The sequence below is a fragment of the Candidatus Thorarchaeota archaeon genome (assembly GCA_013388835.1).
GTDB lineage: Archaea > Asgardarchaeota > Thorarchaeia > Thorarchaeales > Thorarchaeaceae > JACAEL01.
Genome location: JACAEL010000067.1, coordinates 1 through 41,334, shown reverse-complemented (window position 1 = coordinate 41,334; position 41,334 = coordinate 1). Strand labels below are relative to the sequence as shown.

General features: G+C 53.2%; 34 protein-coding genes. 14 read left to right on the top strand and 20 right to left on the bottom strand.

Features of this window, described 5'->3' with window-relative positions; translation table 11 throughout:
• Positions 1 to 291: 291 nt before the first annotated feature.
• From HXY34_10745 to HXY34_10730, 4 genes are all read right to left on the bottom strand, one after another.
• On the bottom strand, positions 292 to 4,077 hold the full coding sequence (locus HXY34_10745; GenBank protein NWF96606.1) for a right-handed parallel beta-helix repeat-containing protein: 3,786 nt from the start codon (positions 4,075 to 4,077) through the stop codon (positions 292 to 294).
• Between the two features lie 624 nt (positions 4,078 to 4,701).
• Complete coding sequence (locus HXY34_10740) at positions 4,702 to 8,442, bottom strand: right-handed parallel beta-helix repeat-containing protein (protein ID NWF96605.1); 3,741 nt, start codon at positions 8,440 to 8,442, stop codon at positions 4,702 to 4,704.
• Positions 8,443 to 8,565: 123 nt separating this feature from the next.
• Positions 8,566 to 9,867, bottom strand: a complete 1,302-nt coding sequence (locus HXY34_10735) for a hypothetical protein (GenBank protein ID NWF96604.1) — start codon at positions 9,865 to 9,867, stop codon at positions 8,566 to 8,568.
• Between the two features lie 256 nt (positions 9,868 to 10,123).
• On the bottom strand, positions 10,124 to 10,522 hold the full coding sequence (locus HXY34_10730) for a hypothetical protein (protein NWF96603.1): 399 nt from the start codon (positions 10,520 to 10,522) through the stop codon (positions 10,124 to 10,126).
• 104 nt (positions 10,523 to 10,626) lie between these two features.
• Between HXY34_10730 and HXY34_10725 the strand changes: the two genes are divergently transcribed.
• Positions 10,627 to 11,151, top strand: a complete 525-nt coding sequence (locus tag HXY34_10725; GenBank protein ID NWF96602.1) for a gamma carbonic anhydrase family protein — start codon at positions 10,627 to 10,629, stop codon at positions 11,149 to 11,151.
• Between the two features lie 43 nt (positions 11,152 to 11,194).
• Here HXY34_10725 and HXY34_10720 read toward each other — a convergent pair whose 3' ends face one another.
• The 5 genes from HXY34_10720 to HXY34_10700 form a co-directional block, all read right to left on the bottom strand.
• On the bottom strand, positions 11,195 to 11,953 hold the full coding sequence (locus tag HXY34_10720; protein ID NWF96601.1) for an ABC transporter permease subunit: 759 nt from the start codon (positions 11,951 to 11,953) through the stop codon (positions 11,195 to 11,197).
• Entirely contained in the window at positions 11,953 to 12,894 is a 942-nt protein-coding gene (locus tag HXY34_10715) for an ABC transporter ATP-binding protein (GenBank protein ID NWF96600.1), read from the bottom strand. Before HXY34_10715 ends, HXY34_10720 begins: the two co-directional genes overlap by 1 nt.
• Before the next feature lie 411 nt (positions 12,895 to 13,305).
• Positions 13,306 to 13,551: an Lrp/AsnC ligand binding domain-containing protein gene (locus HXY34_10710; protein ID NWF96599.1), complete on the bottom strand. Its 246-nt coding sequence runs from the start codon at positions 13,549 to 13,551 to the stop codon at positions 13,306 to 13,308.
• A gap of 5 nt (positions 13,552 to 13,556) precedes the next feature.
• Positions 13,557 to 14,822 (bottom strand): Lrp/AsnC ligand binding domain-containing protein, encoded by a 1,266-nt coding sequence (locus HXY34_10705; GenBank protein NWF96598.1) that lies wholly within the window; start codon positions 14,820 to 14,822, stop codon positions 13,557 to 13,559.
• 73 nt (positions 14,823 to 14,895) lie between these two features.
• Entirely contained in the window at positions 14,896 to 16,008 is a 1,113-nt protein-coding gene (locus tag HXY34_10700) for a hypothetical protein (GenBank protein NWF96597.1), read from the bottom strand.
• A gap of 144 nt (positions 16,009 to 16,152) precedes the next feature.
• On the opposite strand from HXY34_10700, the gene HXY34_10695 reads away from it, so the two are divergent.
• Positions 16,153 to 17,802 carry a glycosyltransferase family 39 protein gene (locus HXY34_10695; protein NWF96596.1) on the top strand — a complete coding sequence of 550 codons (1,650 nt, stop codon included), beginning with the start codon at positions 16,153 to 16,155 and terminating at the stop codon, positions 17,800 to 17,802.
• A gap of 51 nt (positions 17,803 to 17,853) precedes the next feature.
• Positions 17,854 to 19,662, top strand: coding sequence for a glycosyltransferase (locus HXY34_10690; protein ID NWF96595.1), 1,809 nt, complete (start codon positions 17,854 to 17,856; stop codon positions 19,660 to 19,662).
• A gap of 11 nt (positions 19,663 to 19,673) precedes the next feature.
• Here the strand turns inward: HXY34_10690 and HXY34_10685 are convergent, their stop codons facing one another.
• Complete coding sequence (locus tag HXY34_10685) at positions 19,674 to 20,507, bottom strand: RimK family alpha-L-glutamate ligase (protein NWF96594.1); 834 nt, start codon at positions 20,505 to 20,507, stop codon at positions 19,674 to 19,676.
• A gap of 154 nt (positions 20,508 to 20,661) precedes the next feature.
• Here HXY34_10685 and HXY34_10680 point away from each other — a divergent pair, with 154 nt between their 5' ends.
• Positions 20,662 to 21,048: a hypothetical protein gene (locus HXY34_10680; GenBank protein ID NWF96593.1), complete on the top strand. Its 387-nt coding sequence runs from the start codon at positions 20,662 to 20,664 to the stop codon at positions 21,046 to 21,048.
• On the opposite strand, the gene glmS is transcribed toward HXY34_10680, so the two are convergent.
• Positions 21,045 to 22,877, bottom strand: a complete 1,833-nt coding sequence (gene glmS, locus HXY34_10675; protein ID NWF96592.1) for a glutamine--fructose-6-phosphate transaminase (isomerizing) — start codon at positions 22,875 to 22,877, stop codon at positions 21,045 to 21,047. The two genes, HXY34_10680 and glmS, sit on opposite strands and share 4 nt — an antisense overlap.
• A 159-nt stretch (positions 22,878 to 23,036) precedes the next feature.
• Between glmS and HXY34_10670 the strand changes: the two genes are divergently transcribed.
• A complete protein-coding gene (locus tag HXY34_10670) occupies positions 23,037 to 23,732 on the top strand; it encodes a helix-turn-helix domain-containing protein (GenBank protein NWF96591.1) in 696 nt (231 codons plus the stop codon).
• A 5-nt stretch (positions 23,733 to 23,737) separates the two neighbouring features.
• Here the strand turns inward: HXY34_10670 and HXY34_10665 are convergent, their stop codons facing one another.
• Positions 23,738 to 24,451 carry a hypothetical protein gene (locus tag HXY34_10665; GenBank protein ID NWF96590.1) on the bottom strand — a complete coding sequence of 238 codons (714 nt, stop codon included), beginning with the start codon at positions 24,449 to 24,451 and terminating at the stop codon, positions 23,738 to 23,740.
• 194 nt (positions 24,452 to 24,645) lie between these two features.
• On the opposite strand from HXY34_10665, the gene HXY34_10660 reads away from it, so the two are divergent.
• Both HXY34_10660 and HXY34_10655 read left to right on the top strand, forming a co-directional pair.
• On the top strand, positions 24,646 to 25,740 hold the full coding sequence (locus HXY34_10660; GenBank protein NWF96589.1) for a BMP family ABC transporter substrate-binding protein: 1,095 nt from the start codon (positions 24,646 to 24,648) through the stop codon (positions 25,738 to 25,740).
• Positions 25,741 to 26,009: 269 nt separating this feature from the next.
• The gene (locus HXY34_10655; GenBank protein ID NWF96588.1) at positions 26,010 to 26,609 is read left to right on the top strand and encodes an HD domain-containing protein; all 600 of its coding nucleotides are present in this window, start codon (positions 26,010 to 26,012) and stop codon (positions 26,607 to 26,609) included.
• Between the two features lie 3 nt (positions 26,610 to 26,612).
• On the opposite strand, the gene HXY34_10650 is transcribed toward HXY34_10655, so the two are convergent.
• Positions 26,613 to 27,233, bottom strand: coding sequence for a DUF99 family protein (locus HXY34_10650; protein ID NWF96587.1), 621 nt, complete (start codon positions 27,231 to 27,233; stop codon positions 26,613 to 26,615).
• A 360-nt stretch (positions 27,234 to 27,593) separates the two neighbouring features.
• On the opposite strand from HXY34_10650, the gene HXY34_10645 reads away from it, so the two are divergent.
• Both HXY34_10645 and HXY34_10640 read left to right on the top strand, forming a co-directional pair.
• Positions 27,594 to 27,977, top strand: a complete 384-nt coding sequence (locus HXY34_10645; GenBank protein ID NWF96586.1) for a roadblock/LC7 domain-containing protein — start codon at positions 27,594 to 27,596, stop codon at positions 27,975 to 27,977.
• Positions 27,978 to 28,230: 253 nt separating this feature from the next.
• Positions 28,231 to 29,037 (top strand): CPBP family intramembrane metalloprotease, encoded by an 807-nt coding sequence (locus tag HXY34_10640; GenBank protein NWF96585.1) that lies wholly within the window; start codon positions 28,231 to 28,233, stop codon positions 29,035 to 29,037.
• Between the two features lie 5 nt (positions 29,038 to 29,042).
• On the opposite strand, the gene HXY34_10635 is transcribed toward HXY34_10640, so the two are convergent.
• Both HXY34_10635 and HXY34_10630 read right to left on the bottom strand, forming a co-directional pair.
• Positions 29,043 to 30,209, bottom strand: a complete 1,167-nt coding sequence (locus HXY34_10635; GenBank protein NWF96584.1) for an ABC transporter permease — start codon at positions 30,207 to 30,209, stop codon at positions 29,043 to 29,045.
• A gap of 219 nt (positions 30,210 to 30,428) precedes the next feature.
• The gene (locus HXY34_10630; GenBank protein NWF96583.1) at positions 30,429 to 31,319 is read right to left on the bottom strand and encodes a DNA-3-methyladenine glycosylase 2 family protein; all 891 of its coding nucleotides are present in this window, start codon (positions 31,317 to 31,319) and stop codon (positions 30,429 to 30,431) included.
• Positions 31,320 to 32,029: 710 nt separating this feature from the next.
• On the opposite strand from HXY34_10630, the gene HXY34_10625 reads away from it, so the two are divergent.
• Positions 32,030 to 32,374 carry a hypothetical protein gene (locus HXY34_10625; protein NWF96582.1) on the top strand — a complete coding sequence of 115 codons (345 nt, stop codon included), beginning with the start codon at positions 32,030 to 32,032 and terminating at the stop codon, positions 32,372 to 32,374.
• Here the strand turns inward: HXY34_10625 and HXY34_10620 are convergent.
• The 3 genes from HXY34_10620 to HXY34_10610 all read right to left on the bottom strand — a co-directional run bounded on the left by HXY34_10620 (position 32,371) and on the right by HXY34_10610 (position 35,477).
• Positions 32,371 to 33,621: a hypothetical protein gene (locus HXY34_10620; GenBank protein NWF96581.1), complete on the bottom strand. Its 1,251-nt coding sequence runs from the start codon at positions 33,619 to 33,621 to the stop codon at positions 32,371 to 32,373. The genes HXY34_10625 and HXY34_10620 overlap by 4 nt on opposite strands.
• Before the next feature lie 114 nt (positions 33,622 to 33,735).
• Complete coding sequence (locus HXY34_10615) at positions 33,736 to 34,872, bottom strand: DegT/DnrJ/EryC1/StrS aminotransferase family protein (GenBank protein NWF96580.1); 1,137 nt, start codon at positions 34,870 to 34,872, stop codon at positions 33,736 to 33,738.
• Positions 34,873 to 34,943: 71 nt separating this feature from the next.
• A complete protein-coding gene (locus HXY34_10610; protein ID NWF96579.1) occupies positions 34,944 to 35,477 on the bottom strand; it encodes a DUF2085 domain-containing protein in 534 nt (177 codons plus the stop codon).
• 171 nt (positions 35,478 to 35,648) lie between these two features.
• On the opposite strand from HXY34_10610, the gene HXY34_10605 reads away from it, so the two are divergent.
• From HXY34_10605 to HXY34_10590, 4 genes are all read left to right on the top strand, one after another.
• Positions 35,649 to 35,975, top strand: a complete 327-nt coding sequence (locus HXY34_10605; protein ID NWF96578.1) for an SCP2 sterol-binding domain-containing protein — start codon at positions 35,649 to 35,651, stop codon at positions 35,973 to 35,975.
• A gap of 29 nt (positions 35,976 to 36,004) precedes the next feature.
• Positions 36,005 to 37,411, top strand: a complete 1,407-nt coding sequence (locus HXY34_10600) for an FAD-binding oxidoreductase (protein NWF96577.1) — start codon at positions 36,005 to 36,007, stop codon at positions 37,409 to 37,411.
• Position 37,412: 1 nt separating this feature from the next.
• Positions 37,413 to 38,573 carry a (Fe-S)-binding protein gene (locus tag HXY34_10595; GenBank protein NWF96576.1) on the top strand — a complete coding sequence of 387 codons (1,161 nt, stop codon included), beginning with the start codon at positions 37,413 to 37,415 and terminating at the stop codon, positions 38,571 to 38,573.
• A gap of 661 nt (positions 38,574 to 39,234) precedes the next feature.
• A complete protein-coding gene (locus HXY34_10590) occupies positions 39,235 to 40,302 on the top strand; it encodes an inositol-3-phosphate synthase (GenBank protein NWF96575.1) in 1,068 nt (355 codons plus the stop codon).
• 175 nt (positions 40,303 to 40,477) lie between these two features.
• Here HXY34_10590 and HXY34_10585 read toward each other — a convergent pair whose 3' ends face one another.
• Positions 40,478 to 40,873 carry a hypothetical protein gene (locus tag HXY34_10585; GenBank protein NWF96574.1) on the bottom strand — a complete coding sequence of 132 codons (396 nt, stop codon included), beginning with the start codon at positions 40,871 to 40,873 and terminating at the stop codon, positions 40,478 to 40,480.
• Positions 40,874 to 40,930: 57 nt separating this feature from the next.
• Positions 40,931 to 41,284, bottom strand: a complete 354-nt coding sequence (locus HXY34_10580; GenBank protein ID NWF96573.1) for a hypothetical protein — start codon at positions 41,282 to 41,284, stop codon at positions 40,931 to 40,933.
• Positions 41,285 to 41,334: the final 50 nt, after the last annotated feature.

Here is a 41,334-nt window from a genome sequence, read left to right as displayed (position 1 = left end):
GTATCGAGTTGACCTAGGTCCCAGCGTTCTTGCCGAGAAGCACTTGACTCACATGCGGTACGTCTCCTCGGATTGTCCTCTTCACGCATTAGTGCTCATGTCGGCTCCCGTGTCGTTTTGTACTGAGTGATACGTGGACGCGTACCTGTGTGGATGTACGGAAACGCCCAAGACACCTGTTCAGTATCTCAGTGTAACTTGTGGAGGCGACAGAGGTCAGGAAGGACCTCTGTCTGAGATTCCACCACCTTGCAGTGGCAGAATCAACACTGCATGGCTCACTGCAGATACCTATGTCCCCGCGGTCCGTTTCCGGAGCGTATACACAATCACCACAACGACAACTGCACCTGCCCCTATTCCAGCGATAATGAGAAGGAGACCCACGTCGAATGGGGGAGGCACTGTCTCAGGGCCCGCAGACCTGACAGACACTGTCACGGTATCGCTGACAGAATTGGCACCGCCATCAGTGACAGTCAGAGTGAAGGTGTGATTACCGACAGGCAGGCTGTCAAGGTTCAGCATGATTCTTCCTCCATGCCACGGGCCAGAGAGAACAGCGGTATCATTGGAGATGACACTGAAGCGAGATGGGTTATCATCGCTCGGGTTCCACACCACCTTGTTCCCAATTGTGCCACTGATCATGACTACATCATCAGGGTGGTCGATAGTTGGAGCGGTGGTGTCCGAGTCGACCAGCAGCAGAACATAGTCCTGAGCCGCGTTGCCATCTATGTCGTACACAGTCATGAGAACGTCATGCAGTCCCAATTCAACAGTGTCAACGTTTATGGACAGCACACCACTGGACCACGAACCGGAGGCCACAGTCAAATCATCCACTGTGACCATGTACGTGGCAGGATGAAGGTCACTGACAACCCACTCTAGTGTCTGACCCACACCGGTCTCAAAAACCGTTGTGTCTGGCGGCCCGCTAATCTCAGGAGGGGTGCCATCATAGACCTTGATGAGTACCGTGTCAGTTACACTGTGCTGGTCAACGTCCCAGATTGTGATCACTGCAGTGTGCGTTCCGTACTGCAGACCATCTACGTCAACGCTGATGACAAAGCGCTGCTTGAGGTCCCAGATACCTTCAGCCCAGAATGCGCCGTCGATAGTGACGCTCCAGTCGCGAAGGTAGTCGTCAGAGGCCAGCCAAGTCAGATAGTTGTCAGTGGAGCCCTCAGCATAGGATACGTCAAGTGGATGATTCACAATCGGTTCCGTAATTACCCACTGGATCGGGTATCTGTCAGTTGAACCACCTGCGCCGGACACCACGTAGGGAGGTGGTGGGACATAGTCAGACCATGTGTTGCCAATCGCAACTCCGTCGTCCCAGTACTTTGTGTTCGCGTCATACCCGTTTTGGATACCGCTAAGCGCGATTGTATTGTAGTATACATAGGTGCCAGTAGAGCCTGAGAGCCACACACCGTAGTTGGTGCTCCAGAGTATGTCGTTTGAGGTGACGTTCCAGTAGTCGCCGCTAAAAATGTACACAGCCGTGCCACAGCTCTCGAAGGTGTTGGACGCAACGTACCCGTAGTCGGAGGCGGCATTCGTGACCTCTATGCCATATTGACTCATGTGCACGAAACTGTTGAGATACAGATGGAGGTAAGCACCCAATATGCTGATGCCCTTGCTTGCGTTGAAGAATTCGCAGTCGGTAACATTCCAGTAGTTGTTGAGGGGAGCAACCTCCCCAGAGATGTGCGTGAACTCGGCATTGCTGAATCGGGAACTCTCCACCCTGAGATATGAGCTAGACTGGCCGTAGGCAAGAATACCATAGCCGTTCGAGTCGAAGTCGCAGTCACTGACAAGTCCATAGTCTGACCGGTCAATCCGGACTGCATCAGACAAGTGCATGAAATCAGAAGCGCTGATCACGAAGTAATCGGATTGGCTGAGTGTCACACCATCGTTCACAGCCATTGCCAGACCCTCTACAGAGATGTTCTGAAGGGAGACATTCTCAGAGGAGGATATGACCACACCATGCACACATGACGGCACGACAATGTCGGCAACGTGAACCAGAAGACTATGGAAGACCATCACTGCAGATGTGCAGGTGTCAAACACTCCACCAGTGATGTGAGTGCCGTTGTTGTCGAGGAGGATGACCTGGCCGTAGAGACTGCCATCCAAGTCAACGCCAGTCTGTCCCACAGAGAAGTAGACTGGAAGCGAGTTGACCCAGTTGTTGAACATCGAGTGGTTGTAGAAGTCGAAGGTGTCACCTGGGGACCAGTAGAAACCACAACGAGTCATGTGGTTGTCTGTAAAGGTAAGAAGCAACGAGCCATCTAAGCTGATGCCCACTTCGAAATCCACAATCGTGTTGTTGACCACACTCAGACCAACGGCGGTCAGCGCAATACCAATGGTGCCGCGTCCGTCAATGCTGTTATGTCCGTCAATGACGTTATGACTGAGAGTCCCGTTCTCAAGCGCCTCGACAACAATAGCGCGCCCATTGATCTCCTCCAGCCTGTTGTAGACCACGTCAATTCCCTGGTCGCTCCCAATGTATATTCCCAACTCGGCCTCCTTGATTACGTTCGAGCGGATCTCAGAGTCCGTCTGGCCAACCATGGCGATGGCCTGCTCGTACACCGAACTAATCTCATTGTGCGACACTGTCGCGTTAGGGGTCGAGTCCCCAACGACTCCGTAATTCACCTCCTCAATCAGGTTGTCCATGACTTGCGCGTTCACACAGTCCTGAAGGTACACCGCCGCAATCGCATATGAGTAGAGACCACTTCGGATGGTCACATTCGTGGAGCCGACTGCCACCACAGCTGCGTCCACATGACTAATGGTGTGGTCGAAGACACTCAACCGGTCGCATCCATTCGTATCGACACCTGCCCTGGCGTCGTGGATTGCATTGTCCTCGAGATGGGCATCTTCGCAGTGATCAAGGTAGATCCCATCGCCACCGACACCGTCAATCACGTTGTTAAGAATGACAAGACCCACGGAGGTGTAAGCTTCTATTCCATTGCTGTCACAGTTCTCTATCGTATTACCGACCAGCTCGGAGTGGTGAGAAGCGGTCAAGTAAACTCCCGAGGCACCAGCCGAAACAATCGTGCTGCCATGGATCAGAGTGCCGTTCGAATGACTCACATAGATGCCGTCTGCTCCCTCTGAGCTGATGGTGCAGCCGACGATGCTCGTTTCTGGAGAATATGACAAGTGGACTCCCTCATACTCCGTAGCGTGCAGGACACTCCCATCCACGGAAACGTCGGTGCAGTAAGACACATAGGCCCCGTAACCCACGCTGGTCGCTGCCATTCTCTCTATATGCATTCCATGGCAGTACTCGCCAGCGATACCTCCGAGCCCGGACAGTACCACGTCATCCGCGGAGGATGTCGTATTGCAGCCGTAGAAGTGTAATGCAAATGACCCCGCGGCGGCAGACAGGGTGTTGTGGGTTGACACTAGTCTGTGTGATTCCACTGCGTACACTGCCCTGTGGCCAACGGACACAACTGAGTTGCTCTCAAGCCTGCAGTCATTCGATTCATGCACATCCACTGCTATATAGTTGGATGCCATCACATCACAATGAGAGATGACAGTGTTGTTTCCATTTTCGACATAGATCCCTCTGTTGCCTGCGCGGACGGTGTTATACTCGACAGACCCGTGAGACACGTTCTCGAGCACAATCGCATCAAGCATGTAAGTCTGGTTGAGAAGGCAGTCTCGTATGACAAAGTGAGCGTCTGTGTTGATTATCCGGACAGCAGCAACGGGGATAACAGGGTTTATTCTCAGCGCTGATATGACGTAAGGAAACATCGCACTGCCTGCACCGGGCCATCCTTGAGATGCGAAGTCGGCCGTGCCATTGACGAAGATAGGCACATGGTCTTCCAGTTCTGTGGGACCAAGCCGCGTTCCATAGTCGTCCGACAGCAAGTGCCGCCCAGTGTTAGCATCATCACAAGCGCATGTGAGTGACGTTGGGCCATTGCTATACGTGACAACGACAGCCAGAAGCATGATTATAACAAGCAGTCCATGAGTTCTTCTCAAATCGAGGTTTTCCTCCAGTTCGTCTACACCTACTCTTGGAGCACTGGCTCGAGTTGCCAGTCCATAATACTAGTGCCATCAATGGGCTGCGCAAGGCTAAAAGAGTTTGGTACATGCTGGTTTCATCAAGTGTATCTGCAAGGAACAGCAGTTAGCTGCTGAGTGTGAAGGTTTGAGGACAGCACAGACGGAGAAGACCGTACAGCCACACGAGGACGCCACGAGGCAAGTCCATGTACTGTACACGACACATGCAGGTACGCCGCAGAGGCATTGGGTTAGCAGCAGCTGCCCAGAAGCTGGACGGCCTTGGACATCGCTGCGTGGTGCATGTATACCTCCGTGCGGGAACGGAGAGCTCGAGGTCGGCTCGACACATCATGAGACCTCAAGGAGTGACCCCAGTGCCGTATCCTGGGAGTGACAAGACTCCTGTGTCCAACTCTGTCCAACTAGAAATGAACGGTCTGAAAAGGAGTGGCACTCTCACTGACCTCAACGACTTGCCCTAGGAGCGCTGCAACGAGCAGCGAGTGTCATAGGACCGAATGGCCCCGGTGAAAACGAAGGGTGCGGACGTGCAGACCTCCGCCACAGTCTACGGAGCTGGTATTGTCATGCTATCTATTTCTTCTTGAGCTTGTAGACAACAGCCACCACAACAACGACACCGGCCGTGATTCCCGCCACTATCAGTAGGAGACCGAGATCGAACGGAGGTGGAGGCTGGTAACCCGGCGGCAAGACTGTCACCAAGACGTTGTCGCTTGCACTGTTTCCAGCCTTGTCCCACACAGTCAGTGTGAAGTTGTGGTTACCCACAGGAATGTCGTCAAGTGCGAGTAGGACCTTTCCGCCGCCCCAGGAGCCCGATTCCACGACCATGGACCCGGTGCGCACTTCGAAGAAAGAGGGATGAGCATCCGCGGGAGTCCAGACCACAAAGTTCCCCACCGTGCCGAAGATGATGGTCATATTGTTGGGGTTGTCAATCGTGGGAGGAGTGGTATCACTCAACACAAGCACCTGAACCGCGTCGAATGCCGAGTTGCCATCGACGTCGTAGATGGTCAGCAGGACCTCGTGCACACCCAGAGGTATGGAGTCTATGTTCATGCTCAGTAGGGGACTGCTCCACGTACCGCTGGCAAAGCTGTTGCCATCGAGGGTGGCGACGTAGTTCTGTGGGTTCTGATCGTACACTTCGAACATCAGGGTCTGACCCGTGCCGGTCTCGAAGGCCTCCGTATCGGGAGGACCATCTATGGTCGGAGGAGTATCATCGTAGACATGGATGATGACTGTATCAGAGACCGTGTTGAGGTTGATGTCACGTACGGTGATAGTGGCAGTGTGCATGCCGTACGGAAGACCGTCCACATTGACGGTGATGTAGTGAGCGGGGTCAAAGGTCCAGATGCCATTGGCCCACGGCAGACCATCGATAGTGACCCACCAGTCCTTCAGGTAGTCGTCGAACGCTCTCCATCCAATAGAGTGGCCTTCTGAGAACTCAGCGTAGGACCTGTCCAGAGGGTGGTTGATGATGGGTAGGGTGACCACGAACTGACTGGGATACCTGTCCTGCGATGCCCCACTACCACTCACAATGTACGGAGGCGGAGGAGTATAGTCATCCCAGACGTTGCCCTGCGACATACCATCGTCCCAATACTTGGTGCCAGAGTCGTAGCCGTTGTCAGACGCACTCAGGGCAATTGTGTTATAGTAGACGACTGTACCGGTTGACCCTGAAAGCCACACGCCGTAACTGTTGCTCCACATGATCGTGTTGTTTGTGATTGTCCAGTAGTCTCCAGACAAGATGTATATCGCAGTGTCACAACTCTCGAACTGACTGCGAGTAATCATGCCGTTATCGGATGCACTGCCCGTCACATACACCCCATATCCACAGTGGGTGAATGTGTTCGAGGAGAAATAGGGCCGATTGCCATACCACGTGATTGCTGCCGTTGCGTTGTGGAACACACATCCAGTCACATTCCAGTAGTCACCATTCGCGTTGGCTACAATGTGAGTATCGACGGCATGGTAGAATTCGCAGAACAGCACTGAAACATTGTGGCCCGGTGTGACCTCAACTACCGAGAAATGATTCTGCGAGAAAGTGGTTTGGGACACGGTCCCATAACCAGAACTGATAAGCCTGAGCCCTGAGTTGTATCTCAAGATCTCTGAGTTCGAGATGTGGAAATACGGAGACCCCAGTAGAAGGATGCCACAATTGTCCGGGACATGCTCACCGTCTAGGTGCACATCGCTCAGCGTGAGGTTTTGAGACAGGTAGGCGACGACTCCGCAGTAGTGACTGGATGCCGTCGTGACATGACTGGCATTGATTAGCACGCTGAAGTAGATCATAAACGGACCGGCCGCAGTGAATGTCCCGCCGGACACGCGTGTACCATTACAGTCGACGAGAATCACTTGGCCGTACGAGTTGCCGTCGACATCGCCACCAGTCTGACTCAGTCCGTAGTACACTGGCTTCGAATTGACGGTGTTGCCGCTCAGTGTGTGATTGTAGTACTCAATGGCATAACCCTCAACCCACCAGAAACCACAGCTGGTCATGCTGTTGCTAAGCAGGACCATCCCAGTGCATTCATCAACCTCAATCCCATAGCCGCAGTCTGTGACAGCATTGCCTTCCAGACTCGCGTTCGGGCTCATCTTCAACAGAATCCCCTCAACGCAATCATCAACGGTGTTATGGAATAGTGTGGCGCCTGTGCATCCGCCAACGTACACACCAGTCTGCGCAGACGACACATCGTTGTTTCTGATGTCGCATGAATCACACTGATGCAGACGAATTCCGTTCAGGCAGTCGGTGATTGTATTGAACTCCACCAGCGCATCTGCGCTGAGCTCTGTGTTTATGGCATAGTCGCTGACCTCTGTGAGGAGGTTGTTGCTAATGCGAACCGAGTCACAGGATTCGACATAGAAGCCGCCATCTCCTGTAACAACGTTGTCAGATATCGATGAGTTGTCGCAGCCATCGATGTGGACTGCGTCGCTGTCTGCACCCTCGATTGTGTTTGAGGATATAGTGAGATTGCCGGAGTTCGTGGCATAGATGGCCTCACTTGCAAATTCAGTCAGAGTATTGAATGACACCACAGACAGGAAGCAAGACTCGAGGAATATACCATCGTCATTGACGTTTGCAACGGTGTTGTGGCTGACCTCAGCTCTGGGACTGGAGACCAGGTAGATGCCAGTCGAGTCTCCGTCAAAGACGCTGTTGTAGATCACCGTGGAGTTCTCACAGGTACTCAGGCTGATTCCTTGCGTCGAATTACAACGGACAGTGTTCTGGGAGACGAGTAGCCTCGGACATGAGTCGGCGAAGATGCCTCCATAGGAGTCTGAGGGCACTGTATTGCCACTCAGCTCCACATCTGTGCAGTGCAAAGCGCTAATGGCTGCTCCAGTATCTGACCGCGGTACGCAGTGCTGAACAACACTGTCGTTACTGAAAAACAGATACACTGCTTGTTCCATGTGGGAGATGATTGTAGAGTCTCTGATGGCAACGTCATTGCAATACGCGAAGAACAGGCCTCCATCTGCATCGGTCACAAGATCGAGCACATCAGTATGGGGACAGTAGTATGCGTAGACTGGTCTGAATGTGTCATAGAGAACCAAGTTGGAAAGCAGTGTGTAGTTGCAGTACTGCATGTAGATGCCATTCCAATCGGGGTGACCATGTAACGTGTTGTTAATCAACTGGGCACCCACATTCTGATAGAAACCGATGAGCCGGTACTTGGAATTGAGTACAGAGTGCTGCATCAAGAAGTCGTTGGAGTACTGGACTTGCAGGCAGTAATCGGAAGTGGATGTTATTACAGAGCGGCTGATGCGGGCATTGCTGGCATTGTAGAAGGACACCGCCAGGTCCGCTGCTTCTATAGTTGCATACTCTATCAGACCATGCGACGCGTTCACAAAGGATACGGCATGGCTGGAGAAGACTTGGCGCACGAAGCAGTCCTCAATGAGGAAGTAGGCATCTGTATTGATGATCCTGATGTTCACCACATCAGCGACTGTCGTTATGTTCAGTCCCCGAATGCGATAAGGTGACATCTCGGTGCCCGCGCCCGGCCATCCCTGGGACACAAAGTCTGCTGTGCCATTGATGAAGATTGGCACATGCGGAGTGTGTTCATCAGGGTCCAGTCGCGTTCCCGGTTCTTCCGAGACGATAACGTGCATGGCTTCATGTGGTTCAGATGTCACAGGAAACAGAACTCCAAGACTGCCAACGACTGGTACGCTGACAGAGAGGAGCATGAAAACCAATAGTAGTCCTCTTAGAGACTTCAATCCGAGTGTGCCTCCATAGGCAATACCTACAGTGTTGCTGTGCCCTATGAATGAAACACAGCTTCAAACAGACATCAGACCAACAGACAACTGAGGCTAAAAGCGTTTGCAAGTCAAGACAGCTCATTCGGGCTGCGGACTTGTCACAGATGTCTTGACCAGCCGCCTCGAAATGTCATGTCGGAGTCTTGCTGCGGCCTGTCTGAAGTGCTTGATCCCTGTCACCATCAGTCTTGTCGGTAGCACCAATAACCCAAAGACCACTCTCGTCACCTTGCCCTTCATTGTCGCGCGCTCGGGATAGCCAATATACGCTAGGGTGTGCTCTTTCAAAATGTCGTCCAGAGCGGCTGCGAAGGCCTCCTTTGCCATGTCGCTGATCTCAAGTCCCCTGAATGCTTCACTGTTGCCGAAGCTCTTTCGGTCAATGACGCTCTTCCACTTGATATACTTGGCCTTCTCAATGACGTCCGTGAGGCTGCGTACAAGCTGATCAAGCGCGGCCAGCACCTCGTGTTTCATCTCGGTTGCTACCGATTCCGAGCTGAGCTGAGAATAGAGTCTCTTCGCGACATCGATCTGTCTGTAGGGCGGTCTAAACCAGAGGACATGCAGGAGACCCTCGATTCTGCGCAGAACATGTCTGTTGTAGGTCTCGATGTGGTCAGGGACTCGGTCCAAGACCGCTTCTCGTGCTGCTCCGAGTATGGTGCCCTGAAGTCGTTTCCACAGATGTTCAAGGTCGATCACCGCCTTGGCGTATCGATAGAATCTGAACTCAAGTTTCTCTTCTATGCCCTCAGCATCAAGCAGATTGAATCTTCTGGTTGAGAAAGAAGTCTCTCCTGTGACTATGGACCACAGTCTTTGACCGAGCGTCCAGTACTCATCACTGGACTTGGGAAGCTCGAGTCTGAGCGCATGGTCACCCGGCTGTGCCACCAAGATGCACGACTGCAGGCTGTTGTTGACGGACTCGAAACCTCTCAACTCAGTGGGAAAGAGGTCCATGGCACCGTGACCAGTGGTGGACCAGACACGCAGTGACCCCTGTCTCAGGTCCTGCTCAATGATTATCCGTTCCTTGTCACCAAGATGGTCGAACGCACTTGTGACGCCCTTGCTGTATGCCATGACGAGATAGATAACAAACCGTTCCTTGTTCTCATCGAGTCCGGGCATACGCAGCACAAGGCCCACCATCTCAATCTCAGATGTCTTTGACAACCAAGAGCCCGTCGCTTGGTCCCACTCCCAACGGTCACCCATCTCATAGAACAGCTCACGAAGTGACCGGAGGTCCTTTGCGTCCTTGGCTCGTTGCAGTGTCTCGGACTGCCACCGTTCGTACGCCTGGCGCATCTTGGCCATGCTTTTCTTCTCGAGTTCGAGCCACTGACTGTCGACCTTCAGACGTGCTTTCAACTTGGATTCACTGCAAGACTTGCACATCAGCTATTTCAAGTCATCCAAGTCCAGTACACGCAGGAAGGTGGTCATATGCCTTCGGATTCAACTGGCTCGTTGGCAAGACAGTCTGCTGAACTCGGGGCTCTTCGATGACAGTGAGCATGAGAGGATGGAGGACTGTCACTCTCGCCCATTCTTCTCGGAGCCTCCGACTTCACTCTTCAAGTCGCCTCACCTGATGGTCCTGCCGAAGCAGGGCAATAGCAGGTCCCTAATCTATGAAGAAGACCTCGCCGAGGTTCTCATGCGCCACGACACGGATGTGCATACCATCTTCAAGTACATGGCTTGCATCGGAGACCTTCACTATGTATATGCACTCATTGACATATGCCATTGCAGCACTGTCACCAATCGACTCTCCGAACTCGGACAGGACTGCCGACACTGCAGCGAAGAGACACTCCATTTCGTTTGGGTTCTCACTCAGATAGGTCTTGAGTGCAGAGTCCAGTACCGCAATGTGATCAGCGCGCCACTCCCTTCTGAGCTGCGTGGGGCTCTTGACAATCACAGCATAGCCCGTGAACTCACCGTGATGGCCCACGGACTCCCCTCTCAGTATCGGAAAGAGCGGTCCTGCTTCTCGATTGTCTCGTTTCGGTGACACTGCAGATTGCTCCCAGCTAAGGTTTCAACAGACTGGATTAGTATCTCACAGGGGCCATTTAATGTTTCGGAGACCTAATACCTGTGTGAGATTACACTGGACACATGGCAGTCTACGAATTCGAAGGCAGAGTACCAATAGTTGGAAACGACACCTATGTAAGCGACTCCGCGTCGGTGATTGGGAGAGTGACACTTGGCAGCCTCTGCTACGTCGCTCCAGGTGCAGTCATCAAGGGGGACTATGGAGAGATACAGATTGGGAACGGGTGCAGCGTCCAAGACAATGTTGTGGTGCATGCACGACCTGGTGAAAGGACTGTCATCGGCGACGATGTGACGCTTGGCCACGGTTGCATCATCCACAATGCCACTGTCAGAAGTCAAGCAGTCATCGGAATGGGGGCAGTAGTGTCAGACTACGCGGAGGTTGGAGAGTGGTCGGTCGTTGGAGAGGGCGCAGTAGTGACTGCACGAACCAAGATACCAGACGGCAAGATTGCAATCGGAGTGCCTGCCAAGGTGGTCGGCGATGTGCAGGAACACCACAAGAAGGAGCTCAGCGAGTTCAAGAGGATCTATCGTGACCTAGCCATGAGGTATCCAAAGGGATTGAGGAGAGTCAGATAGGCCATAAGAAAGAGAGTGGAGTGGCGTCGCCACTCCCAGGAGACTAGACAAGAGAGACCATCTTGTCACGGTTGAAGCGTTTCAGGGCAATCGCCCACGTTATGCTTGCAATTGCTGATGCGATGATGAACGTGACTATGTTGGTGAACCAGATAGTGCTGGGGTCTGCCATGCCAGTCTCCAACGAGGTCATTGGTGCGAATAGTGGAATCATCAATACCAACGCAGCTATGGTACCACTCTGATAGGCCTCATAGACCTTGCTGACCCTGCCGCTCACGAGGATCATGGTAGACACAATTGACAACACGACGACGGGTCCTGCAGCGAATATCAGGAATGCGCCAGCAGGGTCAGGAAACAGGAGGAGGGGCCGATTGAAGGCAACCATGAGTATGTTGATGCCGATGCTAGAAGCAAGCGTGCCAGCGAACAGAATTGTCAAGCATGGAATCAGTGAGCTGAGCGTCTTGCCCCAGATCAACTCACGATCCGTGAGGGGTGTGCATAGAAGAGGCTCAAGGGTGTTGGACTCTCTCTCACCCACAAGGGCATTTGCAGCAATCAGTCCTGCGGGAATCACCGCCATGAGGGTCAGCATACTTGCACCCAAGGGCAAGAATAGATTGACGACAATGTAGTCTGGGCTGGCGGGGTCAATCAGTGCCGCTGGCAAGCCTATAATCAGAATTAGCATGACTGGAGCCAGTGCTGCGAGGAAGACCAAGCTATACTTGATGTGCTTCGACTTCATGGCCATCTTGAGGTCCGCCTTGGCGACCAACATCGACTTGCTTGTCATCACTGGTCACCTCCCTTTATAGTCCGAAGATAGACGTCCTCAAGAGTGGCTTCCTCCTCTGCAAACTCAACTATCTTGATCCCCGCGTTGAGAAGTGTGCTCATGAGTCGAGAGTTGTTCTCAAGGGGGTCGCTTATCTTGACCACGACTGTGTCCACCTCCACTGTTGACTCAAGAACGTATTCCTGCGAGCGTACGATGGACTCTGCTCTTGCAACGTCCCCATAGACACGTATGCGGAAGACCTGCTCGGAACTCAGCTCCCTTCTCAACTCCTCGGTGGAGCCCATGAGCAGTATCTTGCCCTTGTCTATGATTGCAATCCTGTCACAGATTCTCTGAACCTCTGCCAAGTTGTGGCTGTTGATGAAGAACGTCTGACCGTACTTCTGTGACAGACTCAGAATCAATTCTCGTACGCGCTTGGCTGCCAAGGGATCCAGTGCGGAAGTGGGCTCATCTAGCAACAACACAGTGGGTTTGTGTAGTAGTGCTCTGCAGAGTGCAAGCCGCTGCCGGTTGCCGGTGCTGAGTGCACCTGCGAGGTCGTCGCGGCGTTCCCAGAGACCCATGAACTCAAGCAGTTCCTGAATGCGAGGTCGAATCTCCTCTTCTGGTACGCCATAGAGTCGAGCGAAGTACTCTAGGTTCTCCATTGCGGTCATCGTAGGGTAAAGCGTGTGGTTGCCCTCTTCGGGCAGAACACCCGTAGTCTGACGCACTGCGACAGGCTCTTTGATGATGTCATGGCCTGAGACTGTGGCGGTACCTGCGTCCGGTCTAAGCAGAGTACATAGCAGTCTCACGGTAGTGGACTTGCCAGCACCGTTGGGACCAAGCAAGCCGAAGATGGAGCCCTGTGGGACATCGAGAGTCATGTTGTCCACGGCGACAATGTCACCGAATCTTCTCGTCAATTCGTTGGCGGACACTTCATACAAAGCTCAACACACCTCACTCATGGAATGTGGCCCCTGATGCTGGAACCAGCAACTGGCGGCTAGAGCACAATCGAATAAAAGGTATGAGGTGACTAGGTCGGAGACGAAAGGCCGAGCGTCTGAAGAGACTGGTAGTATGCATAGTAGCGTACCAGCCCGTTCATGTCAATGTGAATGACTCACGGTCGGTCCATCTGTGTGCCCGCCTGACTATGCGCTGAGCTGTCATAGAAGGTCTGCCCAGTATGCTCTCTTGAAACCCCTGCACTGCGGCTTGCAGAGCGGCATTTGCATTCCCGAACCAGTACGTACATGGACAACGACGACTGAATCGGGGATGATCCTCGACTTCGCGGTCAGAGACCGAGAAGACCGGTGTAGTAAGGCCATTCCAGCATGAATGGTATGGGCTCATACTGACATGAACATCTTTTCTACCACGGCTGTCGAGGTCTCCTTAATCCCCGGAATGCTATGTATCTTAAGCGTGATGTCATAGAGGTCGTCAAGACTGGGTACCTCCAGCCGCAGGATGATGTCATAAACCCCTGTAGTCACAGCTATTTTAGTGATAGGCTCGATTGCTCGCAGCCTCTCGACAACAGCTTCAGTCCTTCCAATCTCTATTGACATCAACATGTATGCAGTCACTGCCATTACTATCACCTATACTCCTTGAGAACCACCAGTGTCTGGATAGTGTTGACACCCTCGATTTGCTGAATCTTCTTCAGGACAAGTTTTCTCGTCTTGGCTAGACTCCGGCTTCTTACGCTAAGCAGGTAGTCTTCTCGCCCTGCCAGCGCCGATGCGCTCTCCACGCCCTTGACGCTAAAGAGAGCGGGCAGGAGGTCCCCGGCGTTGGATTTCGTCCGAATCAGGATTATCGAACGGACATCAGACCCTTCAAGTGCCACAATACCAACGACTACGAGTATGACCCCAAACGTGCGAAGTATCCATGTAGTGGGGTCGCTAGTGATTGGCCCAAAGGAGCCGGGGAGTGTCAGGCTCCCAATCACGCTTACAGGGATTCCCAATACCACGGATATGGATGTGAGTGAGTTGACAATTGCCATCGATCCTCTGGCCAGCGCACGGATGTACAACACTATTGACAAGAAGGTTGCCAGTGAACCAATCGCCATCCAGACAATCATCGTTGGGGTGACAAGCGGCACCGTTGCCCACTGCTCCGGAGTTACAACGGGCAGGATTAGCAGGGTGAAGACCGAGTTCAGGACGAACAGCGACCAGACTCTCATGTTCAGAGCATCGACTTTAAGCCCTGGTGCAACCTCATATCGCTTGGCCTTCTTCTGATAGTAGGTTATCAATGCAGAGGACAGATTGAGCGGTCCTAGGACAATTAGAAGGGTAACAAGGAAGTAGGGCGATTCAAAGCCTTCGGGAGTCATGCCAACGAGTAGAGCACCAAAGAGAATGGATATGATGCACTGTATTTCAATTATCGTGGGTGTGTCCTTCTCGGCTAGGAGATCACCGATGAGGAGGTAGATGATGACAAGCTGCCCATATGGAAGCACTGCTGAGGCATCAGTGAATCCAATCAAGAAAAAGTAACATGCGGTGGACACTCCAGCAAAGAATCCAGCAAGCAGCACGTACTGCATAGGCTTCCTCGGAAGGAGGCTGAGTCTTCCAAAGTCAGGATCAAGCGAGTAGCCAAGAGGCCTGCGAGCGGTCCCGTGACGCTTCTTCAATGATAGAAACAGGACAGTCGTGAGAGTGACGAGGAAGGACACCCACTGTGCTACAAAGCCGAAGACCAGTGGATCAAACTCACCTAAGGCAACATAGTCAGTGGCAATACTGAGAGTCCGCATGACACCCGAACCGAGAGCTAGCAAGTAGAAGACGGTTCCTGCAGGCCACCTGCTGACTGGTCTCTGAGTTGTGCTGCTCAATTCACTCACCATGCCGTGAGAGAGTTAGAGGAACCAGTCGTCCCTCTAACCTCGCGGGCAGTACTGTGGGCAATCAGCTGTCAGTACTGTCTTGTCCGTCTTGAAGAGGCTCAGTATCGAGTTCAGCGTCCAGCTCGCCCTCATCATCGGAGGGCTCATCCGAGGGGGTCATTGCTTCCTCAACTGTCTCTGCTTCCTCAGTCGACGCTGCGTCCTCAACCGACTCGCTCGTATCACCGTCGTCCTCATCGGCCGCCTCATGTCGGAAGGGCCTTCGTCTAGAGTCATCAGAAACGACTCGCTGGGCCAGTATGAACTCGTCAAAAGTGAGGCGTTTCCCGGACTGCAGCTTCTCTACGGCGGCGTCAAGGCGTTCCTGCTCGGCCACCTTCTGCTGCGTCCGCTTCTCGGTCCGCGAAGCGGTCTGTTTCTCGGACGCGTATTTCCGAATCTTGCCCTGAATCTCCTCGATCTGTGTCCGGGCTTCTTTGAGCTTCTCCTCTCCCTCCTTCACACGCTTGAGCCACTCAACGAAGTTCTGGTGTGCAGTGTCAGCGGCCTTCTTGTACTGCTCCAGCTGAGGACGTATGCGAACCACTTCTTGGTGGTGCGTCTGGGACTGCTCTGACAGCTCCAAGACCTTCTGATGAACCTCCGTGGCCTCGTCCTTCAGTCGTCGAGCCAGTCGTCGCAGCTCGTGAATCTTGTCCTGTTTCTCCTTCTCCTGCCCAATCTTCACGAGCGTGGCCTCGATCTTGGCAATCTCCTCCACAATAGATGCTTCATCTTCCCGAGTCAACAGCTCGGTCTGCTGTCGCCACTCGAGCTCCTCGACCCGACGCATCATCCTTCGCTGATCGGTGGATGGACTCCCGACAATGACGCTTCGCAGCTCACGAATCTCATCGTAGACGCTCTTGAGCTGGGCGTGTATTGCAGCACGCCTCTCTTTGGCCTCTGCAATCTCCTTGTTTATTCTGTCACGTTCTTCACGTTCGGCCTTCACCGACTCGATCAGAGCACGCACTTCCTTGTTGTGCTCGTCACGCAGCGTCTTGTACTCTCGCATCTTGTCGCGGTCTCTTCTGAGCTCCTCAAGGTCCTGTCTTGCCTTTGCCTTGAGCTCGCGCAGCTTCTCCCGCAACATCTCAATGTCTTCTACTGGCGTTTCGGCAGCTTCTGTCAACTGATTCTTACCCCAGAACTTCGTTTTGCGAACCCTGTCTCTTAGGGTGGATTACGCCTCTAGCCCCTATGGGAGAGGTCTGGTGAGTGGGTCCCGGCCAGGCTTCTTAAAAACCTATGGATGCGCCAGTTGGAAGGTCGAGTGATGAGTACCAACAGGGATAAAGCGGAGGCCTTCTCGACCCAAGAAAAGCTCTCGGATGAGATGGGCAAGTTGATCACCAGAAACAGAGCAGTCTGGATCCTGCTGTGGAGTGTCGTCTACTCGACGCTCGCACTCGTAGGTTTTGGGCGAAGCCTTTGGATTGACGAGTATGCGACCATAGTTGATTCATCAGGGTCTCTCGAAGCTACTGCGCAAGACCCCGGGCATCCACCGGGCTACTTCCTGCTGCTCTGGCCACTGGTTCACCTGTTTGGGGATGCGGAGTGGACTGTTCGCTTTCCATCACTGGTGTTTGGAGTGGCAGTGATATGGATGACCTACCTGCTTGCCGACAGAGTCTCCGCGGACCACAGAGTCTCAATTCTCACTGTTCCAATGCTGGCGACAAATCCGTACTTGGTCCGCTTCGGAAACGAGGCACGAGCATACACGCTTCTGCCATTTCTGATACTGCTGACCACCTACCTGTACTTCATTGCGCGTGACCAAGACCAGATGAGACCGTGGTTGACGACAGCCGCATCAGGAGTTGCCCTTGCATATGTCCACTACTACGGCGTTGCATACTTGGCGTTGCTCTTCTGTTACCACATCGTCAACTCTGCCTATGCAAGAGTGGCAAGAGGTAGAGCCATGCAGCTGAAGGGCATTCTTGGTGCATATGTCTTGATTGGACTTGCAGCACTGCCGTTGGTGCCCATTGTTGTTGACCAGTTTGGCGTTCTGGCAGCAGCCCATGCAGGACGACTCATCAAGCCACAGCAGATACTCTTTCTCACAAGTGCGTTCTTCCTGCCTGCCAGTACCACGGGATACGAACTCACACTCGAGGCTGTCGCCTATGTGGCTGCATGGAGCACTCCATTCCTGCTTCTGATTCTGGCCGGGTTCTGGAGGACCCTACAGGCCAGAAGAACAGCACCTCTTCCACTAGACCTGACCATGATCATGGCGGCCTTTGTTGCAGCCAACTATGCTCTTCACCTCACGGGTTATTGGTTCTTCAATATCCGATACGTACTGTGCCTGCTACCTGTACTCATCATACTGATTGCAGAAGGGCTGGCCGGGCTCGTTGACCTGGTGTCTTCCAGATTCATGATTCTCTCGGTGGCCGGCAGTGCTCTCGGTAGACTTACGCATCGGACATGGACAAGTCGAAGAGTCAGCTGGCTTGCTGTGTTTGTCTTGGGTGTGACCCTGTTTGGTCTTGTATATGCACCGAGGATACTGATAGAGGCCGACAGCTCTTATCCCTACAGCATTGCCGGCGGGGCAGAAGACAATCGAGGAGCTATCAAGTATATCGCGTCATACTCTGACACTAACATGACGGTCCTAGTGGAACCCACCTTTGGTGCAGGAGTTCTTGACTACTATGCGAGAACATACCAAGGACGAATCAACGTGACCGGTGTGTCCTATGGAGCGAGTCTTACCAGCTTGTTAGAGTCGCTGATTCTTGCAGAGGGGTCTGTATGGTACGTGTGGTCATATGCATACACACTGGACCCGGAGGGACAAGTGATACAGTGGGCCTCATCCAATGGATACCTCTACTCCCAGACAGATCATGGCAGACTTGTCGTGTGCCTGTTCTCAGTTCAAAGCAATCCCTTCCACTCGTGAAGGCTTGGGGCAAGTATAAAACGGCGGCACGACCATCCGCATGACATCAGAGTGACACCACGTTACGGAATATGGGGATATGACGAGTCGATGAGCACAATCTACTTCCTGCTCCCGGCGTACAACGAGGAGCAGAACCTGCCGGACCTGTTCGAAGCCATAGATGCAGCTGTGACCAACTATAGAGTGGTGCTCGTCAACGATGGGTCAAAAGACAGGACAGGTGACATTGCCCGTCAGTACGCGATGAGGATGCCAATCACGATTCTGACCCACAGGAGGAACGGTGGATTAGGAGCTGCATTGAACACAGGTATCAGATACATTGTTGCTCATGCAGAACCTGACGCGGTAGTTGTCACTATGGACTCTGACCTGACTCACGATCCGGCACTTGTGCCTGCGATGGTCCGCGAGATTGAACGAGGATACGATGTGGTGGTGACGTCGCGGTATGTCAGAGGAGGAGGACAGCACAATCTTGCACTGTCAAGACGGGTGCTGAGTCGAGGGATTAACACCCTACTACGGCTCAAGGGAAGCAAGGTCCTAGACAACACGTCCGGATTCAGATGCATACGCGTCGACGCCCTCAAGAGAGCCCTGGACAAGTATCAACACTCATTCATCACGACTACGGAGTTCACAGCAACAGTGGAGATACTGGTCCACCTCCAGAGCTCAGGTGCTCGAGTCAAAGAGAGTCCCATCGACCTTGACTACGGAAAGAAGAGAGGACAGAGCAAGATGAAGGTCCTCAGGACGATTCGGACCTACATCAGGATGCTGACCACCACTGGAAGAATTGGCCCCCGACCTGCAGATCCAACCCTAGACGCACGGGAGACTGATGACTCGGACCTTCAACCCAGATGGCATCTTAGCACGGCAAATGGAATCAGACTACTCGTCGGCATAGCGCTGCTGGCTGTTGTTATCTGGTACTCCAGACCTGCGGAGTTATGGGCAGTGATTTCGGGAGTTTCAGTACTCTATCTTGTTCTCGCCGGCATCGTTCACCTTACTGCAACTGTCGGTAATGCAGGTAAGATTGCAGTCCTTTGTGACAAGCGCGACCGCTTTGGCAGTGTGTTCAAAGCGAACCTGGCGGGTATGCTCCTCGCAGATGTGACCCCGGGCCGTAGCGGTTACTTTGTCACGCCTGTAGTTGTGACCGACATTATTCCGGACCTTAAGAGAGGGAAGGTCCTAAATGCCATCTTCTTCGGGCAGATGTTCGAGTTCCTGCTTCGCGCGGGACTGCTCGCGGCAGCGATGCTTACTGTGTTCTACACTCTTGGAGTGTCCCGTGACCTGTACCTTTACGGGCTGCTCTCTCTTGCACTCGTCGCTGCACTGGCTGCAGCGTTCTTCGTGCTTGCATTCAACAAGGTGCCGCCGTCACTGGTGCGCGTCATTGACAGGATTGGATTCGTGTCGCGCCTCTACCACAGATATGTGAACTACGTTGGTTCCATAGACTACACCCCACGGCGAGCACTGGGAGTATTCCTCTTCACTCTGTTGGGGTGGCTTCTCACGGCACTGCGATGGATGGTTGTAGGATACGCTCTCGGAATCGACCTGCCCCTTGAGTGGTACCTCTTTCTATTTCCCGCTCTCAGTGCAGTCTCGTTTATCCCTGTTTCAATATCCGGACTTGGGGTCGTCGAAGGAGGGTTTGCAGTCGTGTTCCTGATTCTGGGAGGCAGTATCGAAATGGGCGTCGCCTTCGCTCTTGTAGACAGAGCAGTCGCGCTGTGTGCAGACCTGTTTGGACTACCATACGCTGCAAGGGCTCTGGGACGGTACGGCGCAGAGGTCACGAGTGCCAAGAGCCTCGGCACGACACGCAGCTGAACGCTAGAAACTCAAGAGACCGACAGCAGCTTCCTCGCAATTGCATCGGATAGACTGTGTTCACACACTGTCTGGAGACCCGCCCATCCGGGTGTGGCGTTTGCCTCTAACAACCAGAGCTTGCCTTCTTGGTCAGGAATGATGTCAACACCCACGAGGTCACCGCCTACGGATGCTGCTGCCTCTAATGCGAGCTCATCGACATCAATCGTGTTTCTGCGTGGAACCCCGCCTGAGTGAATATTCGTCACCAGACCTCCCTGACCCACTCTCTGCATTGAGCCGATGACTTCACCTCCACACACGAGCACCCGGATGTCAAACCCACTGTTCGAAACGTACTCTTGCAACAAGTATGCGCCTCTTCCAAACACCTGACTGTGATACTTCAGGAAGTCGTAGATGTTGTCAATGTCAAACTGCCGTTCTATCAGCTGGACGCCAGTCCCACCAAAACCGGACAGAGGCTTGAGGACACAGGGGACGTGCGTTCTTGCGAAACGAGCAGCATCCTCAATGGACTCGGTGATGACCGTGGTTGGTACCGGCAGTCCTGCAGAGACAAGGCGTCGAAGGCACTCCGCCTTGTCACGCATCCTCATGATGGAGGCGACACGATTGACCACGCGAACTCCCACCTCTTCAAGCGAGGACAGCAGTCCAATTCGGTTGAGAAACGGCCCCAGCTCGAATCCGCCCAAGTCAAGCACGACTAATAGGTCGAGCAACGTGAGATCAACATCACCCATAGTTGCCTTGCAGTCATGGTTTCCAACAGACCTCAGCACCTTCCAAGGTAGCACAGCAAACGGCTTTGCACCTAGGCTTGAGAAGGACTGACCCAATTCCAAGACTCTGGGGGACCACGGGTCAGAGGAGAATAGTCCCACTGTATGACGTGCAGGACACACCGAACCAAATCATCTCCAGGTTCAGTTGAGTACGCACCTAGTATCCATAACGAGTCACTTTTAACATACCGCATTATGACGAATGGTTATGGCTCTGTTCCCACCCCAAGACACCGAGAGAATTGGAGAGGAGATTCGAAACGGATCTGGTAATGTGCTCATCACATTCCGGAACAGTCACGGACCCACAGCGCTGGAGAAGTTGTGGAACGAGCTGATGAGGGAATTCGGGAATGTTAGGAGGTGTCTCAGCTGGTGGTCAGGAAACGGTAACATCGGTCTCATCGAGTGTGACTTGGATGACGGAGTCAGTGTGTTTGGACAGTGGGCTCTCGCAGACCAGACAGGACTCGTCGGCATCTTCAGGGTGAGTGACGAGGAGGTCAGGGGAATCAGAGATGGCTTCGACGCCGGGAACGTCACGTCCGCTGCAATGCGGGCCATAAGGATTGGGGAGAGCCAAGACCGAGACTAGTCCACAGTCAGTGTCTTGGACAGGTTTCTTGGAAGGTCCGGGTTTATCCCGAGGTCAACCGAGAGGAAGTAGCTCAGCATCTGCAGAGGAATCACATCCAGCAGAGGATTGAGAAGTGGGTGTGACTTTGGCACCGTGAGATAGTCCTCCTTGGATGCTACGTACGGAGTCAACGTTTCCTGATTCTCACCGACAATGATTGTCCGCCCAAGCCTTGCACGCACTTCGTTTATGTGGTTGATGACCATCCAGCTGTCATCTGGGGTTGTCACGAATATCACCGGATAGTTCTCGGTGACAATGCTCAGCGGCCCATGCTTGAACTCAGACGAGTACATGCCTTCGCAATGGTTGTAACAGATCTCCTTGATCTTCAAGGCCCCCTCACGCGCAACACCATCGGTGAAGCCATAGCCCAGACAGTACAGGTCCTTGACATCCACTAGCGTGCGAGCCAGATTCTTCGCGAGAATGCCTGTACGGTCGATGGTGTCTTGGGCGAGCTTTGGAAGGTCGTTTTCCAGGAGACGTATGAATGACCGTGCCTCTTGGGAGTCGAGATGACCGTTGCGCTCACCCAGTCGAGCAGCAAGATATGCGAAGATCACTGACTGCGAGAAGTATGTCTTTGTAGCCGGCACACTCACCTCATAGCCGCACGCCATTGGTACATAGGCATCAGCGTTGAACATCAGAGTACTGCCAATGACGTTCACGATTCCCAGAGTCTTTCCACGACCCGTGTTCCGTACCAGATTGAGTACATTGATAATGTCTTTCGTCTCGCCACTCTGTGACACAAGGATACACAGTGAGTCATCTCTCATGGCCTTGCCATACATCGGCTCGAACTGGCCTCCGATGACAGGGACAACAGCAAGTCCTGCAAGATTGCCGAAGTAGTAGGTCCCCACCACTCCCGCATTGTACGAAGACCCGCAGGCAACAATGAAGAGATTCGACGCCTCATCCATTAGACGGAGCCATTCATCGCACTTTGCCCCCTGAAGCACACCCATGACATCCTGCACGACCCTGGGCTGTTCGTTTATCTCCTTGAGCATGAAGTGAGGAAACCCGCCCTTCTCTGCAGCATGTGCGTCGACTATGCTGACCTCTGGCTTGCGGTCCAGCTCCTTGCCGTCCTGCACCCTGTAGACTCTCACTCTGTCAGGACTGAGCACTACCATCTCTCCATCCTTGAGGTAGACAACGTTGTTGGTCAATGGTAGGATTGAAGGCAAGTCGCTTGACACAATGGTGTCCTCTTTCCCGACCCCTGCAACGAGAGAAGAACCCATCTTGACTGCGTATATCTCTCTCTCATCAGCCCTGCCAACAGCAAATGCAAATGCACCCCTGAGGTCACGAGTTGACAACCGGACTGCTTCAAACATGTCACCGGTCTTCTCGTAGTACTTGTCCACCGCGTGGACACAGAGCTCACCATCATTCTCTGAACGGACAACGTGGCCGCTCTCAACAAGCTCTCTTCGGTATTCCACATAGTTGTGGATGTTTCCGTTGTGTGCCCCATAGAAGACCTCCTGACATCCAAAGTGGGGCTGAGCATTTACCTTCGTCGGCGCGCCGTATGTGGCCCACCTCAGCTGTGCAATCCCTCGGTCACCTCGCATAGAAGATAGACCCAGTAGCCTGTCCACTTCATCAATTGTACCCACGTCTTTTCGAAGGTCGACCCTACCGCTCCTAACAGCTGCGACTCCCACCGAGTCATAACCGCGGTAGGTGAGTTTGCGACTACAGGTCACTAGGATCTTGCCAATGTCATCTCTATTCTGACCGACGACACCAGTGATTCCGCACAAATTGGTCCCTCACAATCGGGTTTCTGTGTCATCGTCAAAGGAGCGAGTGATAATAAAGCGTTCTGTAGGAAGTCAAGTGTACGACCAGCAACACTCCGTCGAAGTCCTTTTATCACTGTTAGCGAGTTGATGCTTCGCTTCTGGCAAGAGGTGTACGAGATGGGACGGCAGAAACGCTTGACATTGTTGCTGCACCCATTCAGGAGGGACCTCTATACAATACTATGTGAGAACCCGGGCACATATCTACTCGAACTTGTAGATATGCTAGAGTCACCCATCGGTACACTGACATGGCACCTGAGAATCCTGGAGCGAGAAGGACTCGTCAAGTCAATAAAGTTCGCAGGCAAGAGGCTCTACTACCCGAAGATGCTCCGGACACGGGAGGCCGAGATGGCGTACTCCACGCTACGGACTGAGACCGCCCAGAGAGTCTTTGCATTCATTGTGAACAATCCCGGCTGTTATCAGGAGCAGTTGGCAGAAGCGCTGAGTGTTCATCATGACACAATCAGATGGCATGTTGCAAGAATGGAACAGACAGGCCTCATTCGAGTGGTCAGAGAAGGTCGAACAAAGAAGCACTACCTGGATGAGCTTGGTACTGCACTGGTGCAAGGAAGCCTCAACTCCATCACGGAAGCATACGTCATGTTCTTGATGGAAAAGCTTGAGAGCGGATGTCTGAATCCGGAGATAAGAGAAAGAACTCCTGATCATGTGACAATCAGAATAGACTGCCCCGAGCGCGGGAAGGACTGTTTCATAACCATCAACCTGACCGAGTGGCAGTTTCAATTCATGGAGGAGAGCGAGACGCCATCGGAGGTCAAGTCCGACACCAGCGACTAATCCGATTATGCTCCAGCCTCAATCATATCAAGGATACGGTGGGCTGCATTGATTCTGTCTCTCCCCACGCAGATTGCCAGCAGCAACCTCTTCTCGTCCACTCGCGCTATTAGCATGGCCACCTCCTGTGAGAAGATGAGAATATGCTCGGTCAGCTCCGAAAGAGTGACTCCATTCCCGAAAATGGAGCTTGCAAGAGCGGCCATCTCAATCTCACTCTCAAAACCGAGTGACCCCAGTGGGAGTCCCTCATGGGTCAGAAGCAGCACCTTCGAGATTCCCGGTATTCGCCGAGCTATGTTCTCCACGAGCGTTTCGGCTCCAAAGCTGGTGCTTGATGACATGAACAATGCAATCCTCGAGGCAGTCGACTGCATGGGGGCTACTCGTGCCTCAAGATCCGTACGGTTGTACGTCCCCTTGGTCACGAACACCATGTAGCAGTTGGGTTGCAAGACAGTGAAGATTGTCTTGTTCTCGGTCGAGTGGATAAGGCACGACGCGCGCTCACCTCGCGCCTGGGTGAATGTGTTACTACTTGCAGACGCAATAGCTGCATTGACGGTGGCCAGCACACGGGGATCAAGCTCCTCATCTCTGGAAACTGCTGTGACCACCACACCTTCCTTTGTGCAGAGCACGATGTTGGTCATACTCTCGTCTGAGTTGAGTGCCTCCTCTAACAGCTCTGCGACCCTGCTTAGCACTTCGCTTGACACAGCACTTGTACCTCCGTGACAGTCCGTCTACATGTTCGTCGTCAGGCACTTATATGTCTGGCTGAAGCGGGGAGCCATCATGTCACGAGCATGCCGCAAGGAAACAGGCCTTGCACATTGTCCTCGTGACAAGAAACAACATATTTAAATCAACCACCGGCCGAACCCCAACCATTCACACTGGAGGAAGCATCTTGAGCTCTACATCCAGCCTCATTACATCATTCATTGTTGTGACTTTGGTCTTCGGAGCTGTCGGAGGATACCTCTTCGTCACCAATCCATACGAGCCCTCGAGAGTTGCGATTGTGATGTTGGAACCGGGCCGAGGAGACCTGAGCCTAATGGACCAGATGGAGCTAGGCCTAGAGAATCTTAGTGATACTGTATCCTTCTCGTACTACTGGTATGTTGTCAGCGAAACGAATGCTGTCAGCAAGCTCCAAGAACTTGCAGGTACTGGTGGGTACTATGACATCATAGTCGTTGTTGGCCACGGACTCAAGTCCGCGCTCACTACAGTAGCCCCACAGTTCCCGGACCAGAGGTTCGCAATCATAGGCGCAGAGGTCTCAGGGGCAAATGTTGTTTCAGCAGACTTCAGCACCGAGCAGGCTGCCTTTCTGGCGGGTGTGTTGGCTGCACATCTAGCAGCTGCCCCCAATTACAGCAAGAAGATAGGGATTATCGGTTCATTCGAAGACGACACAGAGGTCACTAAGATGGTCGCTGGATTCAAGGCTGGAGTCAGTGCCGCAAACGAGACCTACGCCCTCGGAGTCAGTCTTCTTCCAAACGACATATACCTTAACAGCTACAACGACACTGAAGCAGCGCGAACACAGACTCAGTTCATGTTCTCTGTACGAAATGCCTCCGTGATCTTCGCTCCCGTCAGAGCAAGCATCATGGGAGTGGCACAGGCCGCACTCGCTGTCAATGCGACCTGGAACGCAGGAGTACCAGCCTCCAACCGACGCTTGCCGCTCGTCATAGGTGCTGAGGGCAACCAAGACTATCTTGGCCTGCCAGACTACCATCTTGATATCGGCATAAGCCTGATTGCGACCAGCGTGGTGCCGCACACAGACTACGCCATAGCCACCATTCTCAACGCTACGGCGTGGGACAACTATCCCGCTGGACAACACCTCAAGTACAACCTTACCAATGATGGGGTGAGCCTGACCAGCTTCAGATACAGCACCCAGTATATCAGCACAGAGCTACGCGAGATCATCGCTTACTGGAAGGCGCTCATAATCAGTCTTGGTGGCCTTCCACCATAGTGAGAGATGCTTCAACAGACGGACGATTCTCTGAGAGTCGTCCGCTCTCGTTCTTTCTTTCAAGTATCGTTTGTTGCAAGCAGTACAGAAGACACTTGGGAGTCTTGTCATGCCAACTATACGGCGCCACGGTCACGCCGTCAGTACTGGTGGAGCGCCCCAACACTCAAAGCACTGTCGCTAACCATCGGGCCATGCGAACACCACACAAGACAAGTCATGGAATGTGCAACCAGTAAGCAGCCATTTCAGACCACGAGAGGAATTGCATGAAACCCAGTGATGTAGAGTTTCTTCTGACTGCCAGCCGCCTCAAGCGACTTCATCGAGTCGGATGGCTCATGTCAGTCGGTGCAGATGAGTCTGTCGCAAGTCACATGTGGGGAACTGCACTTGCAGCTCTTCTTCTTGTGAATGAGAGCGAACATGCTCATGATGTCAACATCGCGAGAGTACTCCTGATGGCAATACTGCATGACCTTCCCGAGGCCATATTGTCGGACATCCCTCATGATCGGATTCCTGCGGACCTGAAGACACGACTTGAGAAACAGGTGTTTACTGAGCTCGTCGCCAGACTCGACCAGCAGGGACAGCTGTCAGAAGCATGGAGAGAACTGACCGAAGGCAGGACTGTCGAGGCAAGGACTGTGCTAGCGGCAGACGTCATAGACATGGTGGTCCAAGCGCTGTTCTTCGAGAGAGCTGGAGTGCGACCAGAAGCCCTTCACGAGTTCTTTACAAGCGGTTTAGCGAGAGTGCGCAAGACAGGGATACAGGCTGCCATAGACCTCTTCGAGCTGCTCTATCAAGAGCACATGAACCGTCATCAGCCCAGCAGTCAAGTCCCAGATGAGCAGGAGAGCTGATGGTCACTGGCCCGATACTTCCGGACGCAAATCTCGACGAAGTGCGAATGCGACAATACGAGCAACACGAAGCGGCTCGGCAGTCTTGCCATCCAGAGTAAAACGATCCAAGATAGCCTTGGCGTCCCTATCGTCGATTCCAGCCAGATTTACGTATACCTCGTGTCCTGTCTGTAGAGATACACGATGTCTAGGGCCATTTTTCTCCAGAGTCAGCACTCGTTGCGTCCAATCCGCTGGGAAGTACTCGCGGAGATACTTGTCGAGGCCTTCGGAGTCATCATACGAGACTGAGATCACCGGTATGGAGGTCTCATGGTACAGCCTGCCCAAATCGACGATATTGAACCACGATATCACTCCTCCGCTCAGCAGCCATAGGCGGATGTCAGAACGATGTAGCCGTTCATACATCTCCAACAGCCTATCGGTTGAGTCCAGACCGCCCACTCTGGGAGTGCAGAACGCCATGCCATCAATTCTCATGTCACCTCGCATCACGACACCGACGACCGTGCTGTTGAGGTCAGACCGTTCAAAGCTCTCTGCAACACCCAGAACCCTGATTCCTGTCTTCCACTGTCTCTCTTCTCGAACAGCGTGTCCTGTACCGATGCGTAGCATTTCATTCATCAGTCAAGCACATCGTAACAGACCAGTCTCCACTATAAGTCCTTCATGCCTCGGCACCGTTCATTCTTAGTTGGAGGGAGTTGGGCATCCATGGGATGCCAACGTGGTCCGTCAAGGAGCGACATTGTGAAGGAGCACACCTTGACTACTCATCGACTGTCGAGCAGACCCCGGGAGTAGTGTGACCGCACAGACACACATGCATCACACTGCGTATGTACAAGACTGTCCAAACTTGCGGCAGCAGCTGCCAACCCCCCCGCCGCCTGTCTTCCGGTGCATATTCAACCAAACTTTATTAATGCGCAGTCAGGTACGAAGAAACTGCAGTTTGAGGTCCGGGTGCATACCATGTTCGATGCCGACTTTGAGGAGCTACAAACCAAGCTCAGGCAGGTCATGGAGGAAGCTACCAACCTAGCCGCAGGCATCAAGGCATGGATGCTGCTATCCAAAGAGGGCCTTCCTATCGCCTCCGCGGTACCGCAAGGCTTGGAGGAAGCAGAGATTGCAGCAATGGCAGCATCCATTCTGGGAGTCGCGGACCTTGCGGCTGAGCGAATGGACCAAGGGCTCCTGGAAGAGGTTTTACTGACCAACGAACAGGGCCACATCATAATGAAGAGCGCGGGTGAGAAGGCAATTCTTGTCATGGCAGCAGCAAAGGGGATGAAGACGGGTCTCCTAGTATATGCTGCAAAGACGGCATGCGAGAAGATATCCACAATGCTCTAGTCGTCATGCCAATACAACCAGATGTGGCACTATGCGGCGTGCAGACCAAATACCTCACACAACTCAAGAGCGGAGCCAAGGCACCCCCGACCGTCAGTGGAATGAATCGCGGCAGTGACAGGACTCTCTAATGCCGAGATGATCGCAAGATGGCTCCTCAGAGTGCTTTATTCTCTGTCCGGCCTGATTGACGGACCGAACATGGCCAAACGCTTATCACTGGACAGGACGTCATCATCGCAGGGATTCTACGATGGTGATGGATGATCCGGACCTTGAGGGAATGAATGAAGACACTACAATCGACGTCTTTACACCAGGAAGACTTCTGGAGTCCTCGATAGATGGCAAGCAGATGACTAGCGTGCTAGTTGCCACAGGGATAGCCCTCGGTCTGATGCTCACATTCACATTCCTACTGACGTTAGTGGCGGTCCTGACAGGTCTGATCTACGTTGACTTTCTTACCTTTGAGGTACACTTCGAACCCGCGGCACTTCAGATGATTACTCTCTCAGAACTGGGATTCATAGTCCCACCCCTTTACTATGTCAAGAGACGAGGACTTGCCGTAAAGTCACTTGGCCTCAGGTGGCGAAGACCAACACACGAAGTCGTCATAGGCCTCGGGGTAGGCACAGTCATGCTCGCATCCAACCTTGCTATCAGCTGGCTGACATCTCTCTTCGGGGTGACTCCCGAGGCGGGCATTGACCCCTTCTCGCTAAGGAATGTGGCAGATGTAGTTCTCTGGACAATCATCATGTTCGTGATTGTCGGTTTCAGTGAGGAGCTGCTGTTCAGGGGCTTTCTGCAGAGAAGAATGGAGATGTACCTCAAGACACGGTCGAAGAGCAGACCCGGGGTAGCAGCGCTACTCATCACTTCTTTCATCTTTTCCTTATCACATATGGACTTGACTGGGTTCCTAGCAAGATTCATCCTCGGCATGTTCTTGGGGTATCTTGCACAGAGGAAGAGGTACTCTATCTTGGGACCTACTGTTGCCCACGGACTGAACAATTCTGCAATCATCTGGTTGCTATGGCTTGGGTTCTGAGCTTGTCACGCGAGGTTCCGTCTCCTTGAGAACACAATCCACGCCACAAGAATGAACCCGACGGAAACCTGCAGAACGAGAACAATCTGGTCCATGAAACTGAGAAGTGCGACCCCTTTGAAGGCCACATCGATAATCATGGCTCGACCTATGTTCAGCGGATAGAGGTCATCGACTATCCCAACGTCCATGAAGCCAGTCCCCACTATGAGGGAACCGAATAGCAGAAACAAGAAGGACTGGTTGGCCTGCAGCCGTGTAGTGACCAGTGTAGATATCAGGACTCCGAGTGATGAACCTGCAAATGACATCAGTCCCATTATCAGAAAGATGTCGAGGTACCACAAGATGAATTCCCACCAGTCCTGAGCAACAGGGGTTATGCCAAACAGACCGGACCACAGACCGATGAGGAATATGCTCTGCAGCATGCCGACGCAGAAGTAGGCAAGGGTCTTGGATACTATCGACTCCATCTTGGTGGCAGGGGTGAGAAGCATCCTACTCAGCGGCACATCACCCACCACTGCTTGGGCAGCAGTCGCCGCCACTGCAATGAAGACTGCAAACACCAGCATGAAGGCACCGAATGTCGCAGCCATGTAGTTGCCTGTTGGCTTGAACTCAAGAATGTTGTTCATGACAATCTCGCCCTTGACCCAGCCATGGTCGGCTCTGAACTCCGTGACCACTTCACTGAACGCGCCGAACACCTTCGCCTGACTGTCAAAGTTCGTGCTGCTTATGTGAATGGGAACAAGTGCAGGAATATCACCAGTGATGTTGCCCTCGAAGCCATAAGGCAGGACTGCGTAGGCGTCCACAGTGTCCCTATAGAGTCCATCGAGCGCGTCCTCTTCAGTGTCGTATATGGTCACCATGAAGCTGGGGCTTCGCGACAGGTACAGGGTGAAGTTGTACGATAGGTCCTCGCCAGGGAACGTATCAGTGGGGTCTAGATCAACAACCCCCATAGCGATGACATCTTCACCCGTATTGCCATCTGAACTCATCGGACTGCCCTGGTTGATGGCTACGTACATGGTGCCCATCACCATTGTGGGAAGCACGAACACCAGAAGCATTGCGAACTTGTCGATTCGTATGAGATACAACTCCTTGATGAACATGGACCATATTCGCCACATCTTGGAGTTTCGAATCTCTGTCAACTAGAACACCACTATGCTCTCTAATGCCTTCAGTTGTCCTATGAGCTTGAACAATAGCTCGTTGTGGATGTGACCGTCCCTGCCTGACTCAGGTGCATCAAGCGCAGGGCACTCTCAACTCTGCGTTGTCCCCTCAGCTTCGGTTCGTGTCTTATAAGAGTAGCCGTCGTGTTCTGTCCATGAGTCAGCACGCACAGTGACACTTTCGCATACCCACATCTAGCGCGAGCGAGTCCGCGAATGAGGGCCTACAAGTCCCAGGACATCGGCGCACATCAAAAGGTAGAGGGCCATGGCTGCATGTCTGCCCCACGACTCCATGAGGTCCAGAACCTGTTGGTTTGTAGCACGAACGCCTCCAAAGTACAGCCGACCCAGCAGATTGCGAATCCCTATGTCAGAATTCGGAAACACATCGAATCGGCGCAGACCAGCGATGCAGACTGTCTGCAGCGTCCATTCCCCTACTCCTCGCAAGGATAGCAGCAGCGACGATAACTCTTCATAGGTCATGCGATGCATATTCTCCAACTCAAGCCGACCTGATACTACCTCGTTACACAAGGATAGCAGAATCGACGCCTTGTAACCCAATCCGATTGAACGTAACCCTTCAATGCCAAGTGCAATGAACTTGTCAGGATTCGGAAACCCATAGACATCCATTTCACTGTAGCGGACTGGGATGACCATTCGTTCAATCAATCTCTTTGTCAACACATTTGCAGCCCGATAGGAGATCTGTTGCTGAATCACCGTCTTGATCAGTGCTTCAAAGACAGAAGGGGTAGAGTAGGGCCGTATGCCACGCACCTGCATGTGAAGGGAACTCAGCACAGGGTCCTCCTCTAGCACTCGCAGCGCGCCTGTTGTGTCGATGTCCAGTCCAAGCATGCGCGTGACGACATCTCTTAATGATTCGCCAGCTTGAGGACTGTACACACTCAGTGGCGCGCCCGGCTGTTCTTGTCTGATTATCACTGGCATCTCAACAGAGGATATCGAGACCACGCGCGACAGTTGACTGGGGGATGTTATCTCCGGTACCGGCTGGATGTCAGAGTAGATCCACGCACTCACTGACTGGTAAAGACTGTACTCTTCGGGCACTGTTATTCGGACCGCGTGAGACACTCCTAACGCCTCTGCAGCTTGCAAATCCATCAACGAGCTGATGAACAACGCCAGCCGGTCTTGCAGTGTCCATAAGCCTGACTCTTCATAGGTCTGGAGCAGCTGGCCAGGAGTTGGACGTCCATGGGCGGCGACGAGTGGTGCATGTATACTTTCGTGCGGGAGCGCTGAACCTCAGCCCGGCTCAATACTTGATGACACCTCAAGGAGTGACCCTTCCTAGTGCAGTTTCCTAGAAGTGACATGCAGGAGTCTTGTGTCCGATGTTTCCAACTAAGAATGAATGGTGAACATGGATTCTAAAAATGAGGGAGGGGGCTCTTGCCATGTCAGCGTTCATAGCCCCAACGCAGCAACAGATGAGTCACTCTTGCTTCTTCTTGTAGGGGTTGCCCTTGAAGGGATTCTTGGGTTTGCCAATCTTAAACGACGCGTTGCGCTTGAGTTTTTGACCTGTGGTCTCCTTTTCTTCGCTCACATCTCTCGCCTTCCTGACATTAATTCAGGCGTGCATGATACAGGCACCGGGAGGACACAACTTGTATTTGAATCATACTGTACTCTGACAACTCTGCTCACCTCCACTCACAACGGATACTTCACGCTCGTTGGCCGAGGCTTCTGAGAGAGCGGCATCTCCATCACAGTACAGCAGGATTATAACTCCGTGACCCTATGCCCAATCAATGAGCCACGATATAGTCTTCCTGCGTAGACGTGCTGCTGCCCTCACTGTAGCGGCTGCACTGCTTGATGTCGGGTTGTTCAACGTACTCTTCGTGCTGGCACCTGTGGCATCAGGTCTCATTGCGGGTCTACTACTGGGTGAAAAGCGGTATGCCGTGGCGGCATCCTTTCTCGGTGGGCTCATTGCCTACCTGCCGCTGTTCCTCTGGGTTAACATCGCAGCGGGCTCGACCATATACCTACCAACAATGGCTGCTGCTTCTTTGATTATGGCAGTCATCAGTGGCATCTTTGGACTCGTCGGTACAGTACTCCGAGGGACCGGGAGAGCAGACAGTTGTTAGGTGTCCACGATTATCCGACCGGGTTTGAAGTCTGCATTGGGACCGACAGTCGTTCGCCGGAGAGGGTTTCCATACATGACCCACTCGATAGCGGACAGGGCCTTCTCTGACTTGAGCTCGGTCCCACGGCCTGTTCGTATCGCTTCGATTTCTGCGGTCTCTGCAGTTCCCAAGTGCTCAAAGATTGCCCGGTCGACTCCAAGCTTGACCTGTCCTATGAGACCATTGCTGTCCAATAGGTCCATGAATCCGAACTTGTACCCGTCTGCATATGCACAGTCACGCCAGTCGTCAAAGGGGCGAGTATTGTTCATTGTGTCGAGGGTCGAACCTATGTATGCTGCACCCCTAGAAAGGAATGCCTTCACAAGCGCACCCTCCCGTGCAGTGCTGCAGGCTTCCGAGTAGACGACGGGATACCCCTCGAACTTGATTGAAGCTGCCTGTTCATGACTCAGTATCAGTGAGTTGTGTGTCGCCCACATGTCGGGCGTGCCATGGATTCGCGAGCTGTAGAGACCGTCTGAAAACTGGAGAATGAACTCACTGACCCCAAGTAGCTTCGAATGATCAGGCTCATACCGCGGCAGGACCTCCACGTCAAAGCCGAGCTTGACCAGAGCATCAACATGCCTGTTCGAACGGCCCGGTTGGCTGTCGAATACCACGGCGATGTTGCTGTCGATTATGAAAGGGTCCATGTGGTACGTCAATGTTGCAGAGTCTCCAAAGACCCTGCCGACAGGAACATCTGGGGACCCGTCTCCATCGACATCCTGCAAGAACCAGTCAGTGTATCCCGGGGTCCCCTGATACATGATGTTTGTGCTGGGGATTTCCTTGCTGCCACCCAGAAGCAGGACTCCCTTGTGTCTTCCTGTGTCAAAGTGCTTTCGAATGCTCTTTAGTGTGAGCTGCCATGAGGAGTCACGACACTCGATGAGAATCACGCCAATCTCCTTTGCCTTTGCTCGACACAAATCTATGCTCTCACTGCCAATCTTACCGCATACGACGAGCATCTGGCTCAGCAAGTCCCGAGGCAACCTTGCCACAGGGAAGGAGAGTTGACGATGCTTCTTAGGCATCGACATCATCTTGTAGACCTCGTTCACAGAACCGGGTCGGCGAGCCTTCGAGATTATGTTCATGGTGTCAAGATTAACCATCAGAACCGATAATAACGTTTCGCGCATGTTCAGCACAGCAAGGACCGTCCAGCTAAGACCGGGTCTACTCGTTGTCACCCTTATTCTCGATAGGGTCTGCTGGTACAGGTCAGTCCCGAGGACCGCGAGAATAGAGGTCGGAAATCGCTGGCAGTCTTGCCGGGACCTGACTTCGTGCCACCGGTCCACTGACTACGCCAATGCCTCTCTCAGGGCGTGTGTAATAGTTCCGATCTCGGAGTCGGTCAGCAGAGGATGCACAGGGATATCGAAGTGGCGGTTGCCGATGTCCTCCGAGACAGGCAGATGCAGCTTCGAATAGTCGGGATACTTCACAAACTTCGCCCAACGCCACTGACGTATGTTACGATACGTCTCCTGCTTGTGACACGGCAGGGCATAGACGGTTCTGGCACCAACTCCTTTGTCCTTCAGTATCTGCACCAGCTGGTCTCTGGTGACGCTCTTCGAGAACAGCCTAGGCGCATATACATGGTAGCAGGACTCATAGCCATGCGGTTCAGCTTGCGGCTTCACGGTGTCAAGCTCATCGAGGAGAGCGTTGTAGACTGCTGCGTTCTTTCTTCTCTTCTCTATGGCCTTGGGAAGACGCTTGAGCTGGACAAGTCCCAAGGCTGCAACCAAGTCCATCATCCGGCTGTTGTAACCAATCCTGAAGTGACTGTAGCCGCCCTGTTTTCCCCGACCGTGGTTCTTTATCATGTTCACACGGTCGTAAAGATCCTCATCGTTCATGGTTATCATCCCACCCTCGCCAGTCATCATGTTCTTCGTGGCATAAAAGGAGAATGCACTCGCATGACCAAACGACCCCACCATCTTGCCCTCAACCTTTGCGCCATGTGCCTGGCACGCATCCTCTATGACATAGAGGCTCTTCTCTTCAGCTATCTCCATTATCTGCTTCATATCGCAAGGCATACCGAATATGTGCACTGGCATGATAGCCTTCGTTCGCTTGGTGATTGCTGCACGAATCATCTCAGGACTGATGTTATATGTGTCAGGATCCACGTCTACGAAGACAGGGATTGCACCAATCATGGCGATAGTGTTCGCAGAGGCAATGAAAGTGAACGGAGAAGTTATCACTTCGTCGCCGGGCTGGATGTCGAGAGCCTCAAGCGCAGTACTGAGAGCCGTCGTGCCGCTGTTTGTTACGGACGCGAACTTTGTGCCGACGAATGAAGAGAACTGCTTCTCGAACTCGTGAGACAACTTGCCTTCGGCAAGCATCCCTGACTCTAGGACTTTCTTGACAGCTTCAATCTCTTCGTGGTCAATATGGGGTCGCGCAAAGGGAATCATTCTACTATCACTGGCATTGCCAATGGCGCCTCTGTTTTAACCGTTCTTATGGTAACAAGACTGCTCTATCCTTAGACCTCCGTGAGTCGGGGATCATCCTGTTGCGCTGTCCTAGTCCTTCGGTTCTCAATCAGGCTGACGACGCCCACTGATACCGCCATAATGGCCAGTGTGACGAGCATGACGGACATGTCCCTCAGGAGGAACACGATGGCGAGGCCGACGCCGCTGGCGAATCCGGTCGAGAATCTGACGCGGACTGTGGTCTTTCTGGGAGTCAGTCGCTGTGTCATCCAGTCTGTCACAGTGGCGAATCCGAGAGCCAGTGCTAGAAGGAACCACAGCCAAGTGGGTTCCATTGACACGTTGAATGCAAGAATGACAACAATGCCGAACCCGAGTCCCCCATACATACCAGTGCATCGACCACAGAGATACAAGGACCTGCCACGGACGGAGATTCTCACACAGTGGCTGAAAAGAGACGGGGGGTGGTGCGACACGAGCACATGAAAGCTCTCCACTATCTCATCCCGACGCGTCCACCGCTGGGGCGAATAGTCAATCTCGTCCTCGCGTGCGTCACTCGTGCATTCCTTGTCCATGCTAAAGCCTCGAGGCGAGACTCCGAAGAGAGCTTATCTGCGTTGCTGTCGCTCAGTCAGTGCTGCGCCTCGGTCTGCTACTCACTACGACAAGCGTCGAGCTTCGGATGAAGACCTAGAGAAACAACTAAAACGGACACAGAGCGAGCATTCCGGTCAGGTGAGGTTCATATGACAGATGACCTGATTGGACTAATGCGTGAGAGAATCGCAGTCGGCCTTCAGAGGACAAAGACCATAGAGGCAATTGAAGGTTGGGAAAGGAAGGCACTACTGACCCTGAAAGATGGAAGGCAATACCACTTCATTGTCAAGGACAACAACATCACCGTCCACGAAGGGGCAATAGCTGACCCGGACATGAGAATTGAAAGCGACGGAGATACAATTCAGAAGCTGTTCACAGAACAGATCAGTGCTGCGAATGCACTCCTGACACGAAAACTGAAGGTCAAAGGTTCGGCCTCAGACCTGATGAAGATTCGTCACATATTCTAGACACAAGTGTCTTCAACGGAGGCCTCGAATTGGACAGGAATGTGGTGAGACAGCTGGCCGCTGTAGTGGGTGACGAGTACGTTTCAACCAGGGAAGATGTCCTACTGTCATATTCGGCATCGGCCTCAACGGGATATGACTCTGTCAGACCCGGATGCGTCGTGAGGCCGGGCAGCACAGCGGAAGTCTCGGAGGTCCTGAGAATAGCAAACAAACACAGAATTCCTGTGACGCCCCGGTCTGGAGGATCGAGTCTTCAGGGCGAGGTCATACCCCAGCCAGACGGACTGGTCGTGGAACTGATGCGCCTCAATGACATCACACTGCATCAGGAACTCAGGTCGGTCACAGTCGGTGCTGGCGTGACATTCGGTATGCTCGACAAGTTCCTGAATCAGTACGACCTGTGGGTGCCAATCTACCCCGAGTCATCACTTGTATGTACTGTTGCTGGCAATGTCGCAGTGAATGGTGCAGGGCCCGGAAGCAGCACCTATGGTTGCATAGCTGAGATGGTGTTGGGCCTTGAGGTCGTGCTGCCCAACGGTGAGACTGTTCAGACGGGTTCAGAGGCCAATCCAAACGCCCCAGGACCGTTTCTACGGTACGCCTTCGGTCCCGACTTGACAGGGCTTTTCATCGGTTCGCTAGGGTCTCTTGGAATCATCACCAAGGTCTCACTCAAGACATTCAAGAGAATCCGTCACTTTGACTACAACACGTACGGATTTGACACCGCGGAACAGGCGGAGAAGTTCCTCATCCAGCTAAGGCAGAACGACGTCAATACAGTCTTTGCTTCCATATACGAGGGCAGAATCCTTGAGTTCTTCCTTGACATGCTTGGTGAGGAATACGGTATACCTAAGCACGAGTGGCCCGCGTTCACGGTCTCAGCCACAATCGGAAGGCTGAGAGAGGATCAGCTCGCCAGCGACGCACTGCTTGCGCGCAGGCTATGCGAGGAACTGGGGGGCAAGGTCATTGGCATTGGAGAGCTGCCACGAGGAGAGTGGGATGACCGAATGAGGACCTTTGCTCGTTCGTCATACGCGCACGGTTGGCACTGGCGCATACTGTATCACCATCAGACACCTGCGAACTGGCACAGGTCAGTGGAAGAGATCTGGAAGGTCATGGACGAGTTCGGCCTGCTCGGACACACTGCTGGGTTCCTGACAGACCATGCGACCTACAACATGTATCCTCATCTGTACTTCGACCCAGCCGACCCCGCAGAGGAGGAGAAAGTGAGAAACGCCCATGAGGAGCTTGCAAGGAGATTGTTCAAGACTGGAGCTGTCCCATTCAAGATGGCCCCATACTGGGCGGGATCCGCAGGGGAGATGACCAAGTATCTCGACCTGGTCAAGACGCTGAAGAGAGTCTTGGACCCCAATGGCATAATGAACCCCGGCGTCATGGGAGGCATTTAGGATGACCCAAATCGACATGGACACTCTGAAAGAGGAACTCCTTCAGTGTAGACGATGCGGACTGTGCCGCAACGCAGTCTACGAGACCATGGGCTTCGATGGAGTGTGCCCCGTCTGGAAGAACACTTCCGGATTCGAAACCAGCTTCATGCGCGGTAAGATCATGGTAGCGCTTGCTCTTCTGGATGGCATCATCGAGAAGACTCCCCAAAATGCGGAAGCGCTATTCCAGTGCACTCTGTGTGGCAACTGCGCCAAGATATGTGCATCCGAGTTTCATCCTGCCAGAGCTCTGGAACAGGTGAGGCAAGTACTGAACGACATACCCAATGAATCAAGAGACTCGATTGCACAGAAGATAATGGCACATGACAATCCATACACCGAGACAGGGGGCGGCAAGAGAGAGTGGGTCGCCCAGCTCAGCTTTGAGGTTCCGACGAAGGGCGAAACAGTCTACTTCGTCGGGTGCACTGCAGCCATGAAGATGCCTCAGGTAGCTCTGGCTTCAGCCAAGATAATGAGAGCAGCTGGAGTTGACTTCGCCGTCATGGAAGATGAGCCCTGCTGTGGTTCTGTCATGCTCAGGACAGGAAAGGGAAACGAGGCGCGGCAGAACGCTTCGAAGGCTGCAGAGGCGATAGCGGCCACAGGAGCGAAGAGGTTGGTCGTGTCCTGCGCAGGCTGTCTCAAGACCCTGAGAGAGGACTATGCGGGTATGGGACTGGAAATGCCTGAGGTGGTCCATATTGTAGAGCTTGCGGAGGAGTTGATACGGGCCGGCAGACTTCATCCCAGACAGCTGAAGGAACGCTTCAGAGTGACATACCATGATCCATGCCACATGGGCAGGGAACTGGGCATTTACGATGCGCCCAGGTCGGTCCTCCGTGCAATCCCGGGCATCGAACTGGTCGAGATGCCAACCAAGACTAGTGCGGCCATGTGCTGTGGAGCCGGAGGTGGACTCAGGTCATTCGACTCCAATCTCTCCAAGAGGATAGCTGCCGACAGAATGGCTTCAGCGGAGGTGGTCAAGGCGGATGTCATGGCATCTGCATGTCCATTCTGTGAAACGAACCTCAATGCAGGCAGAGAACTCATCGACTCAAAGGTCGGAGTGCTTGATGTCGTCGAGCTGCTTGCGCGCAGCTTGGACTAGCCCAATATCACTAGTACCGCCACACAGGGCCTGAAACGTCCTCAGGAGTCGTGGTCAGTGTGAAGAATGAGGTGGACGCTGGCAGACTGGCACGCCTTGCCGCTCAGGCTACTAGACGCACCCGTTCGTCAGATAAACGTCATTGACACTCCTGCTCGTTCTGCTCCAGTGCCTCTCTCTGAACCATCTGGTGAGAAGCGAATCTCCACCGCACTTGGACATTCGCATTGGCACACTGAGCAGCAATCTTGGCGGTCCCCACCCGTGAAAGGACCGCGAGGAGCCAAGTTTGTCTGCCAGACGTCCACACTACTATCCGCACTTATCCTCATAAGTATTTGCAAGTACTTGGATTAGCCATACAAGCCACAACAAGCGTCTGCAGATGGCAACCATGTCTTTGTCGCTGTACAGAGACAGGCGACATGTCCCACTACACGTGTCGATTATGGGTCAGTAACAAGACGCCGACACGGCTCATGCAATGAGGTTGGACAGACGCGGTGTCTCGGAAAGTATTACGATCGAGTCATTCGGCACGTCTCAGCGACAGGCCGATCAGATACTAAACCTATCAGCGAAGGATTTAAGCAATATATGACCGTAGAATAAACTTAAATGCGGACTCGGAGATGTGACTCTGAAACCAGAGGTGAGTCCTGTGGACGGAATAAAGGTGGCCCTTGCAGGAATCGGCAACTGTGCCAGCGCACTTGTTCAGGGAGTAGAATACTACAAGACGCAGAAGGCTGCAGATGATGCAATAGGTTTGAACCACCCCGATTTTGCGGGGTATCACATAAGCGACATCAGGTTTGTTGCTGCATTCGATGTGACTTCTGCCAAGGTAGGCCATGACCTCGCAGAAGCTGTGTTTGCTAAGCCAAACAACGTGATTCAGTTCGCAAAGGTACCAACACTGGGCGTAAAGGTCCTAAGAGGCCCAAGCCTAGATGGCATAGACGACAATCTGAGAACACTTGTACAACTCGACCAAGGCCGAGAGGTAGATATTGTCAAGGCGCTCAAGGAGTCCGGCGCAGAGATTCTGGTGAACTTGACACCGGGCTCAGCACAGCAGGCAACGGCCGCTTATGCAAACGCCTGCCTGGAGGCGGGCTGCGCGTTCATCAACTGTACACCCACACCCATTGCGTCCGACCCGGAGTGGAGCAGAAGGTTTGAAGACAGGGGACTACCCCTGGTGGGAGATGACCTTCAGGACCAGATTGGTTCCACCATACTTCACCGAAGCATCTTGCAGCTCCTAGTGGCGCGTGGTGTGAAGGTTGACAAGAGCTATCAGCTTGATGTCGGCGGAGGCGCCGAGTCACTGGACTCTCACTACAGAGGACGCATGACAAAGCGTGAGGTCAAGACACAGGCCATTAGCCAAGACCTTCCCTATGAGGCTCCCCTTGTGGCAGGTTCCTCAGACTATGTTCCATTCCTTAACAATGGCCGTGAGTCATACTTCTACATATACGGCAGGCAGTTCGGAGGAGCACCCGTCACGATTGACATAAGGATGGAGGTCACTGACGGACCTAACGCGGGTCCAATACTGCTAGATGCGATCAGGGGTACGAAGCTCGCACTCAGGCGCGGACTCGGAGGGTCGCTCGAGTCTATTTCTGCATATGGCTTCAAGAAGCCGCCGAAGACAACGACCATGTATGAGGCCGAGCGATGGGTGGAGCAGTTCCTCCTCGGAAAGAGAAGGATCTAGACGTGGAGTAGGCCTGCGGTCCAGTCATTCCATCTCTGAAGTCGGAGTTGAAACTGACTGGACTGACACAGGTACGCCATCCATTCATAACAGAACTAACATCGAAGACAAACGGAGTGCTGCAATCGCAGCATCTCCACTTGATAGTAACCGACGAGAAACGCATGGGGAGATGCTAGCCGTAGGTCTTCAGGTGTTCATCGATTAGCTCCTTGAGCTTCTCGGCGTCAGTGACCACCTTGAACTCGGTTTCTGCACGAATCTCCTGCAGGGTTTCATTGAAGGATGTGACACTGTCGTAGTCACTCTGTATCTCAGAGACAGCCTCCGGGGTCGTCGCTGTTGGTGCGTACACCACGATGATACTCTGAGGCTCAAAGTTCACAACAACGGTTCGCTCGATGTAAGACACTTTCTTGCACTTCGGACACTGTACACGGTTTATCTTTCCTGTCCGGAGGGACTTGGCCAAATCAGGGTCCTCGGCAAGCGAGATATGATCGATTACTGTCGACTCGTAGACGTGACTACACTTCTCGCACTTGACTTCGACAGTGCTGGTACCGGGCATTGCTCTTTCCTCTTTGCGAGGACCTCCACACACCACTTAAGACTTGCGAAGCCTGAGTCACACGCCCGAGTCGCGGCCGCCGATAGACTCCTCGAGTGCATCTTGCATAAGGGAGGTCTCCTTTGCCTCACGTCGCTTGAACAGCAGACCAGTGATGATTGCAGTGAGTGCCACTGACGCAATGACAACGGGTGCAGACTCAAAGTATGTTCCGACACTGTAACCTATGAATGCACCCAAGATGGTCACTAGTGCCTTGCCAGTGAAGTACACCAGCACAAACTTCGCTGCATTGTACTTTGTCAATGCGACGTACACGATGAGTGGGTCATCTGGTACCGGCGAGGCGGCTGCTATGAAAAGAGCCAATGCACCCCACTTCTTGACCCGTGCGAGTTCACGTTCGATCAACTGAAGGCGCTCGTCGGACAGGACAACCCTGGAGCCTCGTACAACCATGT

Bases quoted from the DNA above. Each gene is read 5' to 3' on its own strand.
- HXY34_10725 (NWF96602.1), top strand. From the start codon at position 10,627: ATGGCAGTCTACGAATTCGAAGGCAGAGTACCAATAGTTGGAAACGAC.
- HXY34_10720 (NWF96601.1), bottom strand. From the start codon at position 11,953: ATGACAAGCAAGTCGATGTTGGTCGCCAAGGCGGACCTCAAGATGGCC.
- HXY34_10710 (NWF96599.1), bottom strand. From the start codon at position 13,551: ATGGCAGTGACTGCATACATGTTGATGTCAATAGAGATTGGAAGGACT.
- HXY34_10695 (NWF96596.1), top strand. From the start codon at position 16,153: ATGAGTACCAACAGGGATAAAGCGGAGGCCTTCTCGACCCAAGAAAAG.
- HXY34_10680 (NWF96593.1), top strand. From the start codon at position 20,662: ATGGCTCTGTTCCCACCCCAAGACACCGAGAGAATTGGAGAGGAGATT.
- HXY34_10670 (NWF96591.1), top strand. From the start codon at position 23,037: ATGGGACGGCAGAAACGCTTGACATTGTTGCTGCACCCATTCAGGAGG.
- HXY34_10655 (NWF96588.1), top strand. From the start codon at position 26,010: ATGAAACCCAGTGATGTAGAGTTTCTTCTGACTGCCAGCCGCCTCAAG.
- HXY34_10650 (NWF96587.1), bottom strand. From the start codon at position 27,233: ATGCTACGCATCGGTACAGGACACGCTGTTCGAGAAGAGAGACAGTGG.
- HXY34_10645 (NWF96586.1), top strand. From the start codon at position 27,594: ATGTTCGATGCCGACTTTGAGGAGCTACAAACCAAGCTCAGGCAGGTC.
- HXY34_10640 (NWF96585.1), top strand. From the start codon at position 28,231: ATGGTGATGGATGATCCGGACCTTGAGGGAATGAATGAAGACACTACA.
- HXY34_10625 (NWF96582.1), top strand. From the start codon at position 32,030: ATGAGCCACGATATAGTCTTCCTGCGTAGACGTGCTGCTGCCCTCACT.
- HXY34_10615 (NWF96580.1), bottom strand. From the start codon at position 34,872: ATGATTCCCTTTGCGCGACCCCATATTGACCACGAAGAGATTGAAGCT.
- HXY34_10610 (NWF96579.1), bottom strand. From the start codon at position 35,477: ATGGACAAGGAATGCACGAGTGACGCACGCGAGGACGAGATTGACTAT.
- HXY34_10605 (NWF96578.1), top strand. From the start codon at position 35,649: ATGACAGATGACCTGATTGGACTAATGCGTGAGAGAATCGCAGTCGGC.
- HXY34_10595 (NWF96576.1), top strand. From the start codon at position 37,413: ATGACCCAAATCGACATGGACACTCTGAAAGAGGAACTCCTTCAGTGT.
- HXY34_10585 (NWF96574.1), bottom strand. From the start codon at position 40,873: ATGCCCGGTACCAGCACTGTCGAAGTCAAGTGCGAGAAGTGTAGTCAC.